8 protein-coding genes and 5 pseudogenes (1 of these 13 running past the window's edge) are annotated in these 57671 nt (G+C 69.5%); 1 reads left to right on the top strand and 12 read right to left on the bottom strand.

The window, feature by feature from the left end; all coding sequences use genetic code 11:
• The 12 genes and pseudogenes from IEY55_RS25535 to IEY55_RS25490 form a co-directional block, all read right to left on the bottom strand.
• Window positions 1-583, bottom strand: the 5' portion of a protein-coding gene (locus IEY55_RS25535) for a class I SAM-dependent methyltransferase (RefSeq protein ID WP_189061096.1). Its footprint begins 119 nt before the window's first position; 583 of the gene's 702 nt are visible here — the first part of the coding sequence; it begins with the start codon at window positions 581-583; its stop codon lies beyond the left edge, outside the window.
• A gap of 62 nt (window positions 584-645) precedes the next feature.
• A pseudogene (locus tag IEY55_RS25530) lies at window positions 646-7455 on the bottom strand (type I polyketide synthase); the annotation flags it as partial.
• Window positions 7450-7500 (bottom strand): annotated as a pseudogene (locus tag IEY55_RS33255) (hypothetical protein); the annotation flags it as partial. The pseudogenes IEY55_RS25530 and IEY55_RS33255, both read right to left, overlap by 6 nt.
• 60 nt (window positions 7501-7560) lie before the next feature.
• Window positions 7561-14100 (bottom strand): type I polyketide synthase, encoded by a 6540-nt coding sequence (locus IEY55_RS25525; protein WP_189061094.1) that lies wholly within the window; start codon window positions 14098-14100, stop codon window positions 7561-7563.
• Window positions 14087-24880, bottom strand: coding sequence for a type I polyketide synthase (locus IEY55_RS25520; RefSeq protein ID WP_189061093.1), 10794 nt, complete (start codon window positions 24878-24880; stop codon window positions 14087-14089). The genes IEY55_RS25525 and IEY55_RS25520 overlap by 14 nt, the downstream gene beginning before the upstream one ends.
• A 30-nt stretch (window positions 24881-24910) precedes the next feature.
• Window positions 24911-35788 (bottom strand): type I polyketide synthase, encoded by a 10878-nt coding sequence (locus IEY55_RS25515; RefSeq protein ID WP_444543300.1) that lies wholly within the window; start codon window positions 35786-35788, stop codon window positions 24911-24913.
• A 55-nt stretch (window positions 35789-35843) separates the two neighbouring features.
• Window positions 35844-45911 (bottom strand): annotated as a pseudogene (locus IEY55_RS25510) (type I polyketide synthase); the annotation flags it as partial.
• Between the two features lie 130 nt (window positions 45912-46041).
• Window positions 46042-52749, bottom strand: a complete 6708-nt coding sequence (locus IEY55_RS25505; RefSeq protein ID WP_444543299.1) for an SDR family NAD(P)-dependent oxidoreductase — start codon at window positions 52747-52749, stop codon at window positions 46042-46044.
• Window positions 52750-52806: 57 nt separating this feature from the next.
• Window positions 52807-54645, bottom strand: a pseudogene (locus IEY55_RS33250) (acyltransferase domain-containing protein); the annotation flags it as partial.
• 274 nt (window positions 54646-54919) lie between these two features.
• Window positions 54920-56242, bottom strand: a complete 1323-nt coding sequence (locus tag IEY55_RS25500; protein ID WP_229686754.1) for a condensation domain-containing protein — start codon at window positions 56240-56242, stop codon at window positions 54920-54922.
• Window positions 56243-56283: 41 nt separating this feature from the next.
• A pseudogene (locus IEY55_RS25495) lies at window positions 56284-56526 on the bottom strand (methionine adenosyltransferase domain-containing protein); the annotation flags it as partial.
• A gap of 70 nt (window positions 56527-56596) precedes the next feature.
• Window positions 56597-56812 carry a DUF5988 family protein gene (locus tag IEY55_RS25490; protein ID WP_229686753.1) on the bottom strand — a complete coding sequence of 72 codons (216 nt, stop codon included), beginning with the start codon at window positions 56810-56812 and terminating at the stop codon, window positions 56597-56599.
• 336 nt (window positions 56813-57148) lie between these two features.
• On the opposite strand from IEY55_RS25490, the gene IEY55_RS25485 reads away from it, so the two are divergent.
• Window positions 57149-57376 (top strand): hypothetical protein, encoded by a 228-nt coding sequence (locus IEY55_RS25485; RefSeq protein ID WP_189061088.1) that lies wholly within the window; start codon window positions 57149-57151, stop codon window positions 57374-57376.
• Window positions 57377-57671: the final 295 nt, after the last annotated feature.

Genomic DNA, 57671 nt, shown 5'->3' with positions numbered 1-57671 from the left:
GCTCGTTGTGGAAGACACCCTTCTTGTTGAGCAGTCGCATCATCTGTCGGGCGGCGAAGGTTACAGGGACACCGGCCGACAACACCGTGGCACCGAAGACAATCCCACCGGGGCGGACCGCGGCCGCGGCGTGGGCCAAGGCGATTCCCTTCTCCCGGAGGCTTCCCGGTACACAGTGCAACAGATAGCTCATGCCAACCGAGTCATAGGACTTTCGTGGCACCGGCAGGGGATCCAGGACGTTCGCCCGGACGATGTTGACCTGGTACCGCCGGAGGCGATGTGCCGTGTGGGCAAGGGAGTGGGGGCTGAGGTCGACGAGCGTAACCCGTGGATCGGTCACTGGGAAGTGTGCGTGGTCAAGGAGGTAGCCGCTGCCCACGCCGATCTCCAGGTGGTGCGCGCCCACGCTGGTGTCGTACAACCGCCGGGAGACCGCCGGTGGGCAGCGCCAGAAGAAGGGCGCGGTACCACGGAACACCGCGAAGTCATAGAGGTTCAGGGACTGCTTCGTGTACGCGGCCTGACCGTCGATGACGGACTGGTCGAGGGGCTCCCTGTCGCGTGCGTGGAAGGACGTCATCTTTTCTCCTGTCGTGTTGCGATGTCTTGTCCTCAGAAAAGACCGCTGAGCCAGTCGCGTACCGAGCGCATCGCGGACTCGCTGTGCTCACGGATGATCGTGAAGTGGGTTCCGGCCGCGTCGACGGCTGTGTGCGGGAGATGCCACCTCGGCCGCCAATTGTCCAGTACCTCGTCGAAGGCCGGTTCCGAAGCACGAACGAGCAGGGTGGGCGCGCTGATTTCTTCCGGGCTCCAGGCATGGAACAGCTGGGCGTACCGTGCCATGGCGGTGAGACAGGCGTCGTCCCAGGGCTCCTCGGTCCAGAGAGCGTTCGGTGCCCCTGTCGTCCGAGCTCTGTCGATCTGGGCGTGGATGTGCGGAAGCATCTCGCTGTCCGGCCAGTAACTGTCCAGGAGCACAACGGCGCTGGGGCCAGCCCCACGCGCTTCGAGAGCGGCCGCGGTGGCATGGGCGATCCATCCGCCCGCCGAGTATCCGAGCAGGACGACGGGTTTGCCGTCAGCGCACTGTTCGACGCCGTACGCCTGGCGGCTCGCCAGGGCGTCGACGGACGCCGGGAGCGTTTCCTGCCACGTGAAGCCAGGTGCCGGAAGAACCCAGACGTCCCGCTCGCCTCGCGACCCGGCCGCGAGACGGGCGTACTGATGCGCCCCCGACCTGCCGGCGAACGTTGGAAAGCAGATCAGGCTCGCGATGGCGGAGCCACGGGAGAGACGGACCGGAGGAGGAGTGTGGGGATGCTCCGGGGACGAGTCGAAGGTGGGGCGGAATTCCGCGACGCGGTGGAGAAGCTGTTGGAACTCCTCGGTCCGGCCCAGTTCGCTGGCGCGGGTGAGAAGGGGTCCGAGGGTGACCTGCGCCCCGGTGGTGTCGTCGGATTCCGTGTGTCGTTCGCCGGTGGAACCCGCCGTTTCCCACTGCTCGACCAGGTGCCGCCTCAGCGCGGTGACGGTCGGATACTGGAAGACGATGGCCGGCGAGAGGCGGAGCCCGAGGTCCGCCCCGAGCCGGTTCCGCAACTCCACCGCGGTCAGCGAGTCGAAACCCAGTTCGGGAAGGGTCAGCTCGTCCTCGAGGGAGTCCGCGTCACCCAACCTGAGCGCCCCCGCGACGTGCGTGCGGACCAGCGTGGCGACGAGCTGCTCCCGCTCCTCCTCAGTCGCCCCGGCCAGGCGCTCCCGAAACTCGCGGCCCCGTTCCGCACGTGCGACCGCGCGACCGGGGCCGCACTGGTCCGGATGCCGAGCCGACAGTCCGGTCACCTCGGGCCAGTACCGCTGGCGCTGGAACGCGTACGTGGGCAGCTCCACTGGCCGCGCGCCGCAGTCGACGAGCATCCTCGCCCAGTCCACCGTGACGCCCCTGACATGAAGGTGGGCCAACGCGGAGAGGAGCGCGTTCACCTCGGATCCATCCCCGTGGAGGGCTGGCACCAGCGCAATGTCGTCCTCGCTCACCACACCCGCGCGGCAGTGTTGGCCGATCCCTGCCAGTGCGCTGTCCGAGCCGATCTGGAGGTAGTCACGAACACCTTCGGACACGAGCCACTGCAAGCCGTTGGCGGGCGTGGCGACCTCCCGTGCGAGCCGCACCCAGTACTCCGGGGAACCGATCTCCTCCCCCGGCACGGGACGGCCAGTCAGGCCGGAGACAAGGGGAATCGCCGGTGGACGGAACGTCAGCTCCTGGGCGATACGGCGGATGTCGTCGAGTTGGGGGTGCAGTCCCTCCTCACAGTCAGGCGATGTCGTCGCCACATCGGCCGGGAATCCCCGTCCCAGCCGTCCCATAGCAACGACGAGCGCGGCCGCGTCGGCCAGTGACAACACGCCCGCGTTGTGCGCCGCGGTCAGCTCACCGACGGAGTAGCCGAGAAGGAAGCTGGGCCGAACTCCCCAGTATCCCAGCAGCCGGTATAGTGCCGTTTCCTTAGCGAAGAGTGCGGCCTGTCTGAGGACCGGGTCCACCAGCAGGTCCTCCACGGAACCGTCCTCGGCAGCCAGTACCTCGCCGAGGTTCAGGTCCAGCTGGGCATCGAACGCGGCGCACACCTCGTCCAGGGCTGACACGAAGGCCGGCACCTGGTCGTAGAGTTCCCGTCCCAGCCCTGCCCGTGGACCAACTTGGCCGGAGAACAGGAATGCCACCCTGCCACGAGTGCGGGTCGTGCCACGGACCAGGTTCGGCGCGGAACCGTCCTCCGCCAGCAGGGACAGCGCCGCCAGGAGATCGTTGCGATCCCGACCGACCACGACGGCGCGGTGTTCCAGTCCGGCCCTGGCGGTCGCCAACGAGCGCGCGACGTCGGCCGGCGCGAGGTCAGGGCGTTCCTCGACGTATTGCCGTATCCGGTCCGCCTGCGCCCGCAAGGCCTTCCGGGTCCTGCCCGACAACACCCATGGCACCGCAGGAAGAGTGGCCAGGGGTGGCGCGGAGTCCGTCGTCCGCGCCACCCCATTATCCGCGCTGACGGTCTCGTCCGGCACCTGTTCCAGCACCACGTGCGCGTTGGTCCCGCTGATCCCGAAGGACGAGACCCCGGCCCGGCGCGGGCGACCGGTGTCCGGCCACTCCCCGGTCTCGGTCAACAGCTCCACCGCGCCCGAGGACCAGTCCACGTGCGGGGTGGGCTCGTCCACGTGCAGGGTCTTCGGCAACACGCCCCGACGCATCGCCATGACCATCTTGATCACGCCACCCACCCCGGCCGCCGCCGCGGTGTGGCCGATGTTCGACTTCAGCGACCCCAACCACAGTGGACGATGAGCCGGCCGGCCCTGGCCGTACGTGGCCAGCAGGGCCTCCGCCTCGATGGGGTCACCAAGGGTGGTGCCCGTCCCATGGGCCTCGACGGCGTCCACGTCCCGGGTGGTGAGGCCGGCGTTGGTCAGCGCCTGCCGGATGACGCGCTGCTGGGCCAGCCCGTTGGGTGCGGACAGACCGTTGCTCGCCCCGTCCTGGTTGATCGCGGTGCCGCGGACCAGGGCCAGGACCGGGTGACCGTGGCGGCGGGCCGCCGACAGCGGTTCCACCAGGAGCACCCCCACCCCCTCACCCCACCCGGTGCCGTCGGCAGCCGCGGCGAACGCCTTGCACCGCCCGTCTGGTGCCAGCGCGCGCTGCTGGCTGAACTCGACGAACGCCCCTGGGGTCGACAGCACCGTGGCTCCCGCCACGAGGGCGGCCGCGCAGTCGCCCTGCCGCAGGGCCTGCACGGCCAGGTGGAGGGCGACCAGGGACGAGGAGCACGCGGTGTCGACGGTCACCGCCGGCCCCTCCAGGCCAAACAGGTAGGCGAGCCGACCCGAGGCGACACTCGTCGAGGTCCCGGTCATCAGGTGGCCCTCGCCGCCCTCCGGTGTCGTGGTCAGCAACCACGCGTAGTCCTGACCGCTGATCCCCACGAAGACTCCGGTCCGGCTGCCGCGGATCGAGTCAGGCGCCACCCCCGCCCGCTCGAACACCTCCCACGACGTCTCGAGGAGAAGGCGCTGTTGCGGGTCCATCGCCAGCGCCTCGCGCGGGCTGATCCCGAACAGGAGGGGGTCGAACTGGTCGGCGTCTCGGAGGAAGCCGCCCCGCCGGACGTACGTCCGGCCCGGCCGACCCGGGTTCGGGTCGTACAGGTTCTCGACGTCCCAGCCACGGTTGGTCGGGACGGACGAGATCGCGTCCCGCCCAGCGGCGACCATGTCCCACAGCTCCTCCGGGGAGGTCACGTCGCCCGCGTACCGGCAGCTCATCGCGACGATCGCGATCGGCTCGTCGGCGGTGAACACCGCCGTCACCGGTTCGGTGCTCTGGTCGTGGGCACCAGTCAGCCGAGCCAGCAGGTGCGCGGACAGCTTCTCGGGGGTCGGGTAGTCGAAGACCACTGTCGGCGAGAGCCGGACGCCGGTGACGGCGCTGAGCCGGTTGCGCAGCTCCATCGCCGTCATCGAGACGAACCCGAGATCGGTGAAGACCGTCGTGGTATCGATGTCCGCCGGGGAGGTGCGGTACAGGACCGCACCGGCATGCTCGCACACCGTCTCCAGCACCACATGGGCCCGCTCGCTCTCGGGGAGTTCGACCAAGCGCTGCAGGAACAACGAGGACGCGCTCTCGTCGCCTTCCCACACGGGGGCCATCGGTTGTGCATCCAGCCAGTAACGCTGACGCTGGAACGCGTATGTCGGGAGCGCCACGCGACGCCGGTCCGGTCCGATGTGGGACGACCAGTCCACCCGCATTCCACGCACATGAGCTTCCGAGACGGACGTGAGGAAGCGTCGAAGGTGTCCTTCGCCCCGCCGAAGCGAGGTCAGCACCAGGCCCTCCGCCGCGGCACTTTCCAGGGTTTCCTGCACCGACACCGCGAGAACCGGGTGCGGACTCACCTCCACGTAGGTTCGGTATCCTGCCGCCAGGAGTTCGCGCACGGTGGGTTCGAAGCGGACTGTGTCGCGCAGATTCTGGTACCAGTAGGCGGCGTCGAGCTTCGAGGTGTCGACCAGGTTGCCGGTCACCGTGGAGAAGAACGGGATCGTGGGCGCCCGAGGCGTGACGCCCGCGAGTGCCGCGAGCAGTTCGGCTTCCAGGGTTTCGACCTGTGCCGAGTGGGACGCGTAGTCCACCGCGACGCGGATCGCCCGAACCCCGTCCCCTTCGGCGGCGACGAGGAGTTCGTCCAGCGCGTCGGGGTCGCCCGAGATCACGACGGACGAGGGCGCGTTGACCGCCGCGACACCGAGACGTGTCTCCCACGGCGAAAGCCAGTCGCGCGCCTGGTCCGCTGGAAGGGCGAGGAACGCCATGCCGCCCTTACCGGACAGGTGCTGGGCAACGAGCCGGGACCGCAGTGCCACCATCCGCGCCCCGTCCTCGAGCGACAGCGCGCCCGCGACGCACGCGGCGGCGATCTCGCCCTGGGAGTGGCCGACCACGGCCCCGGGTTCGACGCCGTAGGACCGCCACAATTCGGCGAGCGAGATCATCATGGCCCACAACGCGGGCTGGACCACGTCGACGCGGTCCAGGGAGAAGACCCCGTCAGCACCGCACACCACGTCGAGGAGCGACCAGTCGACATGGGGTTCCAGAGCTTCGGCACAGTCGCGCAGCTGGTTCCGGAAGATCTCGGAGTCGCGGCACAGCTCCGCGGCCATTCCCGCCCACTGGGCACCCTGTCCGGGGAACACGAACACCGGCTTCCCTGGTTCCCCGGCGACGCCCTCCACCACGCCCGGGGCCCCTCTCCCCTCGGCCAGGGCGTCGAGCCCGGCGACGAACTCGTCCCGGTCCCGGGCCAGCACGACGGCGCGGTGGTCGAACAGGGTTCGCGACGCCCGCAGGGAGTGACCAATGTCGGGCGGGGACAGCTCCGGGTGGGCGAGAACATGGTCGCGCAGCCTGGCCGCCTGTGCCCGGAGCCCTCGATCGTTCCTCGCAGAGACCACCCACGGTAGCGGGGTTGATCTTTCTTGGTGGTCGCCTTCGGTGGTGGTGCTGATCAGCACTGGTGCGGCCGGCTCCACAGCGGGAGACTCGTCCCGCTCCGCGTGCTCCAGGATCAGGTGGGCGTTGGTGCCACTGATCCCGAACGACGACACCCCGGCCCGCCGCGGCCTTCCGATCCGCGGCCAGTCCCGTACCTCGGTCAGCAGCTCCACCGCACCCGCGGACCAGTCCACGTGCGGGGTTGGGGCGTCAACGTGCAGGGTGGGTGGCAGGACACCCTGGCGCATTGCCATGACCATCTTGATCACTCCGGCGACACCCGCGGCCGCCTGGGTGTGGCCGATGTTCGATTTCAACGACCCCAGCCATAGCGGTTGTCCTGCCACACGGTCCTGGCCGTAGGTGGCGAGGAGGGCCTGGGCCTCGATCGGATCCCCCAACGTCGTTCCGGTCCCGTGGGCCTCGACAGCATCCACATCGGACAGTCCTAGCCTCGCGTTCGCCAGTGCCGCACGAATCACGCGCTGCTGTGACGGACCATTCGGCGCGGTCAGCCCGTTGGACGCGCCATCCTGGTTCACGGCGGAACCACGAATGACCGCCAGCACATGGTGCCCGTTTCGACGCGCGTCGGACAACCGCTCCAACAGGACCAGGCCGACCCCCTCGCCCCACCCGGTGCCGTCCGCAGCGGCGGCGAACGCCTTGCAACGTCCGTCCGGGGCCAGTCCACGCTGCCGGCTGAACTCGACGAACATGCTCGGTGTGGACATCACGGCCGCTCCGCCGGCGAGAGCCATGCCGCATTCGTCGGTACGCAACGCATGCACGGCCTGATGCAGTGCCACCAAGGACGAGGAACACGCCGTGTCCACTGTGACAGCGGGACCTTCGAGGCCGAACGTGTAGGCGAGCCGGCCGGACATCACACTGGCGAGAAAGCCCGTCGAGTAGCCCTCGAAGTTCTCCGGAGAACTCCGCACAAGGAGCGCGTATTCCTGGCTGCTGGTCCCGACGAAGACACCGGTCCGGCTTCCCCGCAGGGAGGAGGGTGCGATACCGGCACGCTCGAACGTCTCCCAGGACACCTCCAACAGCAACCGCTGTTGGGGGTCCAACGCCAACGCCTCCCGCGGGCTCACGCCGAAGAAGCCCGCATCGAACGACGCCACGTCGGCGAGAAAACCACCCTCTCGCGCATAGCACTTCCCGAACCGGTCCGGGTCCGGGTCGTAAAGATCGCCCACGGGCCAGCCACGGTCCGCGGGAAACGGCGAGATCGCGTCCTCCCCGGAGACGGCCAGGCGCCACAGGTCCTCCGGCGAGGACACGCCTCCCGGGAAGCGACATCCCATCGCCACAACCGCGATCGGTTCTCCGACAGCTGCCTCCAGCTCCCGCAGGCGGTCACGCGTCTCGTGCAGGTCGGCGGTCACGCGCTTGAGGAAGTAGCGAATCTTGTCGTCCGTCACCATCTAAAACCACCTTGTTGAGAAGCCGTCGACGTCCGCCGGGGTTCGTGGGTGCGACGCGGGTCAGGAGATGCCGAACTCCTTGCTGATGAAGTCGATGACTTCCTCGTCGGTCGCCGAGTCGAGTTCGTTGACGACGGTCGTCCCGTCGTCCCGTCCGCGGCCTCCCTCTCCCCATTTCGTAGCGAGCGAGCGCAGTCGGGCTACCACCCGCTCCCACCCGGCGTCGTCCAACGGCGTCGCGGCGAGCCCCGCCTCCCAGTCGTCGAGGCGGGCAAGGAGGGGGTCGACCGGCGAGCCCAGGTCGGCCAGGAGCGCCGGCTCGACGTGGTCCGCCAGGGCGGCGGGCGTCGGGTAGTCGAACACCAGCGTGGTGGGCAAAGTCAGCCCCGTCGCGGAGCCCAGGCGGTTCCGCAACTCCACCGCGGTGAGCGAGTCGAACCCGAGGTCCTTGAACGTCCGCTGGGGTTCCACGGTCTCCGACGTCACGTGCCCGAGGACGGTGGCCACCTGGCCGCGCACCAGCTCCAGCACGACCTGGTGCCGTTCCTCGGGCGCGAGGGAGACCAGGCGCCCTCGCAACGCGTCCGCCGCCGCAGCCAGTCCCGCCTCCGTCGCCGGAACGTGGACCAAGCCCCGCAGTAGGGCAGGCAGGGACCCGTCCTCGGCCGCGGGACGCAGGGCTCTCGGGTCGAGCCGCATCGGCAACGAGACCGCCTGGTCAAGGACGAGCGCCGCGTCGAACAGCGCCAGGCCGTCCTCGGCGGACAGACCGGCGACGCCGGAGCGGCCCACCCGGCTCAGGTCGGCCTGTCCCAGTTCTGACGCCATCCCACCGGTAGCGGCCCACAGCCCCCAGGCCAGGGACGTGCCGGGCTGGCCGGTGTCCCGACGGTGACGGGCCAGCCCGTCGAGGAAGGCGTTGGCGGCCGCGTAGTTCGCTTGGCCGGCGGCACCGAGCGTACCGGCGGCCGAGGAGAAGACGACGAACGCGGACAGCTCCGTGGCCCGCGTCAACTCGTGGAGGTGCCAAGCACCGTCGACCTTGGCCCGAAACACCGTGTCGACCCGCTCCGACGTCATCGACTCCAGGACACCGTCGTCCAACACACCTGCCGCGTGCACCACGGCGGTCAGCGGGTGCTCGGCTGGCACCGACGCCAGCAACTCCGCCACCGCGGCCCGGTCGGACACGTCGCATGCCGAGACGCGGATCGTCGTCGCGCCCAAGGCGGTCAGTTCCGCCTCCAGCTCGACCATGCCGCCCGCGTCCGGTCCCCGACGACTAGCCAGGACGAGATGCTGAACCCCGTGGGACCGGACCAGGTGTCGGGCCATCTCCCTACCCAGCAGCCCGGTGGCGCCGGTCACCAGGACCGTCCCCATGGGGTCCCACGCGGGGGGCATCGTGAGGACGACCTTGCCTACGTGCCGGGCCTGGGCAAGGAAGCGAAGGGCCGCCGGTGCACGCCGGACGTCCCACGCCGTCACTGGGATGAGCCGCAGCTCCCCTCGCTCGAACAGCGCGAGGATCTCGGCCAGCATCCGGCCGATGTGCTCGGGGCCGGCGTCCATCAGGTCGAACGCGCGGTAGATGACACCGTCGTGCTTGGTCGCGACCTCGTCGGCGTTCCGGATGTCCGTCTTCCCCATCTCGACGAACCGACCGCCTGGGCGCACCAGCCGCAAGGACGCGTCGACCAGTTCCTTGGCCAGGGAGTTCAGCACGACGTCGACGCCGCGATCGCTGCTCGTCGCACGGAACCGCTCCTCGAACTCACTGGTACGCGAAGAGGCGAGGTGCTCGTCGTCGATGCCCAGCGAGCGCACGGTGTCCCACTTGGCGGGGCTTGCCGTCGCGAACACCTCGGCGCCGAGATGCCGCGCGAGCTGCACGGCAGCCATACCGACGCCGCCGGCTGCCGCATGGACGAGCACCGTCTCCCCCGGGCACACGCCGGCTAGGTCCACCAGGCTGTAGTAGGCGGTGAGGAACGCGATGGGAACGGACGCGGCCTGCGTGAAGGACCAGCTCTCCGGAATCGGGGCGATCATGCGGTGGTCGGCGACGGCGACCGGGCCGAGTGAGCCGGAAGCCAGACCGAACACCGGGTCACCAGGGGCGAGGCCGGTCACGTCCGGTCCCACCGCTGTCACCACACCCGCGATCTCGCCCCCCAACGCCCGTCGGTCGGGCACCATGCCCAGGGCAAGCACGACGTCCCGGAAGTTCAGCCCGGCCGCCCGCACCGCGACACGCACCTGCCCGGGTGCCAACGGTTCGGCAACCTCCGGGCACGGGGTGAGGACTAGATCGTCCACCGTGCCCCCGCCGGACAGGTCCAGCCGCCACTCGCGTATGCCCGGCGGGGGCACCAGGGTTCCTTCCGTCGCACCACGAGCCAACCTCGGCACGAGCACACGTCCGGAGCGGAGGGCGAGTTGCGGTTCGTCCCCGTGCAACACGGCCGGAAGAGCCGTCGTCGACTCGGGATGCCCGTCCAGGTCGACCAGCACGAACCGCCCCGGGTTCTCCGACTGCGCTGAGCGCACCAAACCCCAGACCGCGGCGGCAGGCAGGTCAGCGGCGTTCTCGTCGTCGGTGACGGGCATCGCACCAGAGGTCACCACCGCCAACCGCAAGGCATGGAACCGTGCGTCCGCGAGCCACGTCTGGAGCACGTCGAGCACGCGGCAGGTCAGGGATCGCGCCGCGTCGGCCCGACTGCCAGCGCCGTCGCTGCGGCACGGGAGGAGAACCAGGTCCGGCACGGGCTCGCCGGAGTCGATCGCCGCCGTGAGCGAACCGGTATCCGCGAACGCTGCCGGGACCTCGAGCACGTCGGTCACCAGGTCGTCGTCTCCGAGCACAACGCAGCGTGTGGGCGAGGACGGCGCCGATGGGACCGTGGTCTCCGCCCAGGTGAGGTGGAACAGGGAGTCGTGGGTGCGTGCGGCCCGCAACTGGTGCGCGGAGACGGGACGGGTGACCAACGACCCGACCGACGCCACCAAGGCGCCGCTCTCATCCGTCACGACCAGGGACACCGCGTCCGCGCCCGCTGGGGTCAGACGCGCACGCAGGGTTGATTCGCCGCTGCCGTGGAAGGACACCTCGTTCCATCCGAACGGAACCCGCACCCGCGACTGCTCCGTTCCTTTCCCCTGAAGAAGGCCCACGTGCAGCGAGGCATCGAGCAGCGCCGGGTGTATGCCGTACCGAGCGGCTCCGGCCCGCGCCACTTCGGGGAGCGCGATCTCCGCGAACACCTCCTCGCCGAGCCGCCACGCCCGACGCAGGCCGCGGAACGTGGGACCGTAGTCGAAGCCCACGGCGGCCAGCTGCTCGTAGAACCCGTCGAGCGCGATCGGCTCCGCCCCGGCGGGCGGCCACACCTCGGTGTGGCCGACGGGGGGGAAGGCGGCCTCCGGCGCGAGCACGCCGCGGGCGTGGCACATCCATAGTTCGTCCGCCGGAGCGTCGTCCGGCCGGGAGTACACGCCCAGCGAGCGCTGGCCGTGTTCCCCGGCCAGCCCCACCCGTACCTGGAGCTGCACGGCACCCCGGTCCGGCAGGACCAGCGGCGCCTCCTGGGTCATCTCCACGAGGCGGCGACACCCGACCTCGGCACCGGCCCGGACCGCCATCTCGACGAAGGCGGTACCGGGCACGAGCACGGTGCCGAACACGGCGTGGTCTCCGAGCCAACCGTCCGTCCGGCGGGACAGCCGACCAGTCAGCGCGAGACCCTGGGAGTCCGCCAGCTCCAGGGACGCACCGAGCAGGGGATGCCCGAGCCCGTCGAGGCCGGCCGCAGCCACGTCAGTGCTCGCGTCCAGTTGGCCCCAGGGGAAACGCTGGCGCTGGAAGGCGTAGGTCGGTAGTTCCACCAGGCTGGCACCGGCTCCCTCGAAGAACCGGGTCCAATCGACCTGGACACCGTGGACGAACGCCTCGGCAACCCCGGTGAGCGCCGTGTCAACTTCTGGCCGACCGGCCCGGGACACCGAAATCAGCACCGCACCAACGCTTCCCGGTTCCTCGGTGAGGCAGTCCTGGCCCATCGCCGTGAGTACCCCGGACGGCCCTACCTCCAGAAACGCGCGAATCCCCTCCGCCACGAGCCGACGCATCCCTTCCCGGAAACGCACGGTCTCACGGGCGTGGCGTACCCAGTACTCCGGCGAGCACAGCTGGTCATCGGTGGCAAGCTCCCCGGTGATGTTCGAGACGATCGGGATCTGGGGCGGGTGGAAGGTCAGCTTCTCCGCGACACGACCGAACTCCTCGAGCATCCCGTCCATCTGGGGAGAGTGGAACGCATGGCTCACCCGGAGCCGCCTCGTCCTCCGCCCCTCGTTCTCCCAGTGCTCGGCGAGTTCCAGCACCGCGCTCTCGTCACCCGACACCACCACCGACGTCGGTCCGTTCACCGCAGCGACCGACAGCGTGTGCGCCCGCGCCTCCACCAACGCCAGGACCTCCGCCTCGGTCGCCTGCACCGCGACCATCGCGCCCTCGCCGGGTAGCTCCTGCATCAACCGACCTCGCGCGGCGACGAGCGCACACGCATCCTCGAGAGACAGGACGCCTGCGACATGTGCGGCCGCTAGCTCGCCGACCGAGTGGCCGAGAAGAAGATCCGGGGCGAGGCCCCAGTGAGTGAGCAGGTGGAACAACCCCACCTCGTAGGCGAATAGTCCGGCCTGCGTGAACGACGTCCGCTCCAGCAGTCCGGCCTCCGGTGTTCCCTCGGCGGCGTGAAGGACCTGCCGCAGTGGTCGTTCGAGGTACGGGTCCAGGTGCCCGCACGCCCTGTCGAGTGCCTCGGCGAAGACCGGGAACGTCGCGGCCAGTTCGTGCCCCATCCCCGCGCGTTGGCTTCCCTGCCCGGAGAAGAGGAACGCTAGCCGACCCTCGGTAGCCGAGCCCCGCGCCACGCCCGGGGCGGGCCTCCCCTCGCTCAGCGCCGTCAGTCCCCCGAGGAGGCCGTTCCGGTCGGGCGCCCACACCACGGCTCGCTGTTCGAGCGTCGCGCGGGAGGTCACCAGCGACCAGCCGACGTCCACCGGCCGCAGCTCCGGCCGCGCCTGGACGTGAGCGCACAGCCGTTTCGCCTGGTCCCGCAGGGGCCGGTCGCCCCGTGCCGAGACCACCCACGGCACCCGCACCGGTGGTGTGAGCGCGTCGACTTCGTCCGAACTAGCGTCGTCGTCCTGTGGTGCCTGTTCCAGGATGACGTGCGCGTTGGTCCCGCTGATCCCGAATGACGACACGCCCGTTCGGCGTGGGCGGCCGGTCTCCGGCCAGTCCCGGTTCTCGGTCAACAACCGAACCGCGCCCGATGACCAGTCGACGTGTGGCGAGGGCTCGTCGACGTGCAGAGTCGTGGGAAGTACCCCATGACGCATCGCCATGACCATCTTGATCAAGCCGGCGATGCCCGCCGCGCCCTGCGTGTGACCCAGGTTCGACTTGACCGAACCCAACCACAACGGCCGGTCCTCCGGACGATTCTGGCCGTACGTCGCCAACAATGCCTGTGCCTCGATCGGATCGCCCAGTCGAGTACCGGTACCGTGCGCCTCCACGGTGTCGACCAAGTCCGCCGACAACCGGGCGGTGGCCAACGCCTGCCGGATAACCCGCCGCTGTGACGGACCGTTCGGTGCAGTCAGGCCGTTGGACGCACCGTCTTGGTTCACCGCAGAGCCTCGGATGACCGCCAGTACGGGGTGCCCGTTCCGGCGCGCGTCGGACAGTCGCTCCAGTAAGACCAAGCCGACGCCCTCACCCCACCCGGTGCCGTCCGCGGCCGCGGCGAACGCCTTGCACCGCCCGTCGGGCGCCAGCCCGCGCTGCCGGCTGAACTCGACGAAGATTCCTGGCGTCGTCATCACGGCCACTCCGCCGGCCAACGCCATGCTGCACTCGCCCTGCCGCAACGCCTGGACGGCCAAGTGCACCGCCGCCAGCGAGGACGAACACGCCGTGTCCACAGTGACCGCAGGACCCTCGAGGCCGAACATGTACGCGAGGCGCCCCGACATCACGCTGGCGGCGCTGCCGGTGAGTTGGTGGCCCTCCGTTCCGTCGGTCGACGCGACCCCGCCGCCGGTGGTCATGAGAACGGATCCGACGAAGACTCCGACGGGCTGGCTCCGCAGGGCTAGGGGCCCCACCCCCGCCCGCTCGAATGTCTCCCACGCGGTCTCCAGCAGCAACCGCTGCTGCGGGTCCATCGCGGCGGCCTCGCGGGGGCTGATCCCGAACAGGTCTGCGTCGAACTCCGCAGCACCGTCGACAAAGCCACCCTCCAGGGCGTAGGTCCGGCCCGGCTGGTCCGGGTCCGGATCATAGAGGGCCTCGACGTCCCAACCGCGGTCCGTGGGGAAGGCCGAGATCGCGTCCGTCCCGGTCACCACCAGTCGCCACAGGTCCTCCGGGGAACGTACCCCCCCGGGGAACCGACAGCCCATTGCCACGACCGCGACTGGCTCCCGGGAGGCGGTCACCAGCTCCCGGTTTTGCCTGCGCAGTGCCTCGACCTCCTTGAGCGAGACCCGCAGCGCCTCAACAAGCTTCTCATCATTGGTCGGCATCGTGATCCTCCGTCACGGAGCACGCTCCGTTGTTCAGGGCCATGGCGAGCAGGCCCTCGGCGTCCATCTCGTCGATCGAGTCGGATCCGGCATCCTCGTCTCGCTCTGACGGCACAGTCGGACGGCCCGCGAGCTCCAGCAGGGCCTCGAGCAGCCCGGCATCGCGGAGCCGGGTCAACGGGATGGCGGCCAGGGCGTTCCGCACCTCGCCCTCGATGTCCTGCTCGACGTCGGGTCCCGAACCCCCGGGAGCCAGCTCGGCGCCCAGCTGCCCGGCCAGCGCGGCGGGGGTGGGGTGGTCGAAGACCAGCGTCGCGGGCAGCCGGAGCCCGGTGGCGCCGCTGAGCCGGTTACGGAGTTCCACGGCGGTCAGCGAGTCGAAACCCAGCTCCTTGAACGCGCGATCCCGCCCCACCGCGGCCATGGTTGGGTAACCGAGAACGGTGGCGGTCTCGGCGCACACCAGGTCGAGCAGCAGCCGGTCCCGCTCGGCCGGGGTCAGGGCGGTCAGGCGGCGGCGCAGGGTAGCGGCCTCCTCTCCCCTGCCGACGCTTCGTCGTGCCGGGGCGCGAACCAGCCCGCGCAACACCGGTGGCAGTGCGTCGGTACGTGCCCGAAGCGCGGACGTGTCGAGTCGCATGGGCAACAGCAGCGGGTCGTCTACGGTGAGCGCCGAGTCGAGGAGCGTCAGACCATCCTCTGTGGACATTGGCTGGAGCCCGGAACGCGCCATTCTGGCCACGTCGGCCCGACCGAGGCTTGCGGTCATGCCGCTGGTCTCGGCCCACAGTCCCCATGCCAATGACTGTGCGGGGAGGCCGTCCGTTCGACGGCGCCGCACCAGCGCGTCCAGGAAGGCATTGGCCGCCGCGTAGTTCCCCTGGCCCGCGCCGCCCAGGGTGGCTGCGGCCGAGGAGAACACCACGAAGGACGCGAGGTCCGACTTCCGGGTCAGCTCGTGGAGGTGGAGCGCCGCGTCCACCTTGGGTCGGAACGTCCGGTCGATCCGCTCCGGCGATAGCGCCGGGACCACACCATCGTCTAGGACACCGGCCGCGTGCACGATTGCGGTCAGTGGGTGTTCCGCGGACACCGACTCCAGCAACGCAGCAACCGCATCGCGATCACTGACGTCGCACGCCGCCCACGTCACAGTCGCGCCAAGCTCAGCCAGATCCGCGGCGAGTTCTGCGGCATCCTCGGTCTCACCACCATGCCGACTCGCCAGCAGCAAACGGCGCACGCCGCGCGTGGCGACGAGGTGTCGGGCCACGATGCGGCCCAGGGTTCCCGAGGCTCCAGTCACCAGCACCGTGCCGTGGGAATCCCACTCCAGAGCGTGGTCCCTGGCCACAGGTGTGCGTTCCAGCCGGGGCACCAGGATCTGGCCACTGCGAAGGGCGAGTTGGGGTTCGTCCGCGGGCAGCGCAGCGGGAAGGGCGTCCGTTGACTCGGGCTGGTCGTCCAAGTCCACGAGCACGATCTGGCCTGGGTTCTCCGACTGGGCCGAGCGGACCAGGCCCCACACCGCGGCGACAGCGGGATCCACGACGGTCTCCTGGTCGGAGGTGGACACCGCGCCGCGGGTTACGAGGATCAGTCGCGTTGAGTTCCCTCGGTCGTCGGCCAGCCAAGTCTGCAGCAGACCTAGTGCCTGACAGGTCAAGGCCCGAGCCCGTTCGGCCTGGTCGTGGCGATCGTAGGGCTCGGCGCCAAGTGGTGCGAGCACCAGGTCGGGCGTTGGGACGCCGGCTTCGATCGCCGCGCGCAAGGCGTGGAGGTCCGGGAAGCTTCCCGCGGGTGGGGTAAGGCCGAGGGTGTCAGCCCCGAGCACCGCCCAGCAGCCCGGGGAGGCAGACGGCTTGGTGGACAGCGGGGTCCACGTGAGGTGGAACAGGGAGTCGCGGTGGTCGTCAGGGCCGCGTAGCTGGTGAGCCGAGACCGGGCGGGCCACCAGTGACCGGACGCTCACCACGGGAGAGCCCACGGCGTCCGTCACCACAACCGACACGTCGTCGGAGTGGCCCGCTGACACGCGGACCCGCACCTCCGGGCCACTGTTGGCGTGGAAGGAGACGTCGTTCCAGGCGAAGGGCATGAGAACCTGGTCCGACCCCTTCTCTTCATCCCGGAGGAGGCAGGAGTGGAGAGCCGCGTCGAGTAGTGCTGGATGGGCTTGGTAGGTGGCCGCGACGGCGCGGGCGTCCTCGGGCAGGACGGCCTCGGCCAAGACCTCGTTGCCGAGACGCCACGCGGCACGCAACCCGCGGAACGTCGGGCCGTAGTGGAGGCCGACCTCGTCCAGTCGCTCATAGAAGCCGGTGAGGTCGACGGGAACCGCGCCCGGGGGTGGCCAGGCACCGCCGAGGTCCTGTGGCGTCAGCGCTTCTGCCGCGCCCAGCACGCCGCGGGCATGACACTCCCAGGGGCCCTCCGCGGGTGTGTCCTCCCGTCGGGAGTACACACCCAGCGAACGATTGCCGTCCTCGTCGGGCGGTGCGACCCGGACCTGGACCTGGACCGAGCCGCCTTCCGTCAGGACCAGCGGCGCCTCCTGGAGCAGCTCCGCGAGCCGGTCGCAGCCGACCTCAGCAGCGGCCCGCGCCGCCAGCTCCAGGAAGGCCGTACCCGGCACGACCACGGTGCCCAGCACGGCGTGGTCCGCCAGCCACGGGTGCGAGTCGAGCGACCACCGGCCGGTCAGAACGATTCCCTGGGAGTCCGCAAGCTCGATATTGGCCCCCAGCAGCGGGTGGTCCGGGCGGTTCAGGCCCGCCGCGGTCACGTCACCCGCCTCAGCCGGTGCGTCCAGCCAGAACCGCCGCCGCTGGAACGGGTAGGTCGGCAGGTCGACGACGCGGGGCGCGCGGCCGACCCACGTCCGGGACCAGTCCACGCAGACACCACGCGCGAACGCCTCGGCTGTCGAGGTGAGGAATCGGGCCAGATCGCCCTGGCCGCGGCGCAGCGACCCCACGACTACGGCCGGCGTGGCGGGGTCGTGGTCGTCCAAGGTCTCCTGCATCCCCATGGTGAGCACGGGATGGGGGCTTACCTCGATGAAGGCGCCGAAGCCCTGGGTGGCCAGCTCCCGCAGGGCAGGCTCGAACCGGACGGTCTCCCGCAGGTTCCTGTACCAGTACTCGACGTCCAGTTTGCTCGTGTCCTCGAACCGCCCCGTCACCGTGGAGTAGAAGGCGAAGCGACCGGGCCGGGGTCGAATTTCCCCCAAATCACGGCAAATCCGCTCACGCACAGCTTCGACGTGTGGGGAGTGCGAGGCGTAGTCCACCGGCACTCGCCGAGCCCAGACACCGGTTTCCTCGCAGTACGCCAGTAGCTCATCCAACGCTGAGGCATCACCTGACACCACTGTGGAATGGGGACCGTTCACTGCGGCGACGGAGATTCGGCCATCCCACGCAGCCACCAGTTCCTCAGCCCGCGCCGACGTCACCGCCAGCGAGACCATGCCACCACGTCCCACGATCGCCGCCAAGGCCTGGCTGCGCAACGCGACGACACGGGCACCATCCTCCAGGGACAGGGCACCCGCCACGCATGCTGCGGCGATCTCCCCCTGTGAATGTCCCACCACGACGGTAGGTTCCACCCCGTAGGACAGCCACAACTCGGCCAGCGACACCATCACAGCCCACAACGCCGGCTGAACCACGTCGACGCGGTCCATACCGATGTCCCGAACATCGCCGCGAACGACATCCACCAAGGGCCAGTCGACGTAGGGGGCGACAGCGTCGGCACACTCCCGCAGCCGCTCCTGGAACAGGGACGAGGATTCCCATAGCTCAGCGGCCATTCCCATCCATTGGGCGCCCTGGCCTGGGAACACGAACACGGTTTTCCCCGGATTACCGGCCACTCCCTCGACCACAGTGGGGACATCACGCCCCTCTGCCACAGCGGCCAGACCCATGTGCAGCCCGTCCCGATCGCTGCCCACCACAACCGCTCGATATTCCAGCTCAGCCCGGGTCGTCACCAACGAGTACGCGACGTCGGCCAGGTCGAGCTGGGGGTCAGCGTTGAGGCGCTCCCTCAACCGTGCGGCCAGGGATCGCAACGCCGCCTCGTTACTCGCCGAGATCACCCATGGCACCGTGCTGTTGGGCATGGGAACATCCGGGCTGCCGGATGGGGCGATGATATCCGATGCCGTGGGCGCCTGCTCCAGAATGACGTGCGCGTTGGTGCCACTGATACCAAACGACGAGACCGCGGCTCGGCGTGGCCGGCGTGTCTCCGGCCACGGGCGCGCCTCGGTCAGCAGCTCCACCGCACCCGACGACCAGTCGACGTGTGGCGATGGCGCGTCCACGTGCAGTGTCCGCGGCAACACGCCGCGTCGCATCGCCATGACCATCTTGATGACCCCCGCGACTCCCGCCGCCGCCTGCGGGTGACCTAGGTTCGACTTGACGGAGCCCAACCACAACGGCTGGTCCGCCGAGCGCTCCTGGCCATAGGTCGCCAGCAACGCCTGAGCCTCGATTGGGTCGCCTAGCGTGGTTCCGGTGCCGTGTGCCTCGACAACGTCTACATCGGACGATCTGAGTCGTGCGCTCGCCAACGCCTGCCGAATCACGCGTTCCTGGGAGGGACCGTTCGGCGCGGTCAGTCCGTTGCTCGCACCGTCCTGGTTGACTGCTGACCCACGAACCACCGCGAGGACGCGATGTCCCTTGTGGAGTGCGTCCGACAGTCGTTCCACCAGGACTATGCCGACACCCTCTCCCCACACGGCGCCGTCCGCCGCTGCGGCGAACGGTTTGCAGCGTGCGTCAGCGGCCATCCCGCCCTGCAAACTGAACTCGGAGAAGGCGGTCGGTGTGCACATCACGGTGACACCGCCCGCCAGGGCGAGCTCACAGTCCCCGCTCCGCAGCGCCTGTGCCGCCATGTGCAAAGCCACCAGTGATGACGAACAGGCAGTGTCCACCGTGACGGCCGGCCCCTCGAACCCGAAGGTGTAGGCGATACGGCCGGACGCGACGCTGCCGGACGCACCGGTGCCGAGGTAGCCCGCGGCCCCTTCCGGAACCGTCGCGAGCCGCGTGGCGTAGTCGTGGTACATCAGGCTGGCGAACACTCCGGTGCGGCTGCCACGCAGGGGGGTCGGGTCCAGCCCCGCCCGCTCGAGTACCTCCCAAGAGACCTCGAGCAGGAGTCGCTGCTGGGGGTCCATCGCCACCGCCTCACGCGGGCTGATCCCGAAGAACTCGGGATCGAACTCGGCGGCGTCCCGTAGAAATCCGCCTTCCGTCACGTACTCGCCGGCGTCGAGGTCCCACCCACGGTCGGTGGGGAACCCGGAAATCGCGTCCACGCCCTGGTCCACCAGGCGCCACAGGTCCTCCGGCGACGTGACGCCTCCCGGAAAGCGGCAGGCCATGCCCACGATCGCGATCGGCTCATCGGCCGGGATCGCGCTGCGGACCTCCGACCGGGACCGCTGGCGTTGGCCCGTCAGCTGACCAAGGAGGTGCTCGGCGAGTCCGAGCGGCGTGGGGTGGTCGAAGACGAGCGTGGCGGGCAGCCGCAGATCGGTCACCTTCGCCAGGCGATTCCGCAGTTCGACCGCGGTGAGCGAGTCGAACCCCAGCTCCTTGAACGCGCGCCCGGCGTCGACCACCGTCGGCCCCGCGAAACCGAGCACGGCCGCGACCTGGGCCCGCACCACGTCGAGGACCTTCGCGGCACGATCCTGTGGTGGAAGCTCGGCGAGCTGCTGTCCCAGGGCGGAGACGCCACCGGCAACGACCGTCGCGCGCCGCGTCGGTAGCCGCACCAGGGCGCGCAGGAGCGCGGGAACGCCCTCCGTGGCTGCCCGGGCTCGTACGGCGGCGAGGTCCAGCCGCACCGGGACGACGACGGGCAGGCCAGCGGCGAGGCTGGCGTCCAGGAGGGAGATGCCGTCCTCAGTGGATAGACCGGTTATGCCGGACCGGTGTATCCGGTCGCGATCAGTGCTCGACATCTGGGCAGTCATCGCACTTGTCTCCGCCCACAGGCCCCAGGCCAGAGACAGCGCCGGCAACCCGCGCGAGCGCCGGACACCGGCGAACGCGTCGAGGAAGGCGTTTGCTGCCGCGTAGCTGCCCTGGCCGGGGTTGCCGAACGTACCCGCGGCCGAGGAGAAGATGACGAACGCCGAGAGATACGCGTCCTTGGTCAGCTCATGCAGGTTGACCACCGCGTCCACCTTCGGCCGGAACACCTGGTCGACTCGTTCCGGCGACAGAGCGGAGATCACGGCGTCGTCCAACAAGCCGGCGGTGTGCACCACGCCGCGCAACGGATGTTCCGGTGATACCTGGGCGAGCACCTCGGCCAAGGCCGTGCGATCCGCCACGTCGCAGGCGACCCAGCGCGCCGACGCACCCAGTTCCGCGAGCTGCTCGGCGAGCTCCGCGGCGCCTTCCGCGTCCGCGCCGCGTCGGCTCACCAGCAACAGGTGCCGCACACCGTGCTCCACGACCAAGTGGCGGGCCACGACCCGGCCCAGCACTCCTGACGCGCCGGTCACCAGCACGGTGCTGCTGCTGTCGAACGTCTCCGGTTCGATGTGGCTAGTGGTTGCTCGTGCAAGCCGGGGGACGAACGCCGCACCCGACCGGAGGGCGACCTGCGGCTCGTCCCCGGCAACGACGGCGGGAATCAGCTCGGCCGACGACTGCTCGTCCAAGTCCACCAGGACGAGGCGGCCCGGGTTCTCCGACTGCGCGGACCTCAACAGGCCCCACACCGCGGCCAGCGCCGGGTCGACCGCCTCGCCGTCGTGCACCGCGACGGCGCCCTGGGTCACCACGACGAGGCGCGCCGACGCGCGAGGGTCGTCGCCGATCCAGTCCTGTGCCAACGTCAACGCCCGGGCGACGGCATCCCGGGTGGCCGCCGGCAGTTCACCGGGGCGTGGCCGAAGCGCCACTAGCACCACGTCCGGTACGACGTCCGACGCAGTTACCGCCGCGAGATCCGAATGTCGCCGTACCCGGACACCGGCGGCCTCGATACCGGAGACGATCTCGTTGGTACCGTCGAGGGCAGCCCACGTCTCCGACTGACCGGGAGGAACAACCGGCACCGGAACCCAGTCCACGGCGAACAACGAATCCACGACTTCGTGGGTAGTGGGTCGCAGCTGGTCGAGCGCCACCGGACGCAGCACCAGCGAGTCGACGGACGCGACGGGAGCACCGGTTCCGTCGGCCACCTGCAGTGCGACGGCGTCGGGGCCCGCTGTGCTGATTCGAACCCGGAGCTGTGTCGCGCCGACCACGTGGACGCCGACGCCCGACCACGAGAAGGGAAGCCGGGGGCCGTTGTCCGCGTCGTCAAGGCTCACGAAGTGCCCGAGGACCACCGCGTGGACCGCGGCGTCGAGCAGGGCCGGGTGGATCACGAACCCCTCTTCCCCGTCCTCCGCGGGGAGCGCGACCTCGGCGAAGATGTCGTCTCCCCGACGCCAGGCAGCTCGCAGTCCCCGGAACCACGGGCCGTACTCCAGGGACAGCTCCCCCAGTTTTTCGTACACCCGGTCAACTGCCAGGGGTTCGGCGCCTGGCGGAGGCCACTCGGTCAGCGGGGCTCCGACGGGCGGGTGGGTCGGGGCCACGGAGCCGGTGGCGTGCCTGGTCCACGGCTGATCCGACGTATCCTCTGGTCGCGAGTGGAGGGTCATTGGGCAAGCACCGGCCTCATCGGCCTTGCCGACGACGGCCCGCAGGTGGACCCCACCTCGCTCGGGCAGGACCAGCGGGGCCTCCAGTGTCAGTTCCACCACGCGGTCGCAGCCCACCTGGTCGGCGGCCCGGATTGCTAGTTCCAGGAAGGCCGTCCCGGGCAGCAGGACGACGCCGTCGACCGCGTGGTCCACCAGCCAGGGGTGGGTGTCGCGGGACAGGCGGCCGGTGAGGAGGACGCCCCCGGAGTCGGGCAGCTCGGCGACCGCGCCCCACAACGGATGGTCGAGCGCGCTCAGCCCGGCCGTCCCGACGTCCCCCACCGCCAGCGCGGCGTCCAGCCAGTAGCGCTGCCGTTGGAAGGCGTAGGTGGGCAGCGCCACGCGACGGGGGTGGGTGCCGGCGAAGACCTTCTCCCAATCCGGCGCCCGACCGCCCGCGTACACCTCGCCCACCGAGGAAAGGAACCGGTCCAGGCTGCCCTCGTCCCGACGCAGCGTCCCCACGACGAGCGCGTCGTGGCCCAGATCGTCCAGCGTCTCCGTGACACCAAGGGTCAGCACCGGGTGGGGACTGCACTCCACGAAGGTCCCGTGCCCGTCGGCCGCGAGGCGCTCGACCGCGTCCACGAGCCGCACCGTCTGCCGCAGGTTGCGGTACCAATACTCGGGAGTCAGCTCGTCGCCCGTCAGGACACCGCCCGTGACCGTCGAATACACCGGAACCTCGCCGGTGCGGGGCTGAATCCCCGCCAGCCCGATCAGAAGGTCGTCACGGAGCAACTCCACGCGCGGGGAATGGGAGGCGTAGTCGACTGCGATGCGCCGCGCCCGCACCCCGTCGTGTTCGCAGGAGGTCAGAAGCTCGTCCAGCGCCGTCGGCTCTCCCGAGACCACGATGGACGAGGGTCCGTTCACCGCAGCGATGGCGAGCCGGTCGGCCCAATGCTCGATCCGTTCGCGGACCTCCGCCACGGGGGCCGCCACCGAGACCATCCCCCCCGGCGCGGACAGTCGCTCGGCCACCAGCCGGGACCGTAGAGCCACGATGCGCGCGCCATCCTCCAGCGACAGCGCGCCAGCCACACATGCCGCGGCGATCTCGCCCTGCGAATGTCCCACCACGGCAGCGGGTTCCAGTCCGTAGGACCGCCACAACTCGGCCAGCGACACCATCACGGCCCACAACACGGGCTGAACCACGTCGACGCGGTCCCACATCCGGTCTCCGTCCAGAGCAAACACCGCGTCCCGCAGTGACCAGTCGACATGTGGATCGAGAGCATCAGCGCAGGCTCCCATCCGCTCGCGGAAGACAGTGGACGACTTCCACAGCTCCACGGCCATTCCCGCCCACTGCGAACCCTGGCCGGGAAACACGAAGACCGTCTTCCCCGAATCACGCGCCACGCCCTCGACCAGGCTCGCGCAGGGCTCACCTCCCGCCAACGCCGCCACACCCTGAAGCAGCTCGTCCCGGTCATGACCAACCACGACAGCCCGGTGCTCCAGGGGTTCGCGCGTGGTCGCCAGCGAATACGCCACATCAGCCGGACACAGGTTGGGTTGGACGGATACGTGATCCCACAACCTAGCCGCCTGTGCGCGCAACGCCTCGGGATTCCTGGCTGACAGCACCCACGGGACCAGAGGCCGTGCCGCGTCCTCGTCTCGGTGGTCCGCCGTCGGGACTTCGTCGGTCTCCTCGAGGATGACGTGGGCGTTGGTGCCGCTGATGCCGAACGAGGACACCCCCGCCCGTCGAGAGCGGCCGTTCTCCGGCCAGATCCGGGACTCGGTCAGGAGCTCCACCGCGCCCAAGGACCAGTTGACGTGCGAAGTGGGTGTGTCAATGTGCAGGGTCCGCGGCAGGGTCCCGTGGCGCAGGGCCATGACCATCTTCATGACGCCCGCGATGCCCGCGGCGGCCTGAGTGTGACCGATGTTCGACTTCAACGACCCCAACCACAACGGCTGGTCGGTCGAACGGTCCTGTCCGTAGGTCGCTAGGATTGCCTGCGCCTCAATGGGATCGCCCAGCTTCGTTCCTGTGCCGTGCGCCTCCACCGCGTCAACGTCGGCTCCCGTCAGCCCAGCGCTCGCGAGTGCCGCCCGGATCACCCGCTGCTGCGAGGGACCGTTCGGGGCTGTCAACCCGTTCGACGCGCCGTCCTGGTTGACCGCGCTTCCCCTGACCACCGCGAGAACCGGGTAGCCGTGGCGTCGTGCGTCCGACAACCGCACCAGCAGGACGACACCCACGCCCTCGGCAAGGCCCGTGCCATCGGCCTGACCCGCGAAGGCCTTGCACCGGCCGTCCGGTGAGAGGCCGCGCTGGCGGCTGAACTCCACCAACGACAACGGGCTGGACATCAAGGTGGCACCGCCGGCCAGCGCGAGGTCGCACTCCCCATTCCGCAGTGCCTGCATCGCGAGGTGCAGTGCCACCAACGATGAGGAACACGCCGTGTCCACTGTGACTGCAGGGCCTTCCAGGCCGAAGGTGTACGCCACCCGTCCGGACGCGACGCTGCCCGCGCTCCCGATCTCCAGCTGTCCCTCGAACTCGGACGGTACACCAGGAAGACGCGCGGTGTAGTCCTGTCCCATCAGGCCGGTGAAGACGCCGGTCCGGCTTCCCCGCAGCGAGGACGGAACGATTCCGGCGCGCTCGAACGTCTCCCAGGAAACCTCCAACAACAACCGCTGTTGCGGATCCAACGCCAGTGCTTCACGCGGACTGATCCCAAAGAACGCCGCATCAAACGAGGCGACATCCGCCAGAAAACCACCCTCCCGCGCGTAACACTTCCCCAACTTGTCGGGATCCGGGTCATAGATCCCTGCAACATCCCAACCACGATCCGTGGGAAATTCGGAGATACCGTCCTCTCCCGAGACGACCAGCCGCCACAACTCCTCCGGCGAGGACACACCTCCTGGGAAACGACACCCCATCGCCACGACGGCGATCGGCTCCCGACTCCCCGCCTCCACGTTGTGCAGACGTTGACGGGTCTGACGCAACTCAGCGGTGAGGCGCTTGAGATAGTCGAGTGTTTTCTCGTCATTCGTCATGTCGAACGTGCTGCCCTTCGCGCGGGAAATTCAGGACCTCTTGAGCTCACCATCGATGATGTCGAACACCTCGTCGAGCGTGGCCGCTTGCAGAACTTGGTCGTCGGCAACGCTCTCCTGGTGCACCGAGCCGTTGTTTAGCTTCGCCAGCAGATCGCGGAGTCGAGCCTCGACCGCGTCCCGCACGACCTCGTCGGAGGAGAGCTGGGGTAGCGCGTCTTCGAGCTTGTCGAGCTGGGTGAGGACCGGTCGCAGTGTCGGTGCCCCACCGGCGTGCAGAAGCTCCTTTTTCAGGTGCTCCGCGAGAGCGGCGGCCGTGGGGTGATCAAAGACCAGCGTGGCGGGGAGGCGCAGCCCGGTCGCAGTGTTGAGCCGGTTCCGCAGCTCCACCGCGGTCAACGAGTCGAACCCCAGTTCCTTGACGGCACGGCCGGGTTCAACCGTCGCGGGCGAGGTTAGCCGCAGCACCGCGGCGACGTGACCGCGGACCAGCTCCAACACCACGCGGTCCTGGTCGTCGGCGGACATCCCGGCCAACCGGTCCCGCAACATCTCCCCGCCGGCCGCGGCGACGCCCGCCGCACGGCGGAGCGAGCCGGGCACCAAGGCACGCAGCACCGGGGACACCGGAGCGTTCGCCGCCTCGGCCCGCAGGACCCGGATGTCGACGCGCATCGGCAGAACAACGGGTTCGTCCAGCGAGGTCGCCGCGTCGAGAAGAGCGAGCCCCTCCTGACTGGACAGGCCCATCACTCCCGACCTGCCCAGCCGAGCGACGTCGGTCTCGCTCATCCGCGCGGTCATCCCGCTGGTTTCGGCCCACAGGCCCCACGCCAGCGAGACCGCAGGCAGGCCCCGCGTCCTGCGGTGACACGCGAGGGCGTCCAGGAAGGCGTTGGCCGCCGCGTAGTTCGCCTGGCCGGCGGCGCCGAGCGTCCCGGCGGCCGAGGAGAAGACCACGAACGCGGACAGGTTCATGCTCTCGGTCAGCTCGTGCAGGTTGAGGACGGCGTCGACCTTCGGTCGAAGCACCCGGTCGATCCGCTCCGGCGTCAACGACTGGACAACCCCGTCGTCCAGGACGCCCGCTGTGTGCACGATGGCTGTCAAGGGCCGCTCGACCGGGAGGGAACCCAGAAGTTCCGCCACCGCCGCATGGTCGGCGACGTCACACGCCGCCCAGGTGATTCGCGCCCCAAGCGCGGTGAGATGGTCGGATAGTTCGCCCGCTCCCCTGGCCTCGGCGCCGCGCCGGCTCACCAGCAGCATGTCGCGCACGCCGTGGGACTCGACTAGGTGCCGGGCGACGAGCCGACCCAGTGTCCCGGACGCTCCCGTGACGAGCACGGTTCCCGACGGCTCCCACTTCGCCGTCTGCCCCTTCGCGACGCGCTCGAGCCTCGGGACGAAGAGTCCTCCCCCGCGGACGACAACCTGTGGCTCGTCCGCGTCGAGCACCGCCGACAGTATCTCGGCGGGGACCGAGTCCTGGTCAAGGTCCACCAGAACGACACGGTCCGGATTCTCTACCTGCGACGAGCGCACCAAGCCCCAGACAGCCGCACCAGGGAGGTCCGTGACGCCCTCGAGGTCCGATGCGGACACCGCACCCCGAGTCATGATCACCAGCCGTGCGGAGGAGAACCGCTCGTCGGCGAGCCACTGCCGCAACGTCTCCAACACCTGGCAGGTGGCCGCTCGAACCTGGTCCGCCAAGACATCCCCGGCGGAACTCGCCGTACAGGGCAGGAACACCACCTCCGGAACGGGTTCGGTCAGCTCCGCCAGCGACGCGACACAACGCGGTGACCACAAGGACGGGGTGATCGTTGGTTGGAGTTCGTCACCTCCCACGACCACCCACTGCTCGCCAGTGTTCGAGGACGGGACCGACGGTGGGGTGAGCCGAGTCCACCTCAGTCGGAACAACGAGTCCTGGAGGTCGCCACGAGTGGCTTCCAGCTGTTCTGCCGACACGGGTCGAGCGACGAGTGAGCCCACCGAGGCGACGGAGACACCGGTGCGATCCGCCAACAGCACGGACACCCCACCGGAAGCCGTGGGCGACAGGCGAACCCGCATGGTGGGCGTTCCCGTGGTGTAGATCGCCACGTCGCTCCAGGAGAAGGGAATTCGTACGTCGATGGTCTTCTCCGCCACCTCGGGGAGAAGTCCCCCGTGCAGTGCCGCGTCCAACAGTGCGGGGTGGACCCCGTAGCGATCGGCGTCCGCTTCGGCCTCGGCCGGTAGCGCTACCTCGGCGAACACGTCGGCGCCGAGCCGCCATGCTCGACGCAGCCCCTGGAAGGCCGGCCCGTACTCCAAGCCCGCCTCGGCTAGCCGCTCGTAGCACCCCGCCAGGTCCACCGGTTCGGCACCGGGCGGTGGCCACGCGCCGTCTAGCGCGGCCGCGGGGGGCTCTGGCTGGTCCGTCAGAACGCCTCGGGCGTGACGGGTCCAGGCCACGTCCTCCCAGGCGTCGTCCGGGCGCGAATACACCTCCACCGTGCGCCGACCGGACTCGTCGGGCGTGCCCACGACCACTTGGAGCCGGACGCCGCTCTGCTCGGGCAGGATCAGCGGCGCTTCCTGGGTCAGCTCCTCCAGCCGAGAGCACCCGACCTGATGGCCCCCATGAAGTGCCAGCTCGATGAGCGCCGTTCCCGGAAGGAGGACCGTCCCCAACACGGCGTGGTCATGCAGCCATGGCTGACGCTCCAACGTGATCACTCCGGTGAACAGACGCGTGTCGGAACCAGCCAGCTCGACCGCTGCCCCCAGCAACGGGTGGTCCGGCCGCACCAGACCCGCTGTCCTCACGTCCGCGGCCGAGCCGGTCCCTTCCAACCAGTACCGCTGTCGCTGGAACGGGTATGTGGGGAGTTCCACGACGCAGGGGTCGGGGCCCTCGAAGGCGCGCGACCAGTCGACGTCGACCCCGTGCACCCATGCGCCGGCCAGCGAGGTGAGGAAGCTGGCGAGGCCGCCCTCCTGCCGGCGAAGGGACCCCACGACCACCGGGTCGCCCTGGTCGAGGGCGTCCTCGATCCCAGCCGTCAGCACTGGGTGGGGAGACATCTCGAGGAACGCTCCGAACCCCTGGTCACCCAGTCGCCGCACACCCTGTTCGAACCGAACCGTGCTCCGCAGATTTCGGTACCAGTAATCAGCGTCCAGGTCCGCGGTGTTCATGCGGTCGCCCGTCACCGTCGACAGGAACAACACCGACGCCGACCGTGGCGCGATGTCCGCCAGACGTTCGCGCAGGTCGTCACGCAGTGCCTCCACTTGGGCTGAGTGCGAGGCGTAATCCACCGCGATCCGGCGTGCCCGCACGCCCTCGTGCTCACAGCAGACCAGCAGTTCGTCCAACGCCGCCGGCTCTCCCGAGATCACCACCGACGAGGGGCCGTTCACCGCAGCCACGTCAACTCGGTCCGACCATTGGGCCGCCAGTCGCTCCACCCAATCCAACGGGGCGGATACTGAGACCATCCCGCCGTTGCCTGACAAGCGTTCCGCGACTAACCGGGACCGGAGCGCGACGATGCGGGCCCCATCCTCCAACGACAGGCCACCCGCCACGCACGCCGCAGCTATCTCGCCCTGGGAATGACCGACGACGGCGTCCGGAGAGACCCCCATCGAGCGCCAGAGGTCCGCCAGGGACACCATCACCGCCCACAGGGCGGGTTGGACGACGTCGACCCGCTCCAGTGCGGGCGCGTCCTCGGCACTGTGGATCACGTCGACCAACGACCAGCCGACGTGCGGCGCGAGCGCGTCGGAGCAGGCCCGCAACGTTCGAGCGAACACCGGGGAGGCCTCGCAGAGTTCCCTGCCCATCCCCGTCCACTGTCCGCCCTGACCGGGGAACACGAACACGGTCTTTCCGGCCCGCCGGGCGACACCCACCACGACCCCGGTGGCCTCGCGGCCCTCCGCGACCGCCGCCAAGCCGCTTCGGAAGGCGTTCTGGTCCTCCGCTAGGACGACCGCACGGTGTTCCAGGGCCGCACGGGACACGGCCAGCGAGTAGCCCACATCGACCACGCTTGGCGCGTTATCGTCCACAAAGGCCGATAGCCGTACAGCTTGTTCCCATAGAGCAGGTTCGCTGCGGGCCGCGACCACCCACGGCACCGCACCCCGGGCCCCGGACTCGCTCACCTCCGAAATCCGAACAGCGTCGTCCCCGGGTGCTTCCGCGTCTTTCTCAGACGGTGCCTGTTCCAGGATAACGTGCGCGTTGGTGCCGCTGATCCCGAACGACGACACCCCCGCCCGACGCGGATGCCCGGTCTCCGACCACGGACGAGCCTCCGTCAACAACTCCACCGCACCCGACGACCAGTCGACGTGCGACGTCGGCTCATCCACATGCAACGTCCGCGGCAACATCCCGTGCCGCAACGCCAACACCATCTTGATCAGACCAGCCACACCCGCGGCCGCCTGAGTATGACCAATGTTCGACTTCAACGCCCCCAGCCACAACGGCAGATCCGCCGGACGATCCTGCCCATAGGTCGCCAAAAGAGCCTGCGACTCAATAGGATCACCCAACGTGGTACCGGTACCGTGCGCCTCCACTACATCCACATCGGACGGTTTCAACCCGGCGTTCGCCAGTGCTCGGCGGATAACCTTCTGCTGCGACGGACCATTCGGCGCCGTCAAACCGTTGGACGCTCCGTCCTGGTTCACCGCCGAACCACGCACCACCGCCAACACGGGGTGGCCCCTCCGTCGTGCGTCGGACAGGCGCTCCAACAACAGCAGGCCGGCCCCCTCGGAGAGGGCGGTTCCGTCAGCCTGATCCGCGAATGGCTTGCATCGTCCGTCGGGCGCCAGCCCGCGCTGCCGGCTGAACTCCACGAACGTCGTCGGGGTGGACATCACGGTCACACCACCGGCGAGCGCCATCTCGCACTCGCCATGGCGCAACGCCTGAACCGCCAGATGAACTGCCACCAGCGAGGACGAGCACGCCGTGTCCACGGTCACCGCCGGACCCTCGAGTCCGTACAAATAGGCGAGACGACCGGAGGCCACGCTCGACGCGCTTCCCGTGCCCGAGTAACCCTCGAACTCCGTCAGCCGAACGGCTGGCCGTGTCGCGTAGTCCTGCCCCATCAATCCGGTGAAGACACCGATGTCACTTCCCTTCACGGAGGTGGGGTTGATGCCAGCGCGCTCGAACGCTTCCCACGAGGTCTCTAGCAGCAGCCGCTGCTGCGGGTCCATCGCGGTCGCCTCACGGGGACTGATATCGAAGAACCCGGCATCGAACTCCGCCATGTCGTGCAGGAAGCCGCCGGCGCGCACGTAGCACGTCCCTGGCCGGTCGGGATCGGGCGAGTACATGTCCTCGAGATCCCAACCGCGGTCGGTGGGGAACCCGGAGATCGCATCGACGCCCCGGTCCACCAGGCGCCACAGCTCCTCGGGCGAAGCGACGCCCCCCGGCAGCCGGCAGGCCATCGCGACCACCGCGATCGGCTCGTCAGGCGGGGCGGTCGTCGTGAGCATCGGCGCGCCGACGTCCGCACCCGCACCGAGGATCTCCGCGTCGAGGAGTTGGGCCACCGCGGTGGGAGTGGGGTGGTCGAACACCAACGTGGCCGGTAGCCGGAGCCCGATCGCGGCGGAGACCCGGTTCCGGAACTCGACCGCGGTGAGCGAGTCGAAGCCAAGCTCCCGGAAGGGGCGGTCGGGGTCGACGGACTCGGCTGAGTCGTGGCCGAGCACCGTGGCGACCTGGGCCCGCACCAGATCCCGCAACACCTGGTTCCGCTCCACGGTGTCCCGGCCGGCCAGCCGTTCGGCCAAGGAGTTCGTCCCGAGAGCGCCGGCACTGGCCGCCCTGCGGCGCGTGGTCACGGGCGCCAGATGCTGGAGCAGCGGCGGTGCCGACGCGTCCAGGTCGCGCGGGTCCAGCCGTATCGGGACCAACACCGGCTCGTCCGTGATCGCCATGGCGGCGTCGAGCAACGCCAGTCCATCCCTTGTGGACATGGGCTGGGCGCCGGACCGGGCGAGGCGGGAACGGTCCGCCCCCGTCAGGACCGCCGTCATCCCACTGGCCTCTTCCCACAGCCCCCAGTCCAGGGACAACCCCGGCAGGCCGCGTGCTCGTCGCTGCTGGGCCAGGGCGTCCAGGAAGGCGTTGGCCGCGGCGTAGTTGCCCTGTCCCGCGGCTCCCATGACCCCAGCCGCGGAGGAGAAGAGAACGAACGCGTCGAGCCGGAGGTCCTGGGTGAGCTCGTGGAGGTTCCAAGCGGCGTCCACCTTGGGCCGCAACACCGCGTCCACCCGCTCCGGGGTCAACGCGGAGATCACTCCATCATCCAACACACCCGCCGCGTGCACCACCGCCGTCAGCGGGTGCTCCGGGTCGATGCGGCCAACCAGTTCGGCCGCCGCCCGGCGGTCGGCCATGTCGCAGGCCACGACCTCGACGTTGGCGCCCAGCTCGGTCAGCTCGGCCCGCAGCTCGACCGCCCCGGCGGCGCCCGGGCCGCGCCGGCTGGTCAACACCAGATGGCGCACCCCGTGCTGGACGACCATGTGCCGGGCCACCGCCGAGCCGAGGGTTCCGGTGCCGCCGGTGACCAGGACCGTTCCTCTAGTGTCCCAGCGCGGGGCGGCACCGCTGTCGGAAGCCGTGTTGACCCGGGCCAACCGGGCGGCCAGGAGCTGACCGTCGCGCACCGCAAGCTGAGGCTCACCGGCGGACACGGCCGCCGCCAGCAGATCCGCCCGGTGCTCGATCCCGTCTAGGTCGACCAGGACCACCCGGTCCGGATGTTCGGACTGCGCGGATCGCACCAGGCCCCATGCCGCAGCCGTGGCCAGGTCGGGCACGTCCGCACCATCCCCTGTGGACGCGGCGCCCGTGGTGAGCAGTACCAGTCGGGACGCGGCCAACCGGTCGTCGTCGAGCCACGACTGCAGCAGGCTCAGAGCCTTGTGGGTGGCGGCCCGCGCTGCCGCGGCGGTGTCACCGGGACCACTTTCGTCGCCGGTGAGAGCCGTCAGCGGCGCGAGCACCACGTCCGGAACCGGCGCTTCTGAGGTGATCGCCTCCCTTAGCGAGGAAATGTCGGGGAAGTCCGCGACCGACGTGCCCGTGCCGCCCGGCCGCACCGCCAGCCCGAGCGTCTCCGGATTGGCGCCAAGAACGGCCCACCGCGCCGGAGCATCAGCCGAGACGGTAGGCAGCTTCACCCACTCCAGCCGGAAGAGGTCATCGCCCCTGGGGGTAGCCTGTAGCTGGTGTGCTGGCACGGAACGGGTCACCAGCGAGTCCACGGACACGACCGGAGCTCCGACGGAGTCCGCTGCCCACAGGGATATGGTGTCCGGGCCGGACATCGTCAACCGCACCCGCAACGATGACGCACCGGTGGCAGACAACGAGACTCCACTCCACGCGAAGGGCAGCGGAACCTCACCGTCGGACAGCGCGACGCGCTCGTCGTGACGCACCTGAGCCGCATGGAGCGCCGCGTCCAGTAGCGCCGGGTGTAGCCCGAAGGCCGTCGGGTCCCCAAGCACGGCCTCGGGTAGCGCGATCTCGGCGAAGATCTCCTCGTCGCGACGCCAGACCCGGCGCACGCCCTGGAACGCCGAGCCATATTCGTAGCCGCGCTCCGCCAACACATCGTACAGCTGGTCAATCTCGACGGGTGTCGCGCCGTTGGGTGGCCACTGGGTGAACTCAAAGTCTGGATCGGCGACGCGGGACGCGAGCAGGCCCGTGGCGTGGCAGGTCCACGGCTCTGCGGACTCCTCGGTACGGCGGGAGTACACCGCCACGGACCGGACGCCATCGTCGTTTGGCGTCCCCACCGCCACCTGGAGCTGTACGGCGTCCCGCTCGGTGAGCACCAGCGGCGCCTGCAGGGTCAACTCTTCCAGGTGACCGCACCTGACCTGGTCGCCCGCCCGAATGGCCAGCTCGACGAAAGCCGTTCCGGGCAGGAGAACGGTTCCGGCCACCGCGTGGTCACGCAGCCACGGGTGGGCGTCCATCGTGAGCTGGCCGGTGAAGAGCATCCCGTCAGAGTCGGCCAACGGGACAGCGGCGCCCAGCAGGGGATGTTCGGCGGAGTTCTGCCCGAGCGAGGCTAGGCCGCCGGGCATGGTTCCCTGGAAGTCCACCCAGTAACGGCGGCGTTGGAACGCGTAGGTCGGCAATGGCACACGTTGCGCCGCGGTGCCGGCGAAGACATCGGCCCAGTCCACGGGAACCCCCCGGACATAGGCCTCGGCCACCGAGGTCAGGAACCGTTCCCATCCGCCCTGATCGCGGCGGAGCGACCCCACCACGACGGCGGCGGCCTGATTCTCGGGCTCGTCGAGCGTTTCTTGGACGCCCATCGTCAGCACCGGATGTGGCGACACCTCGACGAAGGTGCGGTACCCCGCCGCCAGCAGCTCCCGCACCGCTGGTTCGAACCGCACAGTCTCACGCAGGTTCCGGTACCAGTAGTCCGCGTCGAGGGTGGAGGTATCCAGCCAACCACCGGTCACCGTGGACAGGAACGGGATCTCACTCGCCCGCGCCGCGACGCCGGACAGGGCCTCGGCCAACCGGGCCTGGATCGCCTCGACCTGGGCGGAGTGTGACGCGTAGTCGACCGGAACCCGCCGCGCGCGGATGTCCTCGCCCACGGACCAGGCCACGAGTTCGTCCAAGGCCTCGGGGTCACCGGACACCACCACCGAGCGTGGCCCGTTCACCGCCGCGACGGACAGGCGGTTCTCCCACCTTCGCAGGAGGCCCTCGGCCCGTGTCAGGGGCAGTGGCAGCGAGACCATGCCACCGCGACCGGCGAGGGCCGCGAGGGCCTGGCTGCGCAGGGCGACCACGCGGGCCCCGTCCGCAAGGGACAGGCCACCCGCCACGCACGCCGCCGCGATCTCCCCCTGGGAATGACCGATGACCGCGTCTGGGCGAACCCCCATGGAGCACCACACCTCGGCCAGCGACACCATCATCGCCCAAAGTGCCGGCTGGACGACGTCAACGCGGTCCAGCGACGGTGCGTGGGGGGCGCCGCACACAACGTCCACCAGTGACCAGTCGACGCGTGGACGCAGCGCGTCGGCACACTGCTGGAGCCGGTCGCGGAAGACGGCGGACGACCCCCACAGCCTCGTGGCCATCCCGCTCCACTGCGAGCCCTGGCCAGGGAACACGAACACCGTCTTCCCGGCTTCCCGAACGACACCCTCCACGACGTCAATCGCGTCGCGGCCCTCGATAACCGCTTCCAGACCGGCTTGGAAGGCGTCCTGGTCCTTCGCCAGGATGACCGCTCGGTGCTCCAGGGCCGCGCGGGACACGGCCAGCGAGTAGCCCACGTCCACCACGCTCAGCCGGTCCTGGTCGTCCAGGTAGGACGAGAGGCGTTTCGCCTGTTCCCGGAGGGCGCGTTCGCCGCGCGCCGCGAGCACCCACGGCACCGCGCCGCCGATTCCGGACTCGCTCGCGGCCCGAACCCGGGAAGCATCGTCCGCAGCTGCCGCCGAGCCCTCCTCGGGAGGCGCCTGTTCTAGGATGACGTGCGCGTTGGTCCCGCTGATCCCGAACGACGACACCCCCGCCCGACGTGGGCGACCGGTGTCCGGCCACTCCCAGGCCTCGGTGAGCAGCCGCACGGCGCCGGACGACCAGTCGACATGCGGTGTGGGGGCATCCACGTGCAGCGTGTGGGGCAGGATCCCGTGGCGCATCGCCATGACCATCTTGATCACACCACCGACCCCGGCCGCGCCCTGCGTGTGCCCCAGGTTGGACTTCACCGAACCCAACCACAGCGGCTGGTCCGCCGGCCGGCCCGGCCCGTACGTCGCCAACAACGCTTGCGCCTCGATCGGGTCACCGAGCGTGGTGCCGGTTCCGTGCGCCTCCACGGCGTCGATCTGGCCCGGGCTCAGCCCAGCGTCGTCGAGCGCCTGCCGGATCAGCCGCTCCTGTGCTGGGCCGTTGGGCGCGGTCAGCCCGTTGCTCGCGCCGTCCTGGTTGACGGCGCTGCCCCTGATCACCGCGAGCACCTGATGGCCGGCGCGACGTGCCTCCGAGAGCTTCTCCACCACGAGGACGCCCACGCCCTCAGCCCAGACCGTGCCGTCGGCGGCGGCCGCGAAGGACTTGCACCGGCCGTCCCTGGCGAGGGCGCCTTGTTGGGCCATGTCGAGGAAGGCCAGCGGGCTGGTCATCACCGTGACCCCGCAGACCAGGGCGAGGGGACACTCCCCCGCCCGTACCGCCCGCACGGCGAGGTGCAGCGCGACCAGCGACGCGGAGCAGGCGGTGTCGACGGTCATCGCGGGCCCCTCCAGGCCCAGCGTGTAGGCGATCCGCCCCGAGGCCACCGCGTTGAGCATCCCGGTGGCGCCGAACCCCAAGAACTGCTGCAACGACTCCTCGTCGCGTGGGCCGTAGTTCTGGTTCATCAACCCGACGTACACGCCGGCGTCACTGCCCCACAGCGAGGTGGGATCGATGCCGGCCCGTTCCAGGGCCTCCCACGACGTCTCCAGCAACAACCGCTGTTGTGGGTCCATGGCCAGGGCCTCACGAGGGCTGATGCCGAACAGGTCGGCGTCGAAGTCAGTGGCGTCGTGAACGAATCCGCCCTCGTGTCGGAAGCTCGCACCGAGGTCGACGGCCCAGCCACGGTCGGTGGGGAAGGCCGAGATGGCGTCGCGCCCGGCGGCGACGAGGTCCCAGAGGTCCTCCGGTGACGTGACGCCCCCGGGATACCGGCACGCCATACCGATGATCGCGACGGGTTCCGCCACACCGGACTCGAGTTCGCGCACCCGTTGCCGGGTTCGCTTCAGGTCGGCAGTAACTCGCTTGAGGTAGTCAACGAGCTTGTCGTCTGTTGCCAACTTGATCAACTCCATTGCCGGGCGGTCGTACAGCGAGCCGGGTAGCGCGTGGGCGCTACGTCGTCAGGTCGCCGAACTCCTGGTCGATGTACTCGAGCACCTCGTCCACGGTGGCGCTGTCGAGTGCGTCCTCCGCCGCGTCGTGACCGGGAACGTCCTCGAGCCGACCGAGGATTCGGCGCAGGCGTCGCACGACCTCGTCCCAACCGGGTTCGTCGAAGCCGAGCGTCTCCACGGTCGTCTCGAGGCGCTCAAGCTCCTGGACGGCGCGCTCTGTAAGGGTCTGCTTGTCCGGAAGGGCGAGCCGCAGCAGGTAATCCGCGAGCTCGGCAGGTGTCGGGTGGTCGAAGACCAGCGTGGCCGACATCGACAGCGCGGTCGACTCCCGCAGGTGGTTGCGCAGTTCCACGGCGGTGAGCGAGTCGAACCCCAGCTCCTTGAACGGCTGCTCGGGGTCGACGGAGTCCCCCGTGCCGTGGCCAAGGACGAAGGCGGTCTCCTCGCGCACGAGGTTGAGCACCATTCCGTGCCGCTCCGTTGGCGACATCTCCGCAAGACGCTGCGCGAGTGACGGCACAACGCTTCCGTTTGCTGCGGCGGCTTTCCGCGGCGAGCGGACCAGCGACCGCAACAGCAAGGGCATCGATTGCGCCGAAACCCGCGACCGCAGCGCCGCCAGGTCCAGTCGGGCGGGCACAAGTACGGCGTGGTCCATGCGCAGCGCGGTGTCGAACAAGGCGAGGGCCGCAGTGTTGGCCAGTGCGGCGATGCCGGCCCGACGCATCCGTTCCCGGTCCCGTTCCACCAGTTGGTCGGTGATACCGCTGGTTTCCGCCCACAGGCCCCAGGCGAGCGAGACCGCGGGCAGGCCGTGCGCTCGCCGTTGCTCGGCGAGGGCGTCCAGGAAGGCGTTCGCCGCCGCATAGTTGCCCTGTCCCGCGCCACCCAAGACCCCGGCAGCGGAGGAGAACAGCACGAACATGCGGAGGTCGAGGTGGCTGGTCAGTTGGTGGAGATTCCAGGCACCATCCACTTTGGGCCGCAGAACCCGGTCCAACCGGTCGGGGTCGAGGGTGGACACGACCGCGTCGTCGGTCAGGCCGGCGGCGTGCACGAGACCGGCCAGGCGACGCTCCTGGGAGATGGTGGCAAGCAGGTCCGCCACCGCGCGCTCGTCCGTGACGTCGCAGGCAGCCACTCGCAGGTCGGCGCCCAACTCCGCCAGCTCGGTGCGCAGCCGCGCGAGATCGGAAGTCTCGTCCCCCCTCCGACCGGCGAGGACGACGTGCCCCAGGCCATGTTCGGTGACCAAGTGCCGCGCGAGCAGACGGCCCAGAGTGCCGGTGCCGCCGAAGACCAAGACCGTCTCGTCGGAGGTGAAACGGAGCCCCGGCGCGAGATCGGTGTAGTCGGCCCGAACCAGCCGTCGCGCGACCGGCCCGCCCTCATGGAACGCGATCTCGGGCTCACCGCTGGCGAGCGCCCTGGTTAGCAGGTCGCTGCCCACGTCCGGCCGGTCCAGCTCGACCAAGACGACGCGGTCGGGGTGCTCGGTCTGCGCCGAGCGAACCAGACCCCGCACGGTCGCCTGCGCCAGCTGCGCCGCGGCCGGGACCGCAGCCGCGTTCCGGACCGCCACCACAAGGGTGGTCGTGGCCCAGCGGTCATTGGCGAGCCAGGTTTGGAGCAGATCAAGAGCCCACCTCGCGGCTCGGTGCACGGCGACGGTAGGGCTCACCTCGACGTCCACCGGGCAGTGTGCCAAGACCACGTCGGGGTCGAGCTCGGCGCCGGTGTCCAACGCGGCGCTGAGCTGACCGAGATCACGGTATCGTTCATCGCCACCACCAAGGACGAGCAAGGAGTCGCCCACCCGCCGCCGGTTGTCGTCCGCGATCGGAACCCAGTCGACCCGGAACAGGGAGTCGCGGGGCAGGGCGGCGTCGTCGGGGCCGAGCTGCTTGACTGTGCGCAGCACCAGCGACTCCACGGAGACCACGGGGGTTCCTGACGAGTCTGCCGCGTCGAGCGTGAAAGCATCCGGTCCTGTTCGGGTGAGTCGTACCCGCAGATGGGTAGCGCCCGTCGCGCAAAGCGACACCCCGCTCCACGAGAAGGGCAACCTAACCACCTGACTGGTCTCGGGATCGGCGAGGGCGTGGAGTGCCGCGTCAAGCAGAGCCGGGTGGATGCCGTACGTGCCCGCCTCAGCGGTGACCGGTTCCGGAAGGACCACCTCGGCGAAGATCTCGTCGTCACGACGCCAAACTGCCCGCAGGCCACGGAACGTCTGCCCGTAGTCCACACCGGAATCCGCGAGCCACTCGTAATGGCCGTCGAGGTCGCTCACCTCGACGTCTGACGGTGGCCACGTGGCGAGGTCGAACGTCGGACGCTTGCCGGAAACACTCAATGTTCCCGTGACGTGCCGTGTCCATTCCTGGCTTCCGGAGGACACAGGTCGCGAGTACACCCGCACCGTGCGGTTGCCCGCAGGGTCGGGTGGCTCGACACGAAGCTGTACCTGGATCCCGCCTTGCTCGGGCAGCACGAGAGGTGCCTCGAGGGTGAGCTCCGGCAGGACCTCGCAGTCGACCTGCTCACCCGCCCACAGCACGAGGTCGACGAGGGCAGTTCCCGGCACGACGATCTTCCCCAGGATGACGTGGTCGGCGAGCCAGGACGCGGTGTCGACCGACAGCTGCCCGGACAGCACCAGCACGTCGGACTCCGGAAGGGGCACGATGGCTCCCAACAGCGGATGGTCAGCGGCGTCCGTGTCCGTGGTGACTCCGGTCGTGCGGGAAACCTGCTCGATCCAGTGCCGCTGCCGCTGGAACGGGTAAGTGGGCAAGTCGACCCGCCGACAGTTGCGGTGCGCGAACAAGGCTTTCCAGTCGACCTGAACACCATTGACATGAATACCGGCGATGGCGGTGAGGGCGCTTCGGGTGTCCTCACGGTCGGACCGCAACATCGACACGACGGTCAGGTCGCTGTCGTTCGGCAGGCAATCCTGGGCCATCGCGGACAGCACGCCGTCCACGCCCAGCTCCACCATGCTCCTGACACCCTGCCCGTGCAGGAAGCGTACGCCCTCGCCGAACCGCACCGGCTGCCGCACGTGACGCACCCAGTACTCCGGCGCACAGATTTCCTCCGCCGAAACGGCTTCACCGGTCAGATTCGACACGATCGGGATCGCGGGTGGTGCGAACGACACGCCCTCGGCGACCCGCACGAACTCCGCCAACATCGGCTCCATCAACGGCGAGTGGAACGCGTGACTGACCCGCAACCGTTTCGTCTTCCGGCCCTGCTCGTGCAGTTTCGCGGCGACCTCTGCAACGGCGGGCGCAGCCCCGGACAGCACGGTGGCCCAGGGGCCGTTTACCGCCGCGATGCTCATCTCGTCCTCGTGGCCCTCAAGAAGAGGAATCACCTCGTCCTCGCTGGCCTGCACGGCCACCATAGCGCCACCGGAGCGAAGAGTCTGCATCAACCGACCCCGCGCCGCCACCAAGGCGCACGCATCCTCCAGCGAAAACACACCCGCCACATGCGCCGCCGCCAGCTCCCCAACGGAGTGCCCAATCAAGAAGTCCGGCCGGACCCCCCACGACTCCATCAACCGGAACAACCCCACCTCAACGGCAAACAACGCCACCTGCGTGAACGCCGTCTCATCCAGCAAGCACGCCTCGGTCGTGTCCTTTGCCGCGAACAACACCTCGCGCAACGGCCGGTCGAGCAACGGGTCCACCTGCTCGCACACCGCGTCGACCACATCGGCGAAAACCGGCCACGCCTCATACAAGCCACGCGCCATCCCCACCCGCTGGCTACCCTGGCCAGGAAACAAGAACGCGAGTCGACTGTTTCGCCGTTGCGTCCCGTGAACGAGGCCTGGCGCAGGGCGGTCGTCGCCGAGAGCGTCCAGGCCTTGGACGAGTTCGCTACGGTCGTCACCAACGACCACTGCCCGGTGTTCCAACGCAGCTCGCGTCGTCACCAACGAGTACGCGACGTCGTCGGGTGCGAGCTCGTGATGATTCTCAACATGCTCGCGCAACCGCTGGGCTTGGGCGCGCAGCGCCTCAGCGCTCTTGGCGGACAGTAGCCACGGCACGGCAACAGCATCGTCATGCGACGTGACACGAACGTCCGCGTCACCCCAAACCGCGGACTTGTCGGTCTCGGCCTGCGGCAGGCTCGACGGAGCTTGTTCCAAAATGACGTGGGCGTTGGTGCCGCTGATGCCGAACGAGGACACCCCGGCCCGGCGTGGCCGCCCCGTGTCTGGCCACGGACGCGCCTCGGTCAGCAGTCCCACTGCTCCTGCGGACCAGTCAACGTGTGGCGTGGGCTCGTCCACGTGCAACGTCTGCGGCAACACCCCGTTCCGTATCGCCAGCACCATCTTCATGACGCCAGCGATTCCTGCAGCCGCCTGCGTATGACCGATGTTCGACTTCAAAGCCCCCAGCCACAGCGGCCGATCCGCTGGACGATCCTGCCCATAAGTCGCCAGAAGGGCTTGTACCTCAATAGGGTCACCCAACGTGGTACCGGTGCCATGCGCCTCCACAGAGTCCACATCAGACGGTTTCAACCCCACGTTCGCCAACGCCTGTCGGATCACGCGTTCCTGTGAGGGACCGTTGGGCGCGGTCAACCCGTTGGACGCACCATCCTGGTTGGTTGCGGATCCCCTAAGGACCGCCAACACCCCGCGCCCGTTACGGCGGGCGTCGGACAACCGCTCCAACAACACCACACCAACGCCCTCGGCCCACGCGGTGCCGTCCGCGGCCGCAGCGAACGCCTTACACCGACCATCCGGTGCCAGCCCACGCTGCCGACTGAACTCCACGAAGACGTCCGGATTGGCCATGACGGTGGCACCCCCGGCCAGAGCCAGGTCGCACTCGCCGTTCCGCAACGCCTGCGCGGCCATATGCAGCGCCACCAACGACGAAGAACACGCCGTGTCCACCGTGACCGCAGGGCCTTCCAAACCGAACGTGTAGGCGACCCGACCCGAGATCACGCTGGTCGCGTTTCCCGTCAACAAATAGCCCTGGGCCTCCTCGGGGACCTCCGTCAGCCGCGGGCCGTAGTCCTGGGCGGCGGCGCCCACGAACACGCCGGCCCGAGAACCACGCAGCGAGGTCGGATCGATACCAGCCCGTTCGAAAGCCTCCCACGACACCTCCAGGACCAACCGCTGCTGCGGATCCATCGCCGCCGCCTCGCGCGGGCTGATCCCGAAGAGCGTGGCGTCGAACTGGTCTGCGTCGTGCAGGAAGCCTCCGCTGTGGGTGTAGGACCGGCCAGGACCTCCGTCCGGGTCGTAGAGTGCGTCGACGTCCCACCCGCGGTTCACTGGCAGGTCGGTGATGGCGTCGCGGCCTTCGGCGACCAGGCGCCACAGCTGCTCGGGCGACGCCACCCCACCCGGCAACCGGCAGGACATGGCCACGATCGCGACCGGATCGTCCAGCGCGGCCGTGGTCGGCGCGGGCCGGTCATGCTCCTCCGCCGAGCCGAGGAGCCGACGACGGAGGTGCGCCGCGACCGCTCTCGGTGTCGGGTGGTCGTACAGCAGGGAGACCGGGAGCCGGAGGCCGGTCGCGGCGTTGAGCTGGTTGCGCAGCTCCACGCTGGCGAGGGAGTCGTACCCAAGGTCCTTGAAGTTCCGGGTCGGGGACACCGCCTCCACGGTGCGCCCGACCACGCTGGCCGCGGTCGCGCGCACCATGTCCAGCAAGGTACGTTCCCGGTCGGCTGTCGGCAGCGCGGCCAGCTGGCGGGCGAACGAGCCCGGCTCGACGTGCTCCGGCGTGGTCGCCGTCCTCGCCTCCCTGGCCTCGGCCAGCTCGTCGAGCAGGGCCCCCCGCCGGGACGCCGGCGTGAGGGCGGGCGCGAAGCGGGTCCAGTCGACGTCGGCGACGGCCAGGAACGCGTCGCCCGCGTCGAGTGCCTGGTGGAGCACGGAGAGCGCCCGCTCGGGAGCCATCGCGCGCAGGCCCTGGTGGCGCAGCCGGTCCGCCTCGACCCGGCTGGCCATCCCGCCACCGTGCCACGCCCCCCACGCGATCGCGGTCGCGGAAAGGCCCTGGGCCCGGCGGTGCTCGGCGAGGGCGTCCAGGAACGCGTTCGCCGCCGCGTAGGCGCCCTGGCCCGCGTTCCCCACCACACCACTCAGCGAGGAGAAGAGCACGAACGCGTCGAGCTGGAGATGGTGGGTGAGCTGGTGCAGGTTCCAGGCGGCGTCCACCTTGGGCCGCAACATCGCGTGCATTCGATCCGGGGTCAACGCGGAGATCACTCCGTCATCCAGCACACCCGCCGCGTGCACCACCGCGGTGAGTGGCAAGTCCTCCGGCAGCGCGTCCATCAGGGCGCGTAGCGCCTCGCGATCGGCGGCGTCACACGACGCCACGGTGACGTCCACGCCCAGACCGGTCAGCTCGGCCTCCAGCTCGACGGCTCCCTCGGCCTCCCGACCGCGTCGGCTGGTCAGCACGAGATGCTCAGCGCCATGACGGGCCAACCAACGGGCGACATGCGCGCCCAGCGCGCCGGTACCGCCGGTGACCAGCACGGTGCCGCGCGGCGTCCACGCCCCGGGAGCCGAGCCGTTCCAGGGGGCGCGCACCAGACGCCGGCCCCACACACGGGTCGAGCGGATCGCGACCTGGTCCTCGCCGACCCCAGCCAACACCGTGCACAGGTTCGTCGTTGAGACCGCGTCTGGCAGTGCTGGGACGTCCACCACGCCGCCCCAGCGTTCCGGGTGTTCCAGCGCCACGACCCGACCGAGACCCCACACCAGGGCCTGCGTCGGGTTGTCCGGCCCGTTCTCGGGTCCGGGGGGGACCACGGTGACCGCGCCGTTGGTCAGGCACCACACGGGAGCGTCGATGTCGAGGTCGCCCAAGACTTGGACCAACGCCACCGTGGAGAGCAGTCCTTCTGGGCCACCTCCGTGCGCCTCGGCGGTGTCCTCCCGCATCGCGAGCAGCGACAGCACTCCAGCCACTGGCTGGTCGTCCGGAAGCGCAGTCATCAGCTCGGTGCGAACCTCGTGTCGATCTACTGCGGAGAGTCGGAAGGGGACGACACGAGCACCGCACCGAGTCAGCGCTTCAGTCGACGCGGTCACCCACGCCTCGCTGCTCGCACCGGCTGGGGCCACCACGAGCCACGCTCCGTCCAGTCTGGAGCGTTTCTCCGGGAGAGTAACCGGCCGCCAGGAAACGCGGTAGCGCCAGCTGATGACGGCGGACTGCTCCTGCTGGCGCTGACGCCACGCACGCAGTGCCGGGACCACGGCCCCCAGAGCGGGCTCACGCTCCCCCGTCACGCCCAGAGTATCGGCGAGTTCATGAAGGTCCTGTCGCTCCACCAACCCCCAGAACCGATCATCAGCGGGGTCACGCTTGGTGGACCCGTCCGGCTCCGCGCCCTGCAGCCAGTACCGCTGTCGCTGGAAGGGATACGTCGGGAGGGGCGCCTTGTGGCAGTCGCGCCCGGCGAACACCGCCGCCCAGTCCACTGGCAGCCCCTGGACATGCCGCCCCGCGAGTGCGGTGAGTACGCTTCGGGTATCGTCACGACCTGACCGCAACATCGACACGACGGTCACGTCGCTGTCGTTCGGCAGGCAATCCTGGGCCATCGCGGACAGCACGCCGTCCACGCCCAGCTCCACCATGCTCGTGACGCCCTGCTCGTGCAGGTAGCGCACGCCGTGGCCGAACCGCACCGCCTGTCGGACGTGCCGCACCCAGTACGCGGGGTCACACATCTCCGACGGGTTCGCGAGTCGTCCGGTCAGGTTCGAGACGATCGGAATCCTCGGCGGCGTGAAGGAAACGTTCTCGGCGACGCACGCGAAGTCCGCCAGCATCGGCTCCATCAACGGCGAGTGAAACGCGTGGCTGACCCGTAGCCGCTTGGTCTTCCGGTCCTGTTCGCGAAGTCTCTCGGCGATCTCCAGGACAGCTGGTTCGGCTCCCGAGAGGACGGTCGCCAGGGGGCCGTTGACCGCGGCGATCCCCACCTCCTCACGCTGGTCTCCCAGCAACGCGGCGACTTCGTCCTCACTGGCCTGCACGGCCACCATCGCGCCGCCGGAGGGAACGGCCTGCATCAACCGCCCGCGAGTCGCGACCAGGGCACACGCGTCCTCCAGCGACAACACCCCGGCGACGTGTGCCGCAGCCAGCTCTCCGACAGAGTGTCCGATCAGGAAGTCCGGCCGGATCGACCACGACTCCAACAGCCGGAACAACCCCACCTCAACCGCGAACAACGCCACCTGCGTGAACGCCGTCTGGTCCAGCAGACCGGCCTCGTGCGAGCCTTCTGGCGCGAACATCACCTCACGCAGCGGCCGGTCCAGCACCGCGTCAACCTGTTCGCACACGGCGTCGACCACGTCGGCGAACACGGGCCATGACTCGTACAGTTGATGGGTCATCCCCGCGCGTTGGCTTCCCTGGCCGGGGAACAGGAACGCGGTCTTTCCCGGTTCCCCCGCGACACCCCAGACGAGCCCCGGGTGCGGCTCGCCCGCTGCCAACGCGCGCAGGCCCTCCGTCAGTTCCTCGGGGCCGTCACCGAGGACGACGGCTCGGTGCTCCAGGGTCGCCCGTGTCGTCGCCAGGGAGTAGGCGACGTCCGCCGCGCGAAGCTCCGGTCGGGAGGTGAGGTGTCCCTCGAACCGGGCTGCCTGGGCGCGCAGGGCATCCGCAGTGCGGGCCGACAGCACGAGGGGCAGCACCGGCAGCAGCGGGCGATGCTCGTCGGCGTCCCGGGCGACCGGGGTAGGGTCGGGCGCCTGCTCGAGGATCACGTGGGCGTTGGTGCCGCTGAAACCGAACGACGACACCCCGACGCGCCACGGGCGACCCGCGTCCGGCCACTCGCGAGTCTCCGTCAGCAGTTCCACCGCGCCGGACGACCAGTCCACGTGCGATGTCGGTGCGTCCACGTGCAAGGTCCGCGGCAACAGCCCGTTGCGCATCGCCATGACCATCTTCATGACTCCCGCGAGCCCCGCAGCGGCCTGGGTGTGCCCGATGTTGGACTTCAACGCCCCCAGCCACAACGGCAGATCCGCCGGCCGGTCCTGGCCATAGGTCGCCAGTATCGCCTGCGCCTCAATGGGATCACCCAGCTTGGTGCCGGTCCCGTGTGCCTCCACCGCATCCACATCGGACGATTTCAAGCCGGCGTTTGCCAGGGCAGCGCGGATGACCCGCTGTTGTGATGGTCCATTGGGCGCGGTCAGGCCGTTGGACGCCCCGTCCTGGTTCACCGCCGAACCACGGATGACCGCCAACACCTCGTGCCCGTGACGACGGGCATCGGACAACCGCTCCACCAACACCACGCCGAGGCCCTCGGCGAGACCAGTTCCGTCCGCCTGATCCGCGAACGCCTTGCATCGGCCGTCCCGGGCCAGCCCCCGTTGACGGCTGAACTCCACCAACGTGTGTGGGGTGGACATCACGGTCACTCCGCCGGCCAGCGCCAGGGAGCACTCGCCATTGCGCAACGCCTGCACCGCCAGGTGCAGGGCCACCAGGGACGACGAACACGCCGTGTCCACCGTGGCCGCGGGACCCTCGAAGCCGAAAGTGTAGGCCACACGGCCCGACGCGACGCTCCCCGCGCCACCCGTGCCGAGATAACCCTCCAGCTGTTCCGGTGGCAGCGGGCGTCGACTGTAGTCCTCCACCATCATCCCGGTGAAGACACCCGTGTCACTTCCCTTAAGGGAGGCGGGACTGATGCCGGCGCGTTCGAGCACCTCCCAGGACGCCTCCAGGAGCAACCGCTGCTGCGGATCCATCGCCGCCGCCTCACGGGGGCTGATCCCGAAGAGGCCGGCATCGAACTCCACCGCGTCGTAGAGGAAGCCACCGGTCCGCACGTAGCAGGTACCCGAGCGGTCCGGGTCCGGGTCGTACAGCCGTTCCAGGTCCCACCCGCGGTCGGTGGGGAAGCCAGAGATGGCATCCTCTCCCTCGGCCACTAGCCGCCACAGGTCCTCCGGCGACCCGACGCCGCCCGGGAACCGGCACGCCATCCCCACAATGGCGATGGGTTCGGTGCGCTGCTGCCGTTCTTCGTACAGCCGCTGTCGGACCTCGCGCGCGTCGGCGATGGAGCGCTTGAGGTACTCGCGGAGGGTCTTTTCGTCGGTCATGCGTCCTAACTCCCCAGGGGTCAAGCGGGCCTCAGCCCTGCTCATCGATGAGGGCGAACAACTCCTCGTCGGTGGCGGTGTCGAGGTCCGTCAGCAGCGCGGCGGGCGGGGCGTCGCCGGCAGGATCGGGGCGCGCCGGGTCACACAGCTCGAGCAGCTCTCGCACGCGGACGCCGATGCGGGCCAGGTCGTCGGGCCGCTGCCCACCGGCGCTAAGCCGCCGGCGCAGCCGGTCGAGGTCACTGAGCAGGTCGGCGGCGCCGTCAGCCGCAAGCTCCGTGGCGAAGCCGAGCTGCTCGAGCAGGTGTTCGGCCAGCTCGCCGGGAGTGGGGAAGTCGAAGACGACCGTGGTGGCAAGCCGGAGCCCGGTGAGGCCGTTGAGCCGGTTGCGTAGCTCCATCGCGGTGAGCGAGTCGAAGCCCAGCTCCTTGAACGCCCTGTCACGACCCACCGCGGTGGGAATATCGTGTCCGAGGACGGCGGCGACCTCGCCGCGCACCACGTCGGCCAGGACCCGGTCCCGGTCGCCCGCAGGCGCCTCGGCCAGGCAGCGTGCCAACGAACTGCTGTTCGGCACGACGTCGGAGCTGGCAGGTCGCCGCCGTGGCGGGGTCCGCACCAGGCCGCGCAGCAGCGCGGGCAGGTCGTCGCCGCGGCCACGCAGGGCGGCGATGTCGATCCGGGCAAGCACGGCAGTGGGCAAGGCCATTGCAGGTGCCTGGTCGAACAGGGTCATACCCTGCGCCGACGGCAGCGGGGCGAGCCCGTCGCGGGCCATGCGACGCACATCGACGTCGGATAGATGGCCGGTCATGCCGGTCGATTCGGCCCAGAACCCCCAGGCCAGGGACAGGCCAGGGAGACCCAGAGCCCGCCGGTGCCGGGCGAGCGCGTCGAGGAAGGCGTTCGCGGCGGCGTAGTTGGCCTGGCCGGCGGTCCCGAACACCCCCGCGTACGACGAGTAGAGGATGAACGTGGACAGGTTGAGATCGACGGTGAGCTCGTGCAGGTTCCAAGCCGCGTCGACCTTTGGCGAGAACACGGTGTCGACCTGCTCGGCGGTCAGGTTGGTCACCACGGCGTCGTCGAGCACGCCCGCGGTGTGGATGACACCGGTGAGTGGTCGGTCGGCCGGAATGTCCGCCAGCACCCTAACTAGCGCGGCACGGTTGGCGACGTCGCAGGCGACGATGTCGACGTTTGCGCCGAGCCCAGCCAGTTCGGCACGCAGCTCAGCGGCGGCCGGCGCGTTCAGGCCACGACGGCTGACAAGCAGCAGGTTGCGCACGCCGCGCGTCTCGACCAGGTAGCGGGCGACCAGCGCCCCGAGCCCACCGGTGCCGCCGGTGACGATCACGGTCCCGTGCTCGGACGGGGTCGGGATGGTCAGCACGAGCTTGCCGACATGCCGGGCCTGCGACAGGTACCGGAACGCCTCGGGGGCCCGCCGGACATCCCAGGTGGTGATCGGCGGAAGGGTGAGCACTCCGTTGCGAAACAGCTCCAGTACCATCAGCAGCATTTCCTGAATTCGGTCCGGGTTGGCGTCCATCAGCTCAAATGGGTGGTACTCGGTGCCGTACTCCGCAGCCAGTTGCGCGGGGTCGCGCAGATCTCTCTTACCCATCTCCACGAACCGGGCCCCCGAGGACGCGAGCAGCCGCAGCGAGCCGTCGAGGAACTCCATTGCCAGCGAGTTGAGCACCAGGTCGACACCGTGCCCTCCGCTCGTCACGCGGAACTTATCGACGAACTCGAGCGTCCGCGACGACGCGATGTGGTCGTCGTCGATGCCGCACTGGCGCAGAACATCCCACTTGCCTGGGCTCGCCGTCGCGAACACCTCACCCCCGAGATGACGCACGAGCTGTAAGGCAGCCAGGCCGACGCCACCGGTGGCGGCGTGGACGAGTACCTTGTCCCCGGGAGCGACTCGACCGAGGTCAACCAGCCCGTAGTACGCCGTCAGGTACACCACCGGCACGGCCGCTGCCTGCGCGAAGGTCCACTGCGGCGGCATCGGGGCGAGCAGCCGCCGGTCGGTGATGGTTACCGGGGCGAACCCGCCGGTGAGCAAGCCGAATACGCGGTCGCCAGGAGCCAGGTCGGCGACATCGGGCCCGGTTTCCAGCACGACACCCGCACCCTCGACGCCGGGCAGCGCCTGCTCGTCGGGGTACATGCCCAGGGCGATGAGCACGTCACGGAAGTTCATACCCGCAGCGCGGACCGCAATCCGCACCTGGCCTGGCCCCAGTGGTGCGGTGACCTCCGGGTTGGGCAGCACGGCCAGGTTGTCGAGCGTGCCGCGGGCGGTCAACCCTATCCGCCACGCCTCGTCAGACGGCAGCGTGAGCAGCCCCCTCGCGGCCAGGTCCAGGCGCGGCGCGAACACCTCGCCCCTACGGATCGCCAGCTGCGGTTCGCCGGTGGCGATGGCGGCGGCCACCGCCTCCCGCGAGCACGGGTCGGCGTCGATATCGACGAGGATGACCCGACCGGGGTGCTCGGTCTGCGCGCTGCGCACCAGGCCCCACACCGCAGCGGCGGCGAGGTTCGGCTGCCGTGCCCCGGTATCCACCGCGACCGCGTTCCGGGTGAGCACGACCAGCGTGGTGTCTGTGCCCGCGGCGAGATGGTCCTGGACAAGCCGCAGCGCGTCGCGGGTGGCGGCGCGGACGGCGGCGGGAATGTCGCCCTCCGCCGGAGTGGACAGCTCGACCACCTCGAGCGGCGCGGCCGTCGCCTCGTCCGGGGTGGGGACGGACACCCAGTGCACGTGCAGGAGCGCGTCGTCGTTGGTGTCCCCGAGAGCGCGCAACGCCTCGGCGGCGAGCGGGCGCAGGGTCAGGGCCTCGACCGCGGCGACCGGGGCGCCGGTGCCGTCGGCGACGGTGAGAGCGGCGACGCCCTCACCGGTCAGGGTGATCCGCACGCGCAGGACCGTCGCCTCGCTGGCGAACACCCGCGCCCGGGACCAGTCGAACGGCAGCACCAGGGGGCCGTCGTCACCGACAACACCGGGCAGCAGCGGGTGCAGCGCGGCGTCGAGCAGAGCGGGGTGCAGGGTGAACGCTGCGGCTTCGCCGTGCTGCTCCTCGGCGAGGGTGACCTCGGCGTAGATGTCGTTGTCCTGCCGCCAGACCCGGCGCAGGCCCTGGAACGCCGGGCCGTAGCCGTAGCCTCGGGCTCCGAGGCGCTCGTAAAGCCCGGCGAGATCGACCTCGTCTGCGGTGGGAGGCCACACGGTCAGCAGCCCGCCCTCCCCAGCAGTGCCCGGGGCGACCAGACCGGTGGCGTGCTCGATCCACGAGGCGGTGTCGTCACCCTCCAACCGCGAGTAGATGGTGAAGGTCCTGCGGCCAGCGTCATTCGGTTCCCCGACCGCGACCTGAATCTGGACCGCCGAGTCACCGATCATCATCGGCGACTCAAGGGTCAGCTCCTCGATCAGGTCGCATCCCACCTCGTCGCCGGCCCGCACTGCCAGCTCAAAGAACGCCGTCCCCGGCAGAATGGCTGTGCCCCCGACGGCGTGGTCAGCGAGCCAGGCGTGCGTGGCCAACGAGAGCCGACCGGTCAGCACCACCTCACCATCAGGAAGGTGGACCACCGCCCCGAGGAGCGGGTGGTCGACGCCGTCGAGCCCGGCCGCGCCGACGTCGCCGCCTTTCTGGGCGCGCTCCAACCAGAAGCGACGACGGTGGAAGGCGTAGGTGGGCAGGTCCACTTTGCGTCCGCCCGCGAGTGCGGGGCGCCAGTCGACCTCGACCCCGCGGACGTGTGCCTCAGCCAACGACGTTAGGAACCGCTCGGGTCCGCCATCGTCGCGTCGCAGCGAGGCGAGTACGACGGCGTCCACCCCTGCGGTCTCCGCCGTCTCCTGAATGCCCGTCACCAGCACCGGGTGGGGGGACACCTCGACGAAGGTCCGATACCCGCGAGCCAGCAGTTCCCGAACCGCAGGCTCGAACCGGACCGTCTCGCGCAGGTTCCGGTACCAGTACGGCGTGTCCAGGGCCGTGGCGTCGAGGGGGCCTCCAGTCACCGTCGAGTAGAAGGTGACCGACGAAACCTTCGGGGCGATCCCACCCAACGCTGCCACGAGGTCGGTGGCCAACGCCTCAACCTGTCGGGTGTGGGAGGGGTAATCTACGGCGATCCGGCGCGCCCACACCCCTTCGCCCTCGCAGCGGACCAAGAGCTCGTCCAGTGCCGTGGATTCACCGGAGACCACGACGGACGAGGGGGCGTTCACGGCGGCGACGAAGAGTCGGTCTGCCCAGGCGTCGAGCAGTTCGTGGACCCGGGCGAGGGGCGCCGCCACCGACACCATGCCCCCGGCGCCCGACAATCGCTGGGCCACAAACCGGGACCGCACCGCCACAACTTGGGCTCCCTCGGCCAGGGACAGGGCGCCAGCGACGCACGCCGCGGCGACCTCGCCCTGGGAGTGCCCGACCACGGCGGCGGGCTCCACGCCGTGGGAGCGCCACAGCTGCGCGAGCGAGACCATCACCGCCCACAGCACGGGCTGCACGACGTCCACACGGCCCCAGCGGGGGTCGTCGGCCAGGGCGAACACCACGTCCCGTAGCGACCAGTCCACGTACGGCTCCAGTGCCTCGGCGCAGGACCGCATCGCCGCAGCGAAGACCGGCCAGGACTCCCACAGGTCCTGGGCCATTCCCGCCCACTGCGAGCCCTGGCCTGGGAACACGAACACCGTCCGGCCGGGCTTCGCCACCGCGCCCTCGACGAGGCCGGGAACCTCGCGGCCCTCGGCCAGCGCTGTGACGCTGTCGAGCAGGGACTCCCGGCCCCGGTCGACAATCGCCGCCCGATGTTCCAACGTGGCGCGGGTGGTCGCCAGTGAGTAGGCGACATGCAGGGTCGACAGGTCGGGGTGGGCGTCGAGGTGTTCCCGGAGCCGCGTGGCCTGGGACCGCAGGGCCGCCGCGCTTCTGGCTGAGAGCAGCCACGGCACCACGGGTGTCGGCGTCGTCTCCTCGACGACAGGCCCGTCGGACACGCCTGCGGACGAGGGGGCGTCCTCATCCGGTGGCGGGAGGGTGGGTGCGGACTGTTCCAGGATGAGGTGGGCGTTGGTGCCGCTGATGCCGAACGACGACACCCCGGCGCGGCGGGGACGTCCCTTCTCCGGCCAACGGCGCGCCTCGGTCAGCAGCTGGACCGCGCCCGATGACCAGTCGACATGGGGGGTCGGCACGTCCACGTGCAACGTCCGTGGCAGGAGGCCATGCCGCATCGCCAACACCATCTTGATCACACCCATGACGCCCGCGGCGGCCTGGGTGTGGCCGATGTTCGACTTCAAGGACCCCAACCACAGCGGATCGTCGACGGCGCGGCCCTGGCCGTAGGTCGCCAGGATCGCCTGCGCCTCGATGGGATCACCCAGCGTGGTTCCGGTGCCGTGCGCCTCGACCACGTCCACGTCGGAGGGGGTCAGGCCGGCGTTGGCGAGTGCCTGGCGGATCACCCGCTGCTGCGCCGGGCCGTTCGGGGCGGTCAGGCCGTTGGACGCCCCGTCCTGGTTCACCGCCGAACCACGGATGACCGCCAACACCTCGTGCCCGTGACGACGGGCATCGGACAACCGCTCCACCAACACCACGCCCACGGCTTCGGCCCAGCTCGTGCCGTCCGCGGCCGCGGCGAACGCCTTGCACCGACCATCCCGCGCCAGCCCGCCCTGACGGGCGAACTCGACGAACATGCCCGGCGTGGCCATCACGGTCACTCCGCCGGCCAGGGCTAGGTCGCACTCGCCGTTCCGCAGCGCCTGCGCGGCCAGGTACAGCGCCACCAGTGATGACGAACACGCCGTGTCCACCGTGACGGCGGGGCCTTCCAGGCCGAAGGTGTAGGCCACCCGGCCCGAGATCACGCTCGGGCTGTTCCCGGTCAGCAGGAGGCCCCGGACGTCGTCGGAGCCCTCACCCAGGCGCGGCCCATAGTCCTGGCTCATGGCGCCCACGAACACGCCGGTGCGGGAACCGCGCACCGAGGTGGGGTCGAACCCGGCCCGTTCGAGCACCTCCCACGACGCCTCCAGGACCAGCCGCTGCTGCGGGTCCATCGCGACCGCCTCACGTGGGCTGACCTTGAATAGCTCCGCGTCGAACTCGGCCGCGTCGTTCAGGAAGCCACCCTCGCAGGGAACGTCCACGTCCTCGACGCACCAGCCGCGATCGGTCGGGAACGCGGCGATGGTGTCCTCGGCGTTCGCGACGAGCCGCCACATCTCCTCCGGCGAGCAAGCCCCACCGGGGAGACGGCAGCTCATCGCGACAATCGCGATCGGCTCGTCGGCGCTCGGGGAAGCTGGGGGCGTCCGCTCGTTCCCGTCACCGGAACCCCGGAGGCGGTCAGCCAGGTGTTCCGCCACCGCGGACGGAGTGGGGTGGTCGAACACCAGCGTCGTGGGCAGGGACAGGCCCAGGACCTCGCTCAGGCGCCGTCGCAGTTCCACTGCCCGGGCCGAGTCGAACCCGAGTTCGGTGAAGGTGGTCGACGGTGTGATGTCCGCGGGCCCGGTTTGGCCGAGGACCATGGCGACCTCCGTGCGCACCAGCTCTAGGAGCGCGTCGGGCGCGAGGGTGGCGAGGTCGTTCTCCGGTGTGGGCCGGTACCGCTCCTCTCGGACCGACTGCGAGGGCAGCCGGACCCGGCGCGGCTGATGTTCCGTGAAGAGCGAAGACCAACGGACGGGCACACCGCGGACGTACGCTTCCGCCGCCGAGGAGAGGAAACTGCCGACTGAGCCCTCATCGCGGCGCAGGGTGGCCAGGACGACGGCGTCAACACCCATTTCCTCGGCGGTGTCGATCACACCACCGGTCAACAGGGGATGCGGGCTCACCTCGACGAACGCGCGGTGCCCAGCGGCCAGCAACTCTCGCACTGACTGGTAGAACAGCACCGGCTCGCGTTCGTTGTGCCAGTAGTCCGCATCGAGGGTCGCGGTGTTGACGTACGCACCCCTCATGGAGGAGAAGAACGGCACTGCCGACTGGCGGGGTGTGATGGCCGCAAGCCCCTCGGCGACGTCGTTGGCGATCGCCTCGACGTGTGGAGAGTGCGAGGCGTAGTCCATCGCGACCCGCCTGGCACGGATCTCCTCCCGCCGGCAGTGGGCCAGCACCTCCGCAACGGCCTCGGCCGTGCCGGAGACAAGGACCGACGACGGGCCGTTCATCCCCGCCAACCACACCTGACCCGGCCATCGGCCCAGCAGGTTCTCGACCCACTCCGCCGGAGCCGAGACCACGGCGACACCGCCGGTGCCGGCGAGGCGTCGAGCCACCAGCCGCGAACGGAGCGCGATCACCCGCGCGGCGTCATCCACGGACAAGCCGCCGGCGACGGTCGCCGCCGCGACCTCGCCGATGCAGTGCCCGAGCACCGTGTCGGGGTGAACCCCGACGGAACGCCACAGTTCGGCCAACGACACCATCGCCGCCCACAGCACGGGTTGGATCACGTCGACCCGGTCGAGGCCGGACTCCGGACCTCGACCCCGGATGGCGTCCACGAGCGACCAGTTCACGTGTGGGGCCAGGGCATCGGCGCAGTCCTGGATGCTTCTCCGGAACACAGCTGACGTCTCCCACAGCTGTCGTCCGAGACCAACCCACTGGGATCCGTGCCCCGGAAACACGAACACCAGGTTCCGTTGTGGGAAAGCCGTCCCGCGAAGAACATGCGGTGCTGCGCGACCCGCAACAAGAGCGGTAAGGCCCGACTCGAGCGACCGGCTGTCCTGGCCAAGGACGACCGCGCGGTGCGGCAGTTCGGTGTCCACCGTGGCCAGGGAGAAGCCGATGTCGACTGGTTCGGGGGCAGACTCACAGGCCACCAGCTCAGTCAGACTGGATGCCTGGGCCCGAAGTGTCGTGACGTCGTCCGCGGAGAACACCAGCGGCACCAAGGGCAGAGCCCTCCGCGAGTTCTGGCCAATCTCCCCCGGCCACAGGTCGCCGAGGCCGGGTCCCGTCCCGGACTGGTCGAGAGCGCAACGAAGAAACTCGTACTCGATCAGGGAATCCGACGCGTCACCCTTCAGCGTTGTACCCCGGATCGTGTAGTAGATCCGGTTTCCGTCGGCGACGGCCTGGGACAAGCCCTTGAGGACGACAATGCCGCCACCCTCATCCCCCACATGCTCGTGGGCCTGTGGGTCGGGTTCGCGACCGACCACACCGGCGAGCGCGAGAACACACTCCCCCGCACGGATCTTCTGGCACGCTTCGCGGATCGCCGTGAGTGCCGAGGAACGAGCTGTGTCGAGTGTCAGGCTTGGTCCGTGGAGAGCCAAGGCGTGGGACAACCAGTTCGCGACTGACTCGTGGCCGTGGTCGCTGGGGCCCACGAAGACACCGCACGGGGTGCCTTCGAGTGAACGAGGCGGAGTACCTGCGTCTTCGAGCGCCCCCCACGCCAGTTCCAACAGGAGGCGCCGCTGCGGGCCCAGCCGCGCAGCCTCCTCCGGTGAGAGACCGATGACGCTCGCGTCGAAGGGGACACCAGCACGAGCGTCGGGCTCCCCGGACAGGCGACGGAACAGCCCGACGACCACGATCGCCTCGTCCCGCGAGTTGTCCCGCCCCATCACGTCCGTCTGGGGTTCACCCATCATTCACTCCACATCTCACACGGTTGCTGAGCGAGGTGTGCGTAGGCCGGAACCCTCGCCACACCTGCCGTTCGTCACCGTTTCCGAGCGTTCGCCAGCCTCAAATGAGGACTGGAACGTGCCGCATCCGAGCGCGCCCGCCGTTGTCACGCACTCTGGCGTGCGGAACTTGGCCCACCCATGGAACCAACTCGGTGTTATCGCACAGGAGCGCGCACCTGTTGCCCTTTCTTCTTGTAACACAACAACTTTACTGTGGACCTGTAAGCACTTCGCGGTACAGGGCAGCGAACGCCGCCGCGGTGGCGGGACCCATTCGCGCCCGGTCGTACCGAAAAGCCAAGAACAGTTCCTCGTAGGACGACGCCGCTCCGAGACAGACTGACCAGGGGTCGAGGGGCGGTGAGAACCAGGCCTCCCGGACCGCACAGGCAGCGGACCCGAAATCGGGCCAGTCCAGGGTGCCGAGGTTGGAAAGGAGGCCTGTTGGAGGTCCGAACCATAACATTCCCAGGGGTGTCACCGCCTTCTTCAGAGCAGAGGGGAACATCGCCACGGCACCGGACGGCTCCAGTGGTGATCTCCCGAAACGGTTCTCCTTGACCGGCCGCATCTGGTCGGTCACCGCCTTCGTCATTGGCTCCATGGACGCCGGCACCGTCGCTGGTAGCGAAAGGACAGCACCGGTCGCGAGGTTGCCAATCCCCTCGTACTTCTGGTCTTGCGGCCGAGCGTTGACCGCCACCATGAGGCTGACCTGCCCCATGGCGCCACCGTGATCGGCGTTCCAGTGCCGGATGGTCACGACCAGTGCCGCCGCGAGAACGTCGTTGAGCGACGTGGGCTGCCGACGACGGGCCAGGAGCGCGCGGGTCTCCTCCCGCCCGATCCGAACCAGCTCGATTCCCACTCCGTGGTCGGGGTCCCCGCTCCGCGCTCCCGCAGGATTCGTCGCCACCGGCACGCCTTTCCGCGCCCGGTATCCCTGGTTCGGCCAGCGGCCGGAGGTCCGGCGTGCCTGGGGCCTGGGAGCGTCGAACGTGGTGACGAGAGGGCCCGGGTCCGCGGCCTCGTGATAGGCGGACAGGATGGCGCGAACCAGAAGGTAGGCACTGATTCCGTCGGCCACGGCGTGCGGAAGGTTGAGCATGAGGTGATCGCCGCCGTCCCGGTGGGCCAGCGTCAGGGCGAACGGAGGAGACGCGTGGACCGACGGCGTGTCGGCGTAGCGGGCCACCCGCACCCCGTCGACCCGCGCGGCGTCTCCCCCGCACTCCACGACGTCCACGCGGGGAGGGCCGGCCTCCGCGGGAATCTCCCACTGGTGCCGCGTGGTCAGGGCGGAGCCGGGGACGAGGCGGGCCCGTGCCAGGGGATGGCGTCGCGTCACGGCGACGATCGCCTTCCGGAGCCGCTCCGGGCACAGGCGACCCGCCACCCGTACCTCGAACTGGATCCCCAGCAGGGAGGGCGCGTAGAGGAACCACTGGTCCTGGTCAGTCAGGGGTACACGGAACGCCGAGCCGTACCGCCTGTCGCCGGAGTCAGGTGTGGTCCCCGCCGTGGTCACCATCCGCTACCTCGTCTCCCGATACATTCTTGGATCGAGTTGGGTCATGTCGTCGTGTCGTTGGCGCGGGCCTGAGGAGCTACCCGCCCGCTGCGCCACGCGTCAGCGCGGTCGGTGCGTTCCCATGGCAGGTCCAGGTCCCGGATGATCGCCGCCGGACGCAGGTCGAACACCTCCGAGATGGCAGCCTGGCTCTTGGCCGGGTCCACCGTCTCGGTCCCGAACGTCTCCACGAACAACCCCACTGGCGCGGCCTTGCCGATCGCGTAGGCCACCTGCACCTCCAGTCACCGACTCACTGGTGAACAACGTGCGGTCCGAACTCCTCACGGCGATCCTCCGTCCCAACGTCGCGTCCTACTCGGCCATCTCCGTCCGCAACGTCCACTCGTAGACGGTGAGAACCCCGAACGGCGTCTCCCTGCGATGGTCCGTCGCCTCGAAATGCTCGTAGCCACCACGGAACTGGATCTTCAGCCTGCCGTCCAGAATCGGGCCCGGAACGACGCGCTTTGGCAGATCTCTCGGGCCGCCTTCCAGAATCACCATCGTCGAGGTGGTCAAGCCTGTCACCCCATCCCTCCCTCAGCTCGGAGCCGCCCTCCCGGCTCGTGGCGGTTCAACGAAGATCTGATCTGGGGAAGGAGGTTTTCCCCGCCGGGCCATCCGTTAATCGCCTGATCGACGATGGCAGGGAGTTCTTGACTGGTTCTGGGATGGTTCTTGAAAGCGGGGTCAAGGGGTCGCAGGTTCAAATCCTGTCGTCCCGACCAGCCGGAGGGTCCTCGCAGGTCAGAGCCTGTGAGGACCCTCAACCCTCCCCTTTTTTGATCTTCGCCCGCCCTTCGGAGTCAAGCACGGCGCTCATGGACTCCTTGACTCGGCGAGGTAAGGAATGCCCCTGCTGACTTGGACCGGCTCACCGCCGGGCTGGCGATGACCTGGGCCGGACTGCTCCGGGACTGGGGCCGCCATCTGCGAGCGGCGAACTACCCGGAGACCACCCACTACAACTACCTGCTCGCCGCCGCGCGGCCGGCGCGGTATCTCGCGGAGTACTCCCCCGACGCGGACGACGCCGCCGACGACCCACGAACGTCACCAAGGCCCACATCAAGTCGTTTCAGGTGTGCATGACCGAGACCCGGTCGGCTTCCACCGCGCTCAACAAACACTAGAGTTTGCGGCAGTTCTTCCGGTGACTGGCCGAGGAGGAGAGAGTCGACGAAACATGGCAATGTACGTTCACATCATCTGGCCCGCCGAATTTCTGTCGACCCTGGCATTCACCTACCTGACACGAGAACGGACTGCTCGCCACGTGAAATACCTTCAGCGAACTCGTTAATGGAATTCGATCAAGGGCTCAGAGCGTGTCTCACTTGGTAGATCGTTGAGGTGGGGTAGATGATCTCCACTCGTGGACGATCTG

This window comes from Longimycelium tulufanense (assembly GCF_014645795.1).
Classification (GTDB): Bacteria; Actinomycetota; Actinomycetes; order Mycobacteriales; family Pseudonocardiaceae; genus Longimycelium; species Longimycelium tulufanense.
The sequence above is the reverse complement of the archived record's forward strand: the minus strand, read 5'-3'. Positions and strand labels throughout refer to the sequence as shown.

Excerpts from the sequence above, each read along its gene's own strand:
- IEY55_RS25525 (WP_189061094.1), bottom strand. The coding sequence starts at position 14,100 with ATGCCGACCAATGATGAGAAGCTTGTTGAGGCGCTGCGGGTCTCGCTC.
- IEY55_RS25520 (WP_189061093.1), bottom strand. The coding sequence starts at position 24,880 with ATGACGAATGACGAGAAAACACTCGACTATCTCAAGCGCCTCACCGCT.
- IEY55_RS25500 (WP_229686754.1), bottom strand. The coding sequence starts at position 56,242 with ATGGTGACCACGGCGGGGACCACACCTGACTCCGGCGACAGGCGGTAC.